This window comes from Telluria sp. GW821-FHT07G12, from assembly GCF_059418525.1.
Genome location: NZ_JBWKQA010000001.1, coordinates 1,251,143 through 1,307,029, shown reverse-complemented (window position 1 = coordinate 1,307,029; position 55,887 = coordinate 1,251,143). Strand labels below are relative to the sequence as shown.

54 protein-coding genes (2 of these 54 only partly in view) are annotated in these 55,887 nt (G+C 65.5%); 31 read left to right on the top strand and 23 right to left on the bottom strand.

Translation table 11 applies throughout. The annotated features are described in order from the left end of the window. The 5 genes from accC to AC07PE_RS06080 all read right to left on the bottom strand — a co-directional run. Positions 1–947: the 5' portion of an acetyl-CoA carboxylase biotin carboxylase subunit gene (accC, locus tag AC07PE_RS06100; protein ID WP_498762503.1), read on the bottom strand. The gene continues 469 nt to the left of window position 1, outside the view; the window shows 947 of its 1,416 coding nt (coding positions 1–947); it begins with the start codon at positions 945–947; its stop codon lies off the left edge, out of view. A 114-nt stretch (positions 948–1,061) separates the two neighbouring features. Continuing rightward, positions 1,062–1,526 carry an acetyl-CoA carboxylase biotin carboxyl carrier protein gene (accB, locus tag AC07PE_RS06095; RefSeq protein ID WP_498762502.1) on the bottom strand — a complete coding sequence of 155 codons (465 nt, stop codon included), beginning with the start codon at positions 1,524–1,526 and terminating at the stop codon, positions 1,062–1,064. A 90-nt stretch (positions 1,527–1,616) separates the two neighbouring features. Further along, positions 1,617–2,054, bottom strand: coding sequence for a type II 3-dehydroquinate dehydratase (gene aroQ / locus AC07PE_RS06090; protein ID WP_498762501.1), 438 nt, complete (start codon positions 2,052–2,054; stop codon positions 1,617–1,619). A 117-nt stretch (positions 2,055–2,171) separates the two neighbouring features. Further along, on the bottom strand, positions 2,172–2,726 hold the full coding sequence (locus AC07PE_RS06085) for a TlpA family protein disulfide reductase (RefSeq protein WP_498762500.1): 555 nt from the start codon (positions 2,724–2,726) through the stop codon (positions 2,172–2,174). Further along, entirely contained in the window at positions 2,719–3,351 is a 633-nt protein-coding gene (locus AC07PE_RS06080; protein WP_498762499.1) for a hypothetical protein, read from the bottom strand. The genes AC07PE_RS06085 and AC07PE_RS06080 overlap by 8 nt, the downstream gene beginning before the upstream one ends. 76 nt (positions 3,352–3,427) lie before the next feature. Here AC07PE_RS06080 and mpl point away from each other — a divergent pair, with 76 nt between their 5' ends. The 9 genes from mpl (at position 3,428) to AC07PE_RS06035 (ending at position 12,318) form a co-directional block, all read left to right on the top strand. Then, entirely contained in the window at positions 3,428–4,798 is a 1,371-nt protein-coding gene (gene mpl, locus AC07PE_RS06075) for a UDP-N-acetylmuramate:L-alanyl-gamma-D-glutamyl-meso-diaminopimelate ligase (RefSeq protein WP_498762498.1), read from the top strand. Beyond that, the gene (locus AC07PE_RS06070) at positions 4,795–5,382 is read left to right on the top strand and encodes a YqiA/YcfP family alpha/beta fold hydrolase (RefSeq protein ID WP_498762497.1); all 588 of its coding nucleotides are present in this window, start codon (positions 4,795–4,797) and stop codon (positions 5,380–5,382) included. The genes mpl and AC07PE_RS06070 overlap by 4 nt, the downstream gene beginning before the upstream one ends. Beyond that, positions 5,379–5,966, top strand: a complete 588-nt coding sequence (locus tag AC07PE_RS06065) for a chorismate--pyruvate lyase family protein (protein WP_498762496.1) — start codon at positions 5,379–5,381, stop codon at positions 5,964–5,966. The genes AC07PE_RS06070 and AC07PE_RS06065 overlap by 4 nt, the downstream gene beginning before the upstream one ends. Position 5,967: 1 nt before the next feature. Next, on the top strand, positions 5,968–8,028 hold the full coding sequence (locus AC07PE_RS06060) for a ribonuclease catalytic domain-containing protein (RefSeq protein ID WP_498762495.1): 2,061 nt from the start codon (positions 5,968–5,970) through the stop codon (positions 8,026–8,028). 125 nt (positions 8,029–8,153) lie between these two features. Then, entirely contained in the window at positions 8,154–9,068 is a 915-nt protein-coding gene (locus tag AC07PE_RS06055; RefSeq protein ID WP_498762494.1) for a TonB C-terminal domain-containing protein, read from the top strand. A 6-nt stretch (positions 9,069–9,074) separates the two neighbouring features. Next, positions 9,075–9,899, top strand: coding sequence for a shikimate dehydrogenase (gene aroE / locus AC07PE_RS06050; RefSeq protein ID WP_498762493.1), 825 nt, complete (start codon positions 9,075–9,077; stop codon positions 9,897–9,899). Positions 9,900–9,919: 20 nt separating this feature from the next. Then, positions 9,920–10,654, top strand: coding sequence for a monofunctional biosynthetic peptidoglycan transglycosylase (mtgA, locus tag AC07PE_RS06045; protein WP_498762999.1), 735 nt, complete (start codon positions 9,920–9,922; stop codon positions 10,652–10,654). Between the two features lie 120 nt (positions 10,655–10,774). Continuing rightward, positions 10,775–11,740 (top strand): magnesium/cobalt transporter CorA, encoded by a 966-nt coding sequence (corA, locus tag AC07PE_RS06040; protein WP_379775917.1) that lies wholly within the window; start codon positions 10,775–10,777, stop codon positions 11,738–11,740. A 62-nt stretch (positions 11,741–11,802) separates the two neighbouring features. After that, the gene (locus tag AC07PE_RS06035; protein ID WP_498762492.1) at positions 11,803–12,318 is read left to right on the top strand and encodes a hypothetical protein; all 516 of its coding nucleotides are present in this window, start codon (positions 11,803–11,805) and stop codon (positions 12,316–12,318) included. Between the two features lie 14 nt (positions 12,319–12,332). Here the strand turns inward: AC07PE_RS06035 and AC07PE_RS06030 are convergent, their stop codons facing one another. Further along, the gene (locus AC07PE_RS06030; RefSeq protein ID WP_498762491.1) at positions 12,333–12,740 is read right to left on the bottom strand and encodes a hypothetical protein; all 408 of its coding nucleotides are present in this window, start codon (positions 12,738–12,740) and stop codon (positions 12,333–12,335) included. A gap of 182 nt (positions 12,741–12,922) precedes the next feature. Here AC07PE_RS06030 and AC07PE_RS06025 point away from each other — a divergent pair, with 182 nt between their 5' ends. Next, entirely contained in the window at positions 12,923–13,387 is a 465-nt protein-coding gene (locus tag AC07PE_RS06025; protein ID WP_498762490.1) for a hypothetical protein, read from the top strand. Between the two features lie 7 nt (positions 13,388–13,394). Here the strand turns inward: AC07PE_RS06025 and AC07PE_RS06020 are convergent, their stop codons facing one another. From AC07PE_RS06020 to thiD, 3 genes are all read right to left on the bottom strand, one after another. Further along, entirely contained in the window at positions 13,395–14,669 is a 1,275-nt protein-coding gene (locus tag AC07PE_RS06020) for an NRAMP family divalent metal transporter (protein ID WP_498762489.1), read from the bottom strand. 164 nt (positions 14,670–14,833) lie between these two features. After that, complete coding sequence (gene hemL, locus AC07PE_RS06015; RefSeq protein WP_498762488.1) at positions 14,834–16,126, bottom strand: glutamate-1-semialdehyde 2,1-aminomutase; 1,293 nt, start codon at positions 16,124–16,126, stop codon at positions 14,834–14,836. Continuing rightward, positions 16,119–16,937 (bottom strand): bifunctional hydroxymethylpyrimidine kinase/phosphomethylpyrimidine kinase, encoded by an 819-nt coding sequence (thiD, locus tag AC07PE_RS06010; protein ID WP_498762487.1) that lies wholly within the window; start codon positions 16,935–16,937, stop codon positions 16,119–16,121. The genes hemL and thiD overlap by 8 nt, the downstream gene beginning before the upstream one ends. A gap of 228 nt (positions 16,938–17,165) precedes the next feature. Here thiD and AC07PE_RS06005 point away from each other — a divergent pair, with 228 nt between their 5' ends. From AC07PE_RS06005 to AC07PE_RS05980, 6 genes are all read left to right on the top strand, one after another. Continuing rightward, entirely contained in the window at positions 17,166–17,318 is a 153-nt protein-coding gene (locus AC07PE_RS06005) for a rubredoxin (protein ID WP_036170087.1), read from the top strand. A 176-nt stretch (positions 17,319–17,494) separates the two neighbouring features. Next, entirely contained in the window at positions 17,495–17,884 is a 390-nt protein-coding gene (locus AC07PE_RS06000) for a response regulator (RefSeq protein WP_498762486.1), read from the top strand. Positions 17,885–17,901: 17 nt separating this feature from the next. Then, positions 17,902–18,270, top strand: coding sequence for a response regulator (locus AC07PE_RS05995; protein ID WP_498762485.1), 369 nt, complete (start codon positions 17,902–17,904; stop codon positions 18,268–18,270). A gap of 2 nt (positions 18,271–18,272) precedes the next feature. Then, positions 18,273–18,779 (top strand): chemotaxis protein CheW, encoded by a 507-nt coding sequence (locus tag AC07PE_RS05990; protein ID WP_498762484.1) that lies wholly within the window; start codon positions 18,273–18,275, stop codon positions 18,777–18,779. A gap of 34 nt (positions 18,780–18,813) precedes the next feature. Next, on the top strand, positions 18,814–21,183 hold the full coding sequence (locus AC07PE_RS05985) for a methyl-accepting chemotaxis protein (protein ID WP_498762483.1): 2,370 nt from the start codon (positions 18,814–18,816) through the stop codon (positions 21,181–21,183). Positions 21,184–21,192: 9 nt separating this feature from the next. Then, positions 21,193–26,700, top strand: a complete 5,508-nt coding sequence (locus tag AC07PE_RS05980; RefSeq protein ID WP_498762482.1) for a hybrid sensor histidine kinase/response regulator — start codon at positions 21,193–21,195, stop codon at positions 26,698–26,700. Here the strand turns inward: AC07PE_RS05980 and AC07PE_RS05975 are convergent. Beyond that, entirely contained in the window at positions 26,697–28,145 is a 1,449-nt protein-coding gene (locus AC07PE_RS05975; RefSeq protein ID WP_498762481.1) for a cryptochrome/photolyase family protein, read from the bottom strand. The genes AC07PE_RS05980 and AC07PE_RS05975 overlap by 4 nt on opposite strands. 219 nt (positions 28,146–28,364) lie before the next feature. On the opposite strand from AC07PE_RS05975, the gene AC07PE_RS05970 reads away from it, so the two are divergent. The 6 genes from AC07PE_RS05970 to AC07PE_RS05945 are packed head-to-tail and all read left to right on the top strand — an operon-like array spanning position 28,365 to position 32,907. Further along, complete coding sequence (locus tag AC07PE_RS05970) at positions 28,365–28,985, top strand: YqgE/AlgH family protein (protein WP_498762997.1); 621 nt, start codon at positions 28,365–28,367, stop codon at positions 28,983–28,985. An 18-nt stretch (positions 28,986–29,003) separates the two neighbouring features. Continuing rightward, complete coding sequence (ruvX, locus tag AC07PE_RS05965) at positions 29,004–29,399, top strand: Holliday junction resolvase RuvX (protein ID WP_498762480.1); 396 nt, start codon at positions 29,004–29,006, stop codon at positions 29,397–29,399. After that, positions 29,383–29,910 (top strand): bifunctional pyr operon transcriptional regulator/uracil phosphoribosyltransferase PyrR, encoded by a 528-nt coding sequence (gene pyrR, locus AC07PE_RS05960; protein ID WP_498762479.1) that lies wholly within the window; start codon positions 29,383–29,385, stop codon positions 29,908–29,910. The genes ruvX and pyrR overlap by 17 nt, the downstream gene beginning before the upstream one ends. Then, entirely contained in the window at positions 29,903–30,868 is a 966-nt protein-coding gene (locus tag AC07PE_RS05955; RefSeq protein WP_498762478.1) for an aspartate carbamoyltransferase catalytic subunit, read from the top strand. The genes pyrR and AC07PE_RS05955 overlap by 8 nt, the downstream gene beginning before the upstream one ends. An 11-nt stretch (positions 30,869–30,879) precedes the next feature. After that, entirely contained in the window at positions 30,880–32,157 is a 1,278-nt protein-coding gene (locus AC07PE_RS05950) for a dihydroorotase (RefSeq protein ID WP_498762995.1), read from the top strand. Positions 32,158–32,166: 9 nt separating this feature from the next. Next, entirely contained in the window at positions 32,167–32,907 is a 741-nt protein-coding gene (locus AC07PE_RS05945) for a lysophospholipid acyltransferase family protein (protein ID WP_498762477.1), read from the top strand. A 137-nt stretch (positions 32,908–33,044) separates the two neighbouring features. Here the strand turns inward: AC07PE_RS05945 and AC07PE_RS05940 are convergent, their stop codons facing one another. Further along, the gene (locus AC07PE_RS05940; RefSeq protein WP_498762993.1) at positions 33,045–33,896 is read right to left on the bottom strand and encodes a symmetrical bis(5'-nucleosyl)-tetraphosphatase; all 852 of its coding nucleotides are present in this window, start codon (positions 33,894–33,896) and stop codon (positions 33,045–33,047) included. Positions 33,897–34,130: 234 nt separating this feature from the next. Between AC07PE_RS05940 and AC07PE_RS05935 the strand changes: the two genes are divergently transcribed. The 6 genes from AC07PE_RS05935 (at position 34,131) to AC07PE_RS05910 (ending at position 40,028) form a co-directional block, all read left to right on the top strand. Continuing rightward, entirely contained in the window at positions 34,131–35,225 is a 1,095-nt protein-coding gene (locus AC07PE_RS05935; RefSeq protein ID WP_498762476.1) for an MraY family glycosyltransferase, read from the top strand. A gap of 86 nt (positions 35,226–35,311) precedes the next feature. Continuing rightward, complete coding sequence (locus tag AC07PE_RS05930; protein WP_498762475.1) at positions 35,312–35,641, top strand: H-NS histone family protein; 330 nt, start codon at positions 35,312–35,314, stop codon at positions 35,639–35,641. Positions 35,642–35,772: 131 nt separating this feature from the next. Beyond that, the gene (locus tag AC07PE_RS05925) at positions 35,773–37,155 is read left to right on the top strand and encodes a phosphomannomutase/phosphoglucomutase (RefSeq protein WP_498762474.1); all 1,383 of its coding nucleotides are present in this window, start codon (positions 35,773–35,775) and stop codon (positions 37,153–37,155) included. Between the two features lie 11 nt (positions 37,156–37,166). Further along, entirely contained in the window at positions 37,167–38,147 is a 981-nt protein-coding gene (gene waaC / locus AC07PE_RS05920; RefSeq protein ID WP_498762472.1) for a lipopolysaccharide heptosyltransferase I, read from the top strand. Further along, a complete protein-coding gene (waaA, locus tag AC07PE_RS05915; protein WP_498762470.1) occupies positions 38,147–39,421 on the top strand; it encodes a lipid IV(A) 3-deoxy-D-manno-octulosonic acid transferase in 1,275 nt (424 codons plus the stop codon). The genes waaC and waaA overlap by 1 nt, the downstream gene beginning before the upstream one ends. Before the next feature lie 46 nt (positions 39,422–39,467). Beyond that, entirely contained in the window at positions 39,468–40,028 is a 561-nt protein-coding gene (locus AC07PE_RS05910) for a YcxB family protein (protein WP_498762468.1), read from the top strand. Between the two features lie 31 nt (positions 40,029–40,059). On the opposite strand, the gene AC07PE_RS05905 is transcribed toward AC07PE_RS05910, so the two are convergent. From AC07PE_RS05905 to AC07PE_RS05875, 7 genes are all read right to left on the bottom strand, one after another. After that, complete coding sequence (locus AC07PE_RS05905; RefSeq protein ID WP_498762466.1) at positions 40,060–40,917, bottom strand: M48 family metallopeptidase; 858 nt, start codon at positions 40,915–40,917, stop codon at positions 40,060–40,062. 65 nt (positions 40,918–40,982) lie between these two features. Continuing rightward, positions 40,983–41,723 (bottom strand): lysophospholipid acyltransferase family protein, encoded by a 741-nt coding sequence (locus tag AC07PE_RS05900; protein WP_498762465.1) that lies wholly within the window; start codon positions 41,721–41,723, stop codon positions 40,983–40,985. A 50-nt stretch (positions 41,724–41,773) separates the two neighbouring features. Continuing rightward, complete coding sequence (gene gmhB / locus AC07PE_RS05895) at positions 41,774–42,334, bottom strand: D-glycero-beta-D-manno-heptose 1,7-bisphosphate 7-phosphatase (RefSeq protein WP_498762463.1); 561 nt, start codon at positions 42,332–42,334, stop codon at positions 41,774–41,776. Beyond that, complete coding sequence (gene glyS, locus AC07PE_RS05890; protein ID WP_498762461.1) at positions 42,331–44,427, bottom strand: glycine--tRNA ligase subunit beta; 2,097 nt, start codon at positions 44,425–44,427, stop codon at positions 42,331–42,333. The genes gmhB and glyS overlap by 4 nt, the downstream gene beginning before the upstream one ends. A 26-nt stretch (positions 44,428–44,453) precedes the next feature. Then, positions 44,454–45,386 carry a glycine--tRNA ligase subunit alpha gene (gene glyQ, locus AC07PE_RS05885; RefSeq protein ID WP_498762459.1) on the bottom strand — a complete coding sequence of 311 codons (933 nt, stop codon included), beginning with the start codon at positions 45,384–45,386 and terminating at the stop codon, positions 44,454–44,456. 133 nt (positions 45,387–45,519) lie between these two features. After that, the gene (gene lnt, locus AC07PE_RS05880; RefSeq protein WP_498762990.1) at positions 45,520–47,094 is read right to left on the bottom strand and encodes an apolipoprotein N-acyltransferase; all 1,575 of its coding nucleotides are present in this window, start codon (positions 47,092–47,094) and stop codon (positions 45,520–45,522) included. Between the two features lie 64 nt (positions 47,095–47,158). Next, complete coding sequence (locus AC07PE_RS05875) at positions 47,159–48,043, bottom strand: CorC family transporter (RefSeq protein WP_498762457.1); 885 nt, start codon at positions 48,041–48,043, stop codon at positions 47,159–47,161. Between the two features lie 162 nt (positions 48,044–48,205). Here AC07PE_RS05875 and AC07PE_RS05870 point away from each other — a divergent pair, with 162 nt between their 5' ends. Continuing rightward, complete coding sequence (locus tag AC07PE_RS05870; protein WP_498762454.1) at positions 48,206–48,709, top strand: (2Fe-2S)-binding protein; 504 nt, start codon at positions 48,206–48,208, stop codon at positions 48,707–48,709. After that, positions 48,706–50,964, top strand: a complete 2,259-nt coding sequence (locus AC07PE_RS05865) for a xanthine dehydrogenase family protein molybdopterin-binding subunit (RefSeq protein ID WP_498762988.1) — start codon at positions 48,706–48,708, stop codon at positions 50,962–50,964. The genes AC07PE_RS05870 and AC07PE_RS05865 overlap by 4 nt, the downstream gene beginning before the upstream one ends. Positions 50,965–51,045: 81 nt before the next feature. Here AC07PE_RS05865 and ybeY read toward each other — a convergent pair whose 3' ends face one another. From ybeY to miaB, 3 genes are read right to left on the bottom strand one after another with little or no spacing between them, the layout of a single operon-like run. After that, complete coding sequence (gene ybeY / locus AC07PE_RS05860; RefSeq protein WP_498762452.1) at positions 51,046–51,516, bottom strand: rRNA maturation RNase YbeY; 471 nt, start codon at positions 51,514–51,516, stop codon at positions 51,046–51,048. Further along, complete coding sequence (locus AC07PE_RS05855) at positions 51,497–52,606, bottom strand: PhoH family protein (RefSeq protein WP_498762450.1); 1,110 nt, start codon at positions 52,604–52,606, stop codon at positions 51,497–51,499. Before AC07PE_RS05855 ends, ybeY begins: the two co-directional genes overlap by 20 nt. After that, positions 52,603–53,964, bottom strand: a complete 1,362-nt coding sequence (gene miaB, locus AC07PE_RS05850) for a tRNA (N6-isopentenyl adenosine(37)-C2)-methylthiotransferase MiaB (RefSeq protein WP_498762448.1) — start codon at positions 53,962–53,964, stop codon at positions 52,603–52,605. The genes AC07PE_RS05855 and miaB overlap by 4 nt, the downstream gene beginning before the upstream one ends. A 567-nt stretch (positions 53,965–54,531) precedes the next feature. Between miaB and AC07PE_RS05845 the strand changes: the two genes are divergently transcribed. Further along, on the top strand, positions 54,532–54,918 hold the full coding sequence (locus tag AC07PE_RS05845) for a hypothetical protein (RefSeq protein ID WP_498762446.1): 387 nt from the start codon (positions 54,532–54,534) through the stop codon (positions 54,916–54,918). A gap of 110 nt (positions 54,919–55,028) precedes the next feature. On the opposite strand, the gene AC07PE_RS05840 is transcribed toward AC07PE_RS05845, so the two are convergent. Further along, positions 55,029–55,871: an HDOD domain-containing protein gene (locus AC07PE_RS05840; protein ID WP_498762443.1), complete on the bottom strand. Its 843-nt coding sequence runs from the start codon at positions 55,869–55,871 to the stop codon at positions 55,029–55,031. Then, positions 55,868–55,887, bottom strand: the end of a protein-coding gene (locus AC07PE_RS05835; RefSeq protein ID WP_498762441.1) for a hypothetical protein. The gene runs 313 nt beyond the window's last position; the window shows 20 of its 333 coding nt (coding positions 314–333); its start codon lies off the right edge, out of view; its stop codon occupies positions 55,868–55,870. Before AC07PE_RS05835 ends, AC07PE_RS05840 begins: the two co-directional genes overlap by 4 nt.

Genomic DNA, 55,887 nt, shown 5'->3' with positions numbered 1-55,887 from the left:
GCGATGCGGATCTGTTCCTGGACGATGTCGATCCCGGTGATCATTTCGGTGACCGGGTGCTCGACCTGGACGCGGGTGTTCATCTCGATGAAGTAGAACTCGCCGTTCTCGTACAGGAATTCGAAGGTGCCGGCGCCGCGGTAGCCGATCTTGCGGCAGGCTTCCGCGCAGCGCTCGCCGATCTTCTCGATGGTCTTGCGCGGGATGCCCGGCGCCGGCGCTTCCTCGATCACCTTCTGGTGGCGGCGCTGCATCGAGCAGTCGCGTTCGCCCAGCCAGACGGCCTGCTTGTGTTCGTCGGCCAGCACCTGGATCTCCACGTGGCGCGGATTTTCCAGGTACTTCTCCATGTAGACTTCGGGATTGCCGAAGGCAGTACCGGCTTCGGTCTTGGTCATCTGCACGGCGGACAGCAGGGCTGCCTCGGTGTGCACGACGCGCATGCCGCGGCCGCCACCGCCGCCGGCGGCCTTGATGATGACCGGATAGCCGATCTTGCGCGCGGTCTGGATGATTTCCTTCGGATCGTCCGGCAGGGCGCCCTCGGAACCCGGCACGCAGGGCACGCCGGCGCGGATCATCGCCTGCTTGGCCGACACCTTGTCACCCATCATGCGGATCGATTCCGGACGCGGGCCGATGAAGACGAAGCCCGATTTTTCGACGCGTTCGGCAAAGTCGGCGTTCTCGGACAGGAAACCGTAGCCCGGGTGGATCGCTTCGGCGTCGGTCACTTCGGCCGCGCTGATGATTGCCGGCATGCTCAGGTAGCTCTGCGCCGATTGCGCTGGGCCGATGCAGACGGATTCGTCGGCCAGTTTCACGTACTTGGCGTCCTTGTCGGCTTCCGAGTGCACGACGACCGTCTTGATGCCCATCTCGCGGCAGGCGCGCTGGATACGCAGCGCGATTTCACCACGATTGGCGATTAGAATTTTTTCAAACATGGTATGCGGTGTTTCTGTGAGTGCCGGCGATGCCGGATGCAACAGGAGGAAATAGCTTCAGGGGCAAGCCATCCTTCGTGGAAGGCGGCTTTGCCCCGTATTTATAACTTGATATTAGCCGATCACGAACAGCGGCTGGCCGAATTCGACAGGCTGGCCGTTTTCCACCAGGATCTTGGTGACGGTGCCGGAGATGTCGGAATCGATTTCGTTCAGGAGCTTCATCGCTTCGATGATGCACAGGGTGTCGCCTTCCTTCACGCTGGCGCCGACTTCGACGAAGGCCGGAGCGCCCGGGGCCGACGAGCGGTAGAAGGTGCCGACCATCGGCGACTTGACGACGTGGCCGGTCTCGGCCGGGGCTGCTGGAGCCGGTGCTGCGGCCGGGGCGGGTGCGCCGGCGACGGCCGGCGCCGAGTATTGCTGCACGCCTTGCTGCGGAACCATCATCACCTGATTTTGCGGGATTGCGGAGGACTTGACGATGCGAACCTTGCTTTCGCCTTCGGTCACTTCGAGTTCAGCGATGTCCGATTCGGCGACGAGGTCGATCAATGTCTTGAGTTTTCGTAGATCCATGTGAAACCCCTTGGAATTATTTGTTGTTGAGTATGCGGCGCGTCAGGTGGTTAGCGCTAATCCGCACAGGATGCGTGAAGTTGACGTAGATTAACGCTCTTTGAGCGCAAAGTCGATGGCAAAACGATAGCCATCAGCTCCCAGTCCACAAATCGTGCCTTGCGCGATCGCAGACAAAAACGAGTGGTGCCGGAACTCCTCACGCTTGTAAATATTAGAGAGGTGAACTTCCACGAACGGAATGTCCACCGCCGCCAGCGCATCTCGCAAGGCGACGCTGGTGTGCGTCAATCCGCCCGGGTTGATGACGATCGCGTCCACCCCTTCCTGTCTCGCCGCATGGATGCGGTCGATCAGCGCTCCTTCATGGTTGCTCTGGAAGCAAGCGATGCTTGCACCAGCGCCTGCTGCCTGGGCATTGGCAGCCTGCTCGATGTCGGCCAGGGTAGTAGCACCGTACACCGCAGGCTCCCGGGTCCCCAGTAAATTCAAGTTGGGGCCATTGAGCAGCAGTAGCTTTTTCGCCATGATAAACCGTCTGTTTGCCCGAAAGACAGGCATTTTGCCGCCAACGTTGTGTGTTGGCAAGCGATAAAAAGCGCCTGGAATATAAGTGAACGACCGTTCGCCAAATGGCCCTGTCTATTAGAGCTTGCCCAGATCTGCGCGCAATTCCTCGAATTTCAGGCGTCCCAGGTAAGTCTTGCGTACCTGCCCGTCCGGGCCGATCAGGACCGTGAACGGCAAACCGCCGTGTGTATTGCCGAGCTCGCGCGACAGATCGGTGCCGCCCATCCCGCCCACATACAGAGGATAAGCAACTTTCGTCTTCTTCACGAATTCAGTCAGGTTCGCCGGCGAATCGATGCCGATCCCGATCACATTGAAATGCTTGCCGCCGTCCTTGGCCGCCAGTTCGGACAGTTCCGGCATCTCCTGCACGCAGGGCGCGCACCACGATGCCCAGAAATTCACCAGCAGCGGCTTGCCCTTCCACTGGCCCAGCGATTGCGGCTTGCCGGACAGGTCGTTGAGGGACTGCGCATATAGATTGCTCACCGCCGTGTGCGGACGGCCGTCGGTCGGTGCATAGCTGGTCGTCAGCGGGCCCTTGGCCTCGGTCTTGACGGCGGCAATGGCGCCGAACACGGCAAAGGCGGCTGCGACGATGGCGTAGCCGGCCAGGTTCTTTTTATTCATCTTGTTCGAGGGTTTGGTCGGTAATCATCAGGGAGCGAAGGCCGGCGGCGTCCACGCGCTGCAGGCGGCCATCGGCGCGCGGCTTCAGGGCGCCGCGCAGGTCGTTCATTTCATACAGTTCGGCGTGCACCGTCTCCTGCTTCCACTGGAAGCTGACGGTTTCGACCGGCTCGTGGCGCCCGCCCTTGAAGTGCGGCATTTCCGAGATGTCGATGTCGACGTTGCGGTTCAGCAGGAAGATCTCGACTTCCTTGGCGCTGTCGGCGAACAGTTGCAGGTTGATGGCGTCATGTTCGCCGGCGGTGCCGTTCAGGACCGCGCCGGTGAGGTAGGGCCGGAATTCTTCCAGCTGTTCCATCACCTCGAGCGCCGCGATGCGCAGCTCCTGCAGGCGGGCGGCCTGGGACGGGCCCTGGAACAGCGCCTGGTAGCGGCGCACTTCGTCCTCGACCTGGATATTGTCCGGCAAATAGTTGGGGGAGGGGCGGTCCACGCCCAGCACCTGGCGCGCAGCCTTGGCCTTGGCGGTGGCATAGTCGGCGCCATCCTGGGCAATCATGCGCGCGGCAGTGGCAGCAATACGTCCGCGCAATGTTTGGAGGTCGTCATTTGGCATTGGCATCATGTCCGTGATCATACTCTTGAACGGAAAATGGCATCGCGTCGGGTAAAATCGTGCATTCGTTATTTTCTCGATCACCATGCACATCCATATTCTCGGTATTTGCGGCACCTTCATGGGCGGCCTGGCAGTCCTGGCCAAGGAAGCCGGCCACCGCGTCACCGGGTGCGACGCCAACGTCTATCCGCCGATGAGCACCCAGCTCGAAGCCCAGGGCATCGAACTGATCCAGGGCTACAGTCCCGACCAGGTGGCGCTCAATCCCGACCTCTACGTGATCGGGAACGTGATGACGCGAGGCAATCCTCTGATCGAGGAAATCCTGAACCGCGGCCTGCCATATGTATCGGGCCCGCAATGGATCGGCGACCATATCCTGCGTCATAAATGGGTACTGGCCGTCGCCGGCACCCACGGCAAGACCACGACCACCTCGATGCTGGCCTGGATTCTCGAGGATGCCGGCTATTCGCCGGGCTTCCTGATCGGCGGCGTGCCGATGAACTTCGGCATCTCGGCGCGCCTGCAGGGCGAATCGGATTCCGACTTCTTCGTCATCGAAGCCGACGAGTACGACACCGCCTTCTTCGACAAGCGCTCCAAGTTCGTGCACTACCACGCCAAGACCGCGGTGCTGAACAACCTGGAATACGATCATGCCGACATCTTCCCGGATATCGGCGCCATCGAGACCCAGTTCCACCACCTGGTGCGCACCGTGCCCGGCGTGGGCCGCCTGATCGTGAATGGCGACGAAGCCTCGCTCAGCCGCGTGCTCAAGCGCGGCTGCTGGAGCGAAAAAGAATCCTTCGGCGCATCCGAAGGCACGAACTGGAGCCTGGTCGAGCATCCGGGCGGTTCCAGCTTCGACGTCCTCTTCAATGGGGAAGTGCAGGGCACCGTGCACTGGGACCTGACCGGCCACCACAACCGCACCAATGCGCTGGCCGCGATCGCTGCCGCGCGCCACGTCGGCGTGCCGCCGAGCCAGGCCATCGAATCGCTGGCGCGCTTCCAGAGCGTCAAGCGGCGCATGGAAGTGCGCGGCGTGGTGCGCGATGTGACCGTCTACGACGACTTCGCCCACCACCCGACCGCGATCGCCACCACCGTCGGCGGCCTGCGCCAGAAGATCGGGACCACCGGCCGCATCCTGGCCGTGCTCGAGCCGCGCTCGAATACCATGAAGCTGGGCGCGATGAAGGATGCGCTGCCGGGCAGCCTGAAGGATGCGGACCTGGTGTTCGGCTTCGGCAGCCAGCAGGCGCTGGGCTGGTCGCTGGCCGACGCCCTGAAACCGCTGGGGAATATCGCCCACAGCTTCGACCAGCTCGACTACATGGTGAAGGCCATCGTGCAGGCCGCCCAGCCGGGCGACCACATCCTCGTGATGAGCAACGGTGGCTTCGGCGGCGTGCACCAGAAGCTGCTGGAGGCGCTGGCGGAATGAGTTCTCCGCACCTGTTATATCTGCACGGTTTCCGCTCCTCGCCCAAATCCTTCAAGGCGCGCGTGGTCAACCAGCGCATGGCGCAGCTGGGCCGCGCGAATGAATTGATCTGTCCGCAGCTGCCGGCGTCGCCGAAGGCGGCCATGGAACTGGTGCTGACCCTGGTCGAGCGCCACAAGGACAACCTGGCGATCGTCGGCTCTTCGCTGGGCGGCTTTTACGCAACCTGGCTGGCCGAGCGCTTCGGCTGCCGTGCGGTGCTGATCAACCCCTCGGTCGATCCGCTGAAGAACCTGGCGCACCACGTCGGCGTGACCACCGCCTGGCATTCGGATGAGCCCTTCGAGTTCAAGCAGGAATACATCGCCGAGCTGGCCGAGCTGAAAGTGGCGCAGATCACGCGCCCGGAACGCTACTTCCTGCTGGCCGCCACCGGCGACGAGGTGCTGGACTACCGCGACATGGTGGCCCACTACGCCGGCGCCCGCCAGCACGTGATCCAGGGCAGCGACCATGCGGTGTCGGAATTCGAACAATATGTCGACGAGGTGCTGGACTTCTGCGCCGGATCGGACCGGGCGTGAGGCCGGCCTCGCTGCGCCGGGCGCGCTGGCTGGCGCATCCGGACGGCGTGGGGGCAAGTGCGGCCATGCGTGACTGGCTCACCACACCGGGCTCCCTGACCGCGCGCCTGACCGCGCACAGCCGCCAATTCCGCGTGCAGAAGCTGCGCCAGGCGACTAATCTGTGCCTGGCGGACGAAGCCGCGGCAATCGGCCTGCATCGGCCCCAGCGTGTGTGGGAACGCGAAGTGCTGCTGCGCTGCGACGGCGCGCCGGTGGTCTACGGCCACACCGTGGTGCCGACGAGCGCGACCGCGCAGGACTGGCCGCTGTTCTCGGCGCTCGGCGAACGCTCGCTCGGCACGACCCTGTTTTACGATCCGCGGGTACAGCGCGGCCAACTCGAATTTGCCCGGATCCGCCCGGGCCATCCCCTGCTGGCGCGCGTGCATGCGGCGCTTGGTGGCGATGGCGCGCGGCCTGAAGCAACTTATTATGCGCGGCGCTGCCTCTATCGCCGCCGTCAAGGCCTGTTGCTGGTCACCGAGGTATTCTTGCCCGCGGTGCTGAAGCTTGCAGCCAACTCAGATATGAATGTGAAGTGAAATGAACGTCTTTTTCGAAGAATCCGGCGACTTCAAGGTCGGTACCGTGCTGTCGCAGGCGGGCGAGGCCTACCAGGTCGAAATGCCGAGCGGGAAGCGCACCAAGGTCAAGTCGCGCGATGTGCTGCTGCAGTTCGACAAACCGTCCCCGGCCGAGCTGCTGGAGCAGGCCAAGGCCGTAGCAGGCGAGGTCGACCTCGAATTCCTGTGGGAAGTCGCGGGCCAGGACGAGTTCGGGTTCACGGAGCTCGGCGCCGAATACTTCGGCCACGCGCCGCTGCCCTTCGAGGCCGCCGGCCTGGTGTTGGCGCTGCACAACGCGCCCATCTATTTCTACAAGAAGGGCCGCGGCCGTTACAAGGCCGCGCCGGAACAATCGCTGCGCGCGGCCCTGGCCGGCATCGAAAAGAAGAAGCAGCAGGCCATCGTGCAGGCTTCCTATGTCGAGGAACTGAAGGCGGGCAACCTGCCGGCCGCGATGCAGCCGCTGGTGCAGCAGCTGCTCTTCAAGCCGGACAAGAACAGCATCGAATTCAAAGCGTTGGAAACGGCCGCCAGCGAAATGCAGACCACCGCCCAGCGCCTGATGCTGAGCACGGGCGGCGTGGCCTCGGCCAAGGACCTGCACATGTCGCGCTTCCTGTTCGAGCACTTCCCGCGCGGCGCCGGTTTCCCGGCCGTGACGGTGCCGAGTGCGCCGACCGACCTGCCGCTGGCCAAGGTGGCGGCGTTCTCGATCGACGACGTCACTACCACCGAGATCGACGACGCCTTCTCGGTCGAACAGCTGGCCGACGGCCTGGTGCGGGTCGGCATCCACATCGCCGCGCCGGGCCTGGGCATCCGTCCGGACGACGCCATCGACAAGATCGCGCGCGCGCGCATGTCGACCGTGTACATGCCGGGCGATAAGATCACCATGCTGCCGGACGAGGTGGTGGAAGCCTTCACCCTGGCCGAAGGCAAGGATTGCCCGGCGCTGTCGCTGTACGCGACCCTGAATCCGGAAACCTGGTCGGTGCTGTCCACCGAGACCCGTGCCGAGCGCGTGCCGATCAAGACCAACCTGCGCCTGAACGACCTGGATGCGCTGGTGACCGAAGAGGTGCTGGCCAACGGCACGGGCGAATATGCGCACAAGGACGAGCTGGGCCTGCTGTGGAAGTGGGCGCTGCAGCTCGAAGCCGGCCGCATGAAGAAGCGCGAAGCCTTCGGCCTGAAGCCGGAGCAGGCGAACCGCGTCGACTTCAATTTCTATGTCGAGAACGACATCGTGACCATCGTGCGCCGCAAGCGTGGCGCGCCGCTGGACAAGATCGTGGCCGAGCTGATGATCTTCGCCAACAGCACCTGGGGCAAGCTGCTGCACGACTCGGGCGTGCCGGGCATCTACCGCTCGCAAGGGCCGGGCGCCGGCGGCTGGAACGCCAAGATCCAGGTGCGCATGGTGACCCACGCGGCGCCGCACCAGGGCCTGGGCGTCGACCAGTATGCCTGGAGCACCTCGCCGCTGCGCCGCTACACCGACCTGGTCAACCAGTGGCAGATCCTGGCCTGCGCCTCGAATGGCGTGACGGCGCCGCTGGTGGCCCCGTTCAAGCACCGCGACGCGACCCTGTTCTCGATCGTCTCCGCCTTCGATGCCGCCTATGCGGCCTACAACGAGTTCCAGCAGAATATGGAGCGCTACTGGTGCCTGCGCTGGCTGGGCCAGGAAAATGCGCGCCAGGTGGACGCGGTGGTGCTGAAGGACGAAGTGCTGCGCCTGGTCGAGATCCCGCTGGTGATCCGCCTGCCGGGCATGCCGCAAGTGGCGCGCGGCGCCCAGGTGCGCATGGACATCGTGCGCTGGGACGAGGTCGACCTGTCGCTGGAAGCCCGCCTGCTCGAGGTGGCCGAGCCGACGCCGGAAGCGGCGGCCGAGCTCGAATTCGAGGAGGAAGAGGATTCGGCGGCAACGACCGCGGATACGGGCGAGGCGGCGGCCGAGGAAGCGGTCGAGGCCGAGGGTTCCGTGACCGTGACGGACCCGGCGACGCAGACGGACGTGCCTGCTGCTTGATGTAGGGTGGGCACCATGTGCCCACGTACGGCGTTTGCATATCGCTAACGTTCGCGTAGGCACGGAGTGCCCACCCTACAACAGCGGTAATTCAGCCTAACAAACTCGTGGCCTTGCACGGTAGAATGAATAGTTACCGTCCCATCGCGCAGCACGTGAAGAGCCTCCAACACAACCGTCCCATGATGATCGCCATCGCCTTCTCGGTGCTGGCGCACGCATCCCTGCTGGCGATCCGTTTCGCCTCGCCGGATGCGTTCCGGTTGCAGCCGACCGATCCGGGGCTGGAAGTCATCCTGGTCAACGCCAAGCACGAGCGCGCCCCGGTCAAGGCCGAGGCGCTGGCCCAGTCCAACCTGGACGGCGGCGGCAATGCCGATGCCGGCCGCGCCCAGTCGCCGCTGCCGGACCTGCGCAAGATCGAGGACGGCGACAGCATCAAGGCCGTGCAGCGCCGCATCGCCGACCTCGAGCAGCGGCAGCGCCTCCTGACCCAGACCCACGCCTCCGGCTTCAACGCGGCCCCGATCGCCGAGCAGGACAAGCCCGACCCCTCGCGCAACGGCGCCGACATGCTGGAAACCAGCCGCGCCATCGCGCGCCAGACCGCCGAGATCACCCAGCGCATCTCGGACCAGAACAAGCGCCCGAAGAAGACCTTCATCAGCCCCAGCACGCGCGGGGTCGGCTACGCCATCTATTACAAGGCCCTGCAGAAGCGGGTGGAGGAAGTCGGCACCCTCAGCTTCCCGCAGCAGAACGGCCGCAAGCTGTACGGCGAGCTGGTGATGTATATCCCGGTATTCCAGGACGGCAGCATCTATGAAAAGGAAGGCGGGCCGCGCATCGAGCGTTCCTCCGGCAACCGCGCGCTGGACCAGGCCGCGCTGGGCATCGTGCGCCGTGCCGCGCCCTTCGGCAAATTCCCGGCGAATATGCGCTCTACCGACAAGGACGACCTCTGGATCGTGATCACCACCTTCACCTTCACCCGCGAAGGCAAGCTGCAGGCGGAACTGCGCGAAGAAAAAGGAGCATGAGGCAGCATGAGCGATAAGTATTGCGTGATTGGTAACCCGATCGGTCATAGCCGGTCGCCGGACATCCATGCGGCCTTTGCCGCCGACACCGGCCAGGACATCACGTACGAACGCTGCCTCGCGCCGCTGGACGGCTTTGCCGACACGGTGCGCGGACTGATCGCAGACGGCTACCGCGGCGCCAACGTCACCGTGCCCTTCAAGCTGGAAGCGGCCAACCTCGCCACCCGTCTGGAAGAGCGCGCGCGCCTGGCCGGCGCCGTCAACACCCTGCGCTTCGAGAACGGCGAGATCGTCGGCGACAACACCGACGGCCCCGGCCTGGTGGCCGACATCGTCCGCAATGCCGGCGTGCCGCTGGCCGGCAAACGCGTGCTGCTGCTGGGCGCGGGCGGGGCGGCGCGCGGCGTCATCCTGCCCATCCTGCAGCATGGCCCGCAAGCGATCGCGATCGCCAACCGCACCCGCGCCACCGCCGATGCGCTGGTCGAGCAGTTTGCGGCGCAGGCTGCGCATCCTGGCCAGGTAGCCGCCTGCGGCTTCGAGGACATCGACAGCCCCTTCGACGTGGTGATCAATGCGACTTCGGCCAGCCTGTCGTCGGCCATGCCGCCGGTGCCTGCTGTCGCGTTTTGCCAGGGCACGCTGGCATTGGATATGATGTACGGGAAAACGCCGAGCCCGTTCATGGAATTCGCCGCCAGCCATGGCGCGACGGTCCGCGACGGCCTGGGCATGCTGGTCGAGCAGGCCGCCGAAGCCTTCGCCATCTGGCGCGGCGTGCGTCCGCAGACCGCCACCATCCTCGAACAGATGCGGTCGAAATTATGATGAAAGCGCTCAAGGCGGGCATGGCCGCATCCGGCGGCAGGGCTGCTGCCACCACCGCCAGCAAAGGCCGCCGCCGCTGGCTGAAATGGATCGTACTCGGGCCGCTGCTGGCCGTGCTGCTGCTGCAGCTGTACTTCTTCGCGATGATCTGCTGGTGGACCCAGTTCAATCCTTCGTCGACCAGCATGATGCGCTCGCAGCTCTCCGCGCTGCGCGAAAAGAACCCGGACGCCAAGCTGGAGCAGGTCTGGGTGCCCTACGACCGCATCTCGAACAACCTGAAGCGCGCGGTGATCGCCTCCGAAGACGCGAATTTCACCGAACATGACGGCGTCGACTGGGAAGCGCTGGAAAAAGCCTGGGAGCGCAACAACAAGCGCCACAAGGTGACCGGTGGCGGTTCCACCATCACGCAGCAGTTAGCGAAAAATTTGTTCCTGTCCGGCTCGCGCAATTACCTGCGCAAGGGCCAGGAACTGGTCATCGCCTACATGCTGGAAACGGTGATGGGCAAGCAGCGCATCCTGGAAATCTACCTGAACGTGGTCGAATTCGGCCGCGGCGTGTTCGGCGCCGAAGCCGCCGCCCGCCACTACTACCGCAGCACGGCGGCCCGCCTCGACCCGGCCCAGGCCGCGCGCCTGGCGGTCATGCTGCCCAACCCGCGCTACTACGACGCCCACCGCCAGACCAACTACCTGGCCCGCCGCACCGGCGTCATCCAGCGCCGGATGAACGCCGCCGATCTCCCTTAATCTGCGTCAAACCGGGGTCAGACGCCGGTTCTGGGCAATTTTGTTGCCTCCGGGGTGGCCGGCCTCAGGGCTTACGGGTACACTTGCGCTGTTTCCGAATCCCGGCCGAGAAAGCAGCGCATGATCAACGTATTTGTCCTACAAAATGGCCGACTGAACCAGGTAGCAATCGCTTCGCGCGCCGATCTGGAGAAAGTAACGCCTGTCTGGGTCGACCTCACCGACCCGACCGACGAAGAACGTGCCGTCGTCAAGGCGATGTACGACGTGATTCTGCCGGGCGAGGACGAAGTGTCGGACATCGAGGCCTCGGCCCGCTACTACGAGGCGGAAAACGGCGACCTGCACCTGCGCACCGACTTCCTGCTCGAAGAGGAAGAGGGCCCGTCGCGCATCGTGACCGTGGCATTCATCCTGGCGAAAAAGATCCTGTTCTCGGTCCACAACGACGACTTGCCGGTATTCCGCCTGGTGCGCCTGCGCGCGCGCTCGCGTCCCGGTTCGATCGAGGACTACATGGACGTGCTGCTCGACCTCTACGCCACCGACGCCGAGTACTCGGCGGACGCGCTCGAGGGTATCTACGAGAGCCTGGAAGAGGTCAGCCAGCGCGTGCTGCAGAAGGAATTCACCGACCAGGACGCGGCCGCCGCGCTGAATGCGATCGCTCACGAGGAAGACTTGAACGGCCGCATTCGCCGCAACATGATGGACACCCGGCGCGCGGTCAGCTTCCTGATGCGCGGCCGGTTACTGAATTCGGAACAGTTCGAGGAAGCGCGCCAGATCCTGCGCGACATCGAATCCTTGGACGGCCACACGTCTTTCCTGTTCGACAAGATCAACTTCCTGATGGACGCCACCGTCGGCTTTATCAACATCAACCAGAACAAGATCATCAAGATCTTCTCGGTGGCCTCGGTGGCCTTCCTGCCGCCGACCCTGATCGCCAGCGTCTACGGCATGAACTTCGAGTTCCTGCCGGAGCTGCACTGGCGCTTCGGTTACGGCTGGTCGCTGGCGCTGATGGTCACTAGCGCGATTGCGCCTTTCCTGTATTTCCGCCACCGCGGCTGGTTGAAGTAAATGCGCGCCGGCCCTGCAGGGCCTCGCGCTAAGCTGTGCACTTGCCCTGACAAGGAGAGTGCATGAAACGAACGACGATCACGCGGTATCTGGCCGCTTTCGCCATCTGCCTGGCCACTGCCGGCGCTACCCACGCCGCACCCGCCTGGAAACTTGACCCGGACGGCTTCGGCCCCCTGAAGATCGGCATGCGCTTCAGCGAAGCCCGCCGCGTTGCCGGCAAGCGCCTCAAGCCGACCCCGCCGCCGCAAGGCAATCCGCAGTGCGACCAGATGCTGCTGCCCGGGCATCCCGGCGTCTCGCTGATGTTCGTCGACGGTACGCTGCAGCGGGTCGATGTCTACAGGACGGGTATCCGCACCACCCGCGGCGTCTCGCCGGGCGACGCCGTGCGCAAAGTGCGCCAGGCCTATCCGGCGCTGACAGCGACGCCCCACAAATACGCCAGCGGCGAACAATACCTGACCCTCGGTCCCAGCGGCGGCCACGCCTTGCGTTTTCAGACCAGCAAAGGCCGGATCGACCGCATCTACGGCGGCCGCTGGCAGGAAGTCCAGTTGGTGGAAGGCTGCTTCTAGGCGCGCCGTCCGACTTAATTCTTCAAATTGATGAACAGGTTCGCCGCAAACGCCAGCACGCCCAGCGCAGCGACGATCTCCGCCGCCCCCAGCACCGGCACCACGGCCATCTGGCCGAACAGCACCAGGCCCAGCGCCACCATCATCACCGGCAGCGCCAGGTTCATGAGCCAGAAGTGCACGCGCGCCAGGCGGCTTTCGCCGGCCTTCGGGAACACGCTGTAGATCAGGCCGGCCAGCGCCATCGTGGTCCAGCCCAGCAGGTTGACGTGGGCGTGCACCGGGCGCAGCGTGAAGTTCTGGCTGGCGCCCATGGCGATGCCGATGCTGATGCCGATGATGAGATAGACGACCGACAGTTTCAGCCAGACGATGCCGGCGCGCGAGAAGGCCGGTGCGGAAGAGGTAAGCGTGGTTTGCATGGTATTTTCCCGTACGATGTGTGAATGGATCGTGAATCGATCTTTAGTGTCTGCATCGTAGTGACTCGCCGCGCCCATTTGCAGCCCCACGCGTGGGGGATGGCGTGGCGCACGCTCATCGAAGGGAAAATATGCAACTCAGCGGCAGATGGTGTTTTGGCGCGGCCTGCCTGGCTTTGGCCGTGATCACCCAGGCAGAAGCACGGCCGCAAGCCGACTGGCGGCTCGCTCCGGACGGCTTCGGCCCGTTCAGGGTCGGCATGACGGTCGAGCAGGCGCGCAAGTTCGCGCCCCGGCTGAGCACAACGCCAGCCAGCCTGCGCGCCAGCAGCAGTTGCGACCTGGTGCCGCTGCCCGGCCACCCCGGCGTGGCGCTGATGTTCGTCGATGGCGAACTGGCGCGCATCGACCTGTTCCGCCCGGGCCTGCGGACCACGCGTGGTATCGGGCCGGGCAGCCGCGTGGCACAGGCGCTGCACGCCTATCCCGGCATGGTTGTCGAGCCGCGCGCGTATGAAGAAAACGAGCGCTTCCTGACCGAACGCAGCGGCGACAAGGCAATCCGCTTCGAGACCGGACAGGGCCGGATCGAGAACGTCTATGCCGGCCGCTGGCCCCAGGTGCAATATATAGAGGGGTGTCTGTAAGGCTGGCTTACATCGTGGCGAACATCGCCACCACCGCCACCAGCATGATGGCCACGCCAAACCAGCCAATCACGGTGTGGCGCGCGGTCAGCGTGTACTGGCCCATGATCTTGCGGTTATGCGCCAGCATCATCATGACGGTCATGATCGGCACCGCGATCACGCCGTTGATCTGGGCCGACAGCACCAGTGCCGCGATCGGATCGATCGGAGCGAAGTCGAGCAGCACGCCGCCCAGCGTCGCCAGGGCGATGATGCCGTAGAACTCGCGCGCCTCGACCACTTTCAGATCGAGGCCGTTACGCCAGCGGAAGCTCTCGGTGACGGCGTAGGCGGCCGAGCCGGCCAGCACCGGCACTGCCAGCATGCCGGTGCCGATGATCCCCAGCGCGAACAGCACGAAGGCGAACTCGCCGGCCACCGGGCGCAGCGCCTCGGCCGCCTGCGCCGAGGACTGGATGTCGGTGATGCCGTGCGCGCCCAGCGTCACCGCGGTGGTCAGGATGATGAAGAAGGCCACCAGGTTCGAGAAGCCCATGCCGATCAGGGTGTCGGCCTTGATCCGCTTCATCTGGGCGCGCGCATCCTTCGGGCGGGTGCGCAGGGCGCGCGTGCTGGCGTCGTTGCGGATCTCTTCCACTTCCTGCGAAGCCTGCCAGAAGAACAGATAGGGCGAAATCGTGGTGCCGAACACGGCGACGATCAGGGCCACCGACTCCTTGGTGAAGCTGAAGTGCGGCCACACGGTGCGCGCCACGACTTCGGTCCAGGGCATGTGCACGGCGAAGGCGGTGGCAACGTAAGCCAGCAGGCCGAGGGTCAGCCATTTCAGGTAGCGCACGTAGGTACTGTAGGGCAGGAAGACCTGCAGCAGCAGGCACAGAATGCCGAAGCCCAGCGAATACATGTGCTGCGAACCGACCCCGGTCACCAGGACCAGCGCTTCGCCCATGGCGGCGATGTCGGCGGCGATGTTGATCACGTTGGCGACCAGCAGGAGCAGCACCACGGTGTACAGCAGCCAGGGAGAGTAAGCGCGGCGGATGTTGGCGGCCAGGCCGCGGCCGGTGACGCGGCCGATGCGTGCCGATACCAGCTGGATGCCGACCATGAAGGGATAGGTCAGGACCAGGGTCCACAGGGTGTTGAAGCCGAATTGCGCGCCGGCCTGGGAATAGGTGGCGATGCCGGATGGGTCGTCGTCCGCCGCGCCGGTGATGAGGCCGGGGCCCAGGGACTTGAGGGTGGCGTTGTCGGTGAGACGGCGGTAGAGCTTCTTCATATCTGGCCTGCGCAAATGAAAACGGGCGCGGCCAACGATTTAAAGGTCAGCGCGCCGGGACGGGTAAGTTTTTAGAGGGACTGTTCATGGTCGGCGCGGAGTGTATCACGGTAGAAACGCTTGTGAGCGTCTCCACCGTGTAACAAAAAGAAAATAAGCTCCGCTTAAGCAATTCGCGCGAACACGCGTCGCGCCGCCGCCACGGTTTCTTCGATGACGGCATCGTCATGTGCCGCCGAGACGAAGCCGGCTTCGAACATGGCCGGTGCGAAGTAGACGCCTTCGTCCAGCATGCCGTGGAAGAAGCGGTTGAAGCGCTCCTTGTCACCGGCCATCATCTGGCCGTAGGTCGACGGGATGTGCTCCGAGAAGTACATGCCGAACATGCCGCCGACGGCGTCGCCGCAGAAGACCACGCCGGCTTCCTTCGCCGCTGCGCTCAAGCCCTCGACCAGCTTGGTGGTCTGGGCGGACAGCTTCTCGTAGAAGCCCGGCTCCTGCACCAGCTTCAGGGTGGTCATGCCGGCGGCCACGGCCACCGGATTGCCGGACAGGGTGCCGGCCTGGTAGACCGGGCCGATCGGCGCCATGTTGTGCATCAGGTCGGCGCGGCCGCCGAAGGCCGCCACCGGCATGCCGCCGCCGATCACCTTGCCCAGCGCGGTCAGGTCCGGGGTAATCCCATACAAGGCCTGCGCGCCGCCGAGGCCGACGCGGAAGCCGGACATCACTTCGTCGAAGATCAGGATCGCGCCGTACTCGGTGCACAGCTCGCGCATGCGGTGGAGAAAATGAGGCGTCGCGCGGATCAAATTCATGTTGCCGGCCACGGCTTCCACGATCACGCAGGCGATGGTGTCGCCCATCGATTCGAAGGCGTCCTCCAGCTGCGGGATGTTGTTGTAGTCGAGGACCAGGGTGTGCTTGACGAAGTCTTCCGGCACGCCGGCCGAGGTCGGGTTGCCGAAGGTGAGCAGACCGGAACCGGCCTTCACCAGCAGCGAATCGGCGTGGCCGTGGTAGCAGCCTTCGAACTTGACGATCTTGTCGCGGCCGGTGGCGCCGCGCGCCAGGCGCAGCGCGCTCATGGTCGCTTCGGTGCCGGACGAGACCAGGCGTACCTGCTCGATCGACGGCACCAGGCGGCAGAGTTCTTCGGCGATCTCGATCTCGCCTTCGGTCGGAGCGCCGAAGGACAGGCCGCGCGCGGCCGCGTCCTGCACCGCCTTCACCACTTTCGGGTGGGTGTGGCCGACGATGGCCGGGCCCCAGGAGCCGATGTAGTCGATGTAGCGCTTGCCGTCGGCATCCCAGAAATACGGGCCTTCAGCGCGGGTGATGAAGCGCGGGGTGCCGCCCACCGAACGGAAGGCGCGCACCGGCGAGTTCACGCCGCCCGGGGTGGTCTGCTGGGCGCGCGCGAACAGGATCTCGTTTTTCGAAGTGGTGTCAGTCATGCGTGTTCTTCTTGTACAGTTTGTTGGGAATGAGCCGGCCCATGCCGAAACGGCTGGCGTGCTGCAGGGCGCCGCTGGTGTAATCCTGGGCATAGGCCAGGGCTTCGATGACGTCCAGACCCTGCGCCATGCGCGCCGTCAGCGCGGCCGACAGCGTGTTGCCGGCGCCGACGAAAGGCCCCGGAAGGTGCTGCGGCCAGGACAGGCTGACGGCCAGGCCGTCGGGGTCGTAGAGATTGTCGGCACGCGCGCCGTCGCCGCCGCCGATGCCGGTGACCAGCACGTGGCCGCAGCCGAAGCCGGTCAGGTCGGCCACATCCTCGGCCACGGTGGCGATTGAACCCGGGTCGCGCCAGCAATCGGCGAAGCGCGCCAGCTCGGGCTGCGACATCATCAGCACGTGCGCCTGCGGCACCAGCAGCTGGTGGATCAGGGTCAGCATGTCGTCGTCGCGCACGCCGCAGTCCGGCAGCCCGGTGGTGAAGGGATCGAGGATCAGCGGCACCTGGGCGTAGTCGGAGACGATTTCGGCGATCGCCGCGATCTGTTCGAGGCTGGCCATGGTGCCGACCTTGATCCCGGCAATCGGCATGTCCTCGAGCAGCATGCGGGCCTGTTCGACCACGCTGGTGGATTCGACCGGCTGGATATGGTCGACACGCGCGGAGTCGGCGATGAGCAGCCCGGTCACCACCGACAGGCCATGGCAGCCGTGCATGGCGAAGACGGCCACGTCGGACTGTATGCCCAGCGCGCCGACCGGATCGGCCGGGCCGAATGTGAGGATGAGTGGAGACGGTTGGTTTTGCACAGGGGTTAGATTAAGATACCTGACTTCGCATTTTACTTGATGGGGGCGTCCGGGACCTACTGCGCGTCGCGGGCACGTTCTGCGATGCTCGCCGTACCAGAAGTACGGCTGCGCTTCTCGAACGCGCCGGCTTCCGCTCGCTACGGTCCCGGACGCCCCCGATGCTTTGCCTAATTTTATATAGAAGGATTCGACGTGAGTAATGAAACGCAGGTGTATCAGACCTGGATGTGTTTGATTTGTGGTTGGGTCTACGATGAAGCCGCAGGCGCGCCGGAAGATGGCATCGCTCCCGGCACCCGCTGGGCCGATGTGCCGATGAACTGGACTTGCCCGGAATGCGGCGCCCGCAAGGACGATTTTGAAATGACCGCCATCTGAGTTGTCGTTTTAGCCAGCAAAAATGGGGCATTTGCCACGCCGGCGATGCCTTCTTGCCAAGCTTCTTGCCAATGCACTAACACCTTGGTTTCGGCCTAGTTGACGTATAGCAACACTTCACGCACAAGCCCTGCGCCCTATGCTATCGTGCAGGTTCATGCTGAAGTGAAACGATTATGACGACGCAAGCAACAGGCCTGAAGATCATGGTGATCGACGACAGCAGCACGATCCGCCGCTCCGCCGAAATCTTCCTGACCCAGGCCGGGTATCAGGTGGTGCTGGCCGAGGACGGCTTCGATGCGCTGGCCAAGATTAACGACCACCAGCCCGCGCTGGTGTTCTGCGACATCCTGATGCCGCGCCTGGACGGCTACCAGACCTGCGCGCTGATCAAGAAGAGCGCGAAATTCCACGCGACCCCGGTGGTGATGCTGTCCTCGAAGGACGGCTTGTTCGACCGCGCGCGCGGCGCCATGGTCGGCTCCAGCGCCTACCTTACCAAACCGTTTTCCAAAGACAGCCTGCTGTCGGCCGTGCGTGACCATACGGCCGCGGCGGCATGAATACTCCGGAGCCCATCGTGGCCATACAAAAGATCCTGATCGTCGACGATTCCCCGACCGAACGCTACTACCTGACCGACATCCTGGTGCGCAACGGCTTCACCGTCACCACCGCGGACAATGGCGAGGAGGCGCTGGCCAAGATCCGCGCCGATCGTCCGCAGCTGATCCTGATGGACGTCGTCATGCCGGGTGCGAACGGCTTCCAGATCACGCGCTCGATCACGCGCGACCCCGAGCTGTCCTCGGTGCCGATCATCATCTGCAGCAGCAAGAACCAGGAAACCGACCGCATCTGGGGTATGCGCCAGGGCGCGAAGGATTACTTCGTCAAGCCGGTCGATCCGACCGCGCTGCTGGCCAGGATCGCCACCCTCGGCGACTGAGCATGGCCACCCTCGATCCCGCCGCCCGGCGCACGCGCCTGCGCCAGTACCAGGAAGAGCTGCTCGAGCGCATGCAGGCCGCGCGCACCGGCAGCGGCGCCCGCACGCACCAGCTGGGCGTCGAGATCGGCGGCGAGCGCTACCTGCTCGACCTGCTCGAAGCCGGCGAGATTGTGCCGGTGCCTGCGCTCACCGGCGTGCCGCTCACCCAGCCCTGGTATCTGGGGCTGGCGAACATCCGCGGCAGCCTGGTCGGCGTGGTCGACCTTGCGCGTTTTTTTGGCCTGCAGGACGGCGCCGCATCCGGTTCGGCGGCACGCCTGGTGACCTTCGCGCCCAGCCTCGGCATGCCTTGCGGCTTCCTGGCCGCGCGCGTGCACGGGCTGCGCCAGGCCGCCGAGATGACACCGCAGGACGGCCGCCTGGTCGATGCCGACGGCAATGCCTGGACGCCGCTGGCGCTGGCGGCGCTGGCGCAGGACGAGCGCTTCCTGCAGGTCGGCCTTTAACACACACATAACGACAACAGGTTCTGGAGCTGGAATGGGATTCGCATCTAAACTCACGGTGAATTTTTTCCCCAAGGACAAGGACGACGCCGCCACCGTGCTGGCCTCGCCCGACACCCAGTTCGGGGTCGGCCTGGTGCCTGGCATGGGGACGGCAGCGGCCGGATCCGCTGACGCCGCGCCGGCCAATGCCGACGCCGCGCTGCCGCACCACTCCGCCGACGATGCCGCCGAGCGGCTCGGCGCTGCCGGCCGCAAGCAGCGCGCCGCCGCAGCCGCTGCCGCCGCGGCGACCGGCGCCGACGAGGACCTGCGCCTGCCGCTGATCGGCCACCTGTCGCTGCCGCGCCAGCTGCGCATTTTGCTGGCCGCCTTCGCGGTCGGCATCCTGGTCACCATCTTCTCGCTGTGGCGCAATGCCGGCAGCGGCGCGGTGGCGTCCAGCCAGACCCAGATCGCCAGCGAAGCGCTGATGCACTCGCAGCGCGTCGGCAAGGCGGCGCCGAATGCGATGCAGGGCAACCCGGACGCCTTCGCCCAGCTGCAGGACAGCCGCCTGGCCCTGGGCCGCGACCTCGCCCTGCTGGCCAAGGGCGGCGTCTTCAACAACAACGACATTCCGGCCGCATCCGGCGACACCGCGCGCCAGCTGGCCAAGGTCAGCGCCAAGTGGAAGGTCTCGGACGCCGCCGCCGCCAGCATCCTCAAGATGAAGCCCGAGCTGATCAGCTTCGACAAGAGCCTGAAGCAGCTCGACGTCCTGTCGCCGGAAATGCTGGCCCTGACCGAAGAAATCCTGACGGAGCGTACGGCCAAGGGCGGCAGCCCACGCGAGCTGGCCGCGCTCGGCCGCCTGATGATGCTGACCCAGCGCCTGTCGCGCAGCGCCAGCGAATTCCTGAGCTCGGGCGGTATCAGCCCGGAGACCGCGTTCCAGATGGGCCGCGACACCGCCACCTTCCGCGCGACCGTGGACGGCCTGCTGAACGGCAGCAAGGCGCTCGGCCTGGCCGAACTGACCGATGCCGAGTTGCGCAACAAGCTGCTCGAGGTCCAGTCGAAGTTCGGCGTCTGCCAGACCATCGTCTCCATTTTCCTGAACAACCTGTCGGATCTCACCGCCGCCAAGGCCGCCGAGCAGGCCATCTTCCGCGACAACGAAGAGCTGCGCGCCCAGCTGTCCTCGCTGCAGGGTGACTTCCGTCTGGGTGAAGGCAGCTCGGGCCCGTGGTTCTGGCTGCTGGTAACGTCCTCGATTTTCACGCTGGCGATGGCCGGCAGTATTTCACGCGTGATGCTGCAGGACTCGCGCAACCGCACCCGCGGCGCCGATGCCCGTCGCCAGGAAGCGGAAGCGATGCGCCAGCTGGCCCAGGCCAAGGAAGAAGAGGCGAAGGCCACCAACGACCAGAACCAGGCCGCGATTCTGCGCCTGATGAACGAACTGCAGGAAGTGGCGGACGGCGACCTGACCGTGTATGCCACCGTGTCCGAGGACATCACCGGCGCGATCGCCGACTCGGTCAACTACACGGTCGAGGAACTGCGCGGCCTGGTGGTGCGTGTCATCGACACCGCCGGCAAGGTGAACCAGGCGTCGAACCAGGCGCAGAAGATCTCGAGCGACCTGCTGGTCGCGGCCGGCCAGCAGGCCCGCGAGATCCAGGATACGTCCTCGACCATGCTGCGCATGGCGGGCGAGATCACGGGTGTATCGCAATCGGCGAACGAATCGGCCGAGGTGGCGCGCCAGTCGGTGGCCGCGGCGGAGCAGGGCGCGACCGCGGTGCAGAACGCGATCAAGGGCATGGGCGAGATCCGCGAGCAGATCCAGGAAACCTCGAAGCGCATCAAGCGCCTCGGCGAATCCTCGCAGGAGATCGGCGAGATCACCGAGCTGATCTCCGACATTACCGAGCAGACCAACGTGCTGGCGTTGAATGCGGCGATCCAGGCGGCGTCCGCCGGCGAGGCGGGACGCGGCTTCTCGGTGGTGGCGGAAGAGGTGCAGCGCCTGGCGGAACGCTCGGGCGACGCGGCCAAGCAGATCGGCGCGCTGGTGCGCACCATCCAGACCGACACCCACGACGCCGTCGCGGCAATGGAAAAGTCGACCCAGGGCGTGGTCGAAGGTGCGCGCCTGTCCGACGCCGCCGGCGCCGCGCTGGCCGACATTTCGCGCGTGTCGAACCGCCTGGCGGAGCTGATCCAGGGCATTTCGACCGCGACCGGCATGCAGGCGACGTCCGCCAACGGCGTGGCGCACAATATGCAGCACATCCTCGCGATCACCGGACAGGCGCAGGACGGCACGCAGCAGACCGCGCAGTCGATCCAGGAGCTGTCCCTTCTCGCCCAGGAGCTGAAAAACTCGGTGTCGCGCTTCCGCGTCTCCGCCGCTTAAGAACTATCCATGACCCACTCTTCGTCCCTGCCTTCGATCCAGTCCACGTCCGCGGCCCCATTCGACACCGGTCCCCTGTCCTGGGTGATCGGCGAGATCCGCGACGCTCTCGAGCGTTCGGCCAAGGCGCTGCAGGATGCGGCGGGACGCAGCGTGGAAGCGCAGCCGACCTTGCTGCTGCATGCCAAGACCCACCTGCACCAGGCCCACGGCGCCCTGCAGATGGTGGACGTGGAGGGCGTCGACCGCCTGACCGGCGCCGCCGAAAAGGCGCTGGACCGTTTCAAGGACGGCTCGCTGGCGGTCACGAGCGAGCATGCGGCCGTGGTCGGCGAGGCCTACCAGGCGCTGGTCGAATACCTGGAAGAGCTGCTGGGCGGGTCGCAGCAGCAGCCGGTGCGCCTGTTCCCGTATTACCGCGCGCTGCAGGAACTGCTGGGCGCGGAGCGCGTGCATCCGGGCGAGATGCTGGTATTGAATCCTGGCGCGGTCCTGCCGCTGCCGGCCTCGGAAGAGGCAGCGCCCGATCTGGCGGCCTGCCGCGCGCGCTTCGAAAAAGCGCTGCTGCCCTTCCTGAAGAGCGGCAGCCTTGACGCAGCCGGCGAGCTGCGCGAAGCCCTGGCGCCGATCGCACGCGCCCAGCGCGAGCCGCGCTTTTACGCCTTCTGGCTGGCGATGCAGACCGTGGCCGATCTGGCCGCGCAAGGCCAGATTTCCAGCGACATCTATTTGAAACAGCTGCTCGGCCAGATCAACCTGCAGCTGCGGCGCATGGTGCAGGGCCACACCAGCCTGCCCGAAGCGATGCTGCGCGACGCCCTGTTCTTCGTCACCCAGGCGGCCGAGCCGACGGCGGATGCGCGCCTGCTGCGCAAGGCCTACGGCCTCGAAGGCCAGGCGCCGCGCGACTACCTGGAGCGCCGCTACGGCCGCATCGACCGCGAAGCGCTGAAGGATGCGAAGGAAGCGCTGGCCAAGACCAAGGAAGGCTGGGATCGCATCGCCGGCGAAGGCGCGCCCGAGCAGGAAGTGGACTTCGACGGCGCCTTGTCCAAGCTGGCCGGCGCCAGCGAAAAACTGGGGGCGCCCGAGCTGGCCCACCTGCTGCGCGAACTGGGCGAGGCGGCACGCCAGGCCGTGACCGGCGGGCGTAGCGACCAGTTCAGCATGGAGATGGCGGCGGCGATGCTGTTCGTCGAGCACGGACTCGACCAGGTGCGCCAGCTGCCCGAGGATTTTGGCCAGCATGCGGAGGCCGTCGGCCAGCGTCTGCTGGCGCTGGCCCAGGGCGAGACCCCGCCCGAGGCGCCGGTCTGGCAGGGCGACCTGGCGCGCGAGCTGCAGCAGGGCCAGACCGTGGCCGTGCTGGCGGGCGAGATCCGCACCGGCCTGCGCCAGGTCGAGAAGCTGATCGACGAATATTATGAAAACCCGGCGCGCGTGGATGCGCTGGAGCAGGCCGACCCGCTGCTGCACCAGCTGCAGGGCGCACTTTCCATCCTCGACCAGGACCAGGCCACACGCGCCTGCGCTTACGTGCGCGAACGCGTGCGCGATCTGGCCGCCGGCGGCCAGGACGATGCCACGCGCGCCCGGGTGCTGGAAAACCTGGCGCAAAACGTCGGCGCGCTCGGCTTCTTCATCGACGCGCTGGCGCAGAACACCGAGACCGCGCGCCGCCGCTTCCGTTTCGATGCCGGCGAGGGACTGTTCCGCGAGCTGCCTTTCGATGCCGACCATGCGGTCGACGCGGTAGCAGAGGAGGTGGCGCAGCCGGCCGAGGCGTCTGCTCCGGTCGAAACGCCGTCTGTAGTGGCGGCGCCGGAAGCGCTTGCGCCTGCCAGTGGCGATGCCGCGATCGAGGCCGAGCTGCTGGAAATCTTCATCAGCGAAGCCCAGGAAGTACTGGGCGTGGTGGCCGATACCCTGCCGGCCGCGCACGCCAATCCGGACAGCCAGGAAACGCTAACCCGCATCCGCCGTTCCTTCCACACGCTGAAGGGCAGCGGCCGCATGGTCGGCCTGGATGAATTCGCATCGGCGGCGGCCGCCATCGAAAAGGCCCTGAACCTGTGGCTGGCCGAATCGCGCGCCGCCACGCCGGACCTGCTTGCGCTGCTGGACCGTGCGCATGCCGATTTGTCCGCCTGGGTGGGCGAACTGGCTGCGGGCGCCGGCTCGGCGCGCAGCGGCGAGGCGCTGGCGGCGGCTGCCGCGCGCGTGCAGGAGGGTGGGGCCTTCGCGATGGAGGAGCCGCCGGCCGAGCTTCAGCCGGAAGCCGCCGAGGAAGCGCCCGAAGCGCTGCCGCCGAACGTGCTCGCCTTCCCGCAGGCCGAAGAAAACCTCAAGCGCATCGGCGGGCTCGAAATCCCGCTGGCGCTGTATAACATCTACCTGGGCGAGACCGAGGAGCTGATCAACGCCCTGGCGCGCGACTTCGCCGAATGGCGCGAGGAGCCGCTGCGCGCCGTGTCGGCGCAGGCGCTGAAGGCCTCGCATACGCTGGGCGGCACCTCGGCCACGGTCGGCTTCCACGCCTTGCGCGAGATCGGCTTCGCGCTGGAAGAAGCGCTGCAGGTGGCGACGCCGCCGCTGACCGACGAGCAGCACCAGCTGCTGGACGAGACCGTGGAGCGGGTGCGCATCATGCGCCAGGTATTCTCGCTGGGCGAGCTGGCGCCGGCACAGCCGGAACTGCTGGCGCGCCTGCAGGGCCTGCGCGACGAGCTCGGACGCAAGAAGGCCGACAGCGTGTTCGACGGCGCCGACGAGGAGCTGGCGCAGCGCCTGGATGCGCTATTCGCCGCCACCTACGACAGCATCCTGGCCGACCCGCCGCTGCCGGCCGGCCCGCTGCCCGTGCCATCGTCGGAACAGGCGCCGGCCACCGGCTTGCGCGCGATCGAGCCGCAGCCGGTCGACCCGGCCGTGGCTGCCGTCGACGACCTGTTCGATACGTATTTCGACGATCCCTTCGCCGCGCCCAGCCTGGAGCAGGCGGTGGCGCCGGAGCCGGAACTGGAGCCGGAGCCGGAGCCGGAAGCCGAGTTTGTATCGGAACCTGAACCTGAGCCGGTACTCGACGCCGAGCCCGTGCTGGAACCTGAACCTGCACTCGACACCGAGCCCGCGCTGGAACCGGTTGCCGAGGAAGCTTCGGCGTCCGAGCCGGAACCTGCGCCGGAGCCCGAACCCGAGCCGCAGCCGGAAATCGAGCCCGTGCTTGAAATCGTCCCCGAGCCTGAAATCGAGCTCGAGCCCGAAATCGAGCTCGAGCCGGAACTCGACACCGCAGCCGAACCCGTGCTGGCGACCGAGCCCGTCTTCACCGACGAGCTGGACCCGGACCTGCTGCCGGTCTTCATGGAAGAAGCGGCCGACCTGCTGCCGCAGATCGGCAAGGACCTGCGCCAATGGCAGCAGGACCCGGCCGCAAACGCCGTCGCCCACGGCCTGCTGCGCGCCCTGCACACGGTGAAGGGCAGCGCCCGTATGGCGGGTGCGATGCGCCTGGGCCAGCACACGCATGCGCTGGAAACCCAGATCGAGAACATGCTGCATGCCGGCACCACCAGCCCGGCGGCCTTCGATGAACTGCTGGCCAACTACGACCAGGCGCTGCTGCTGTTCGAACAGCTGCAGCAGCCGGGCGGCCAGCCTGCGCCCGCCGCGCCGGCGTCCACGCCGGCGCCGGACGCGCCGCAGCACGACCGCCGCCAGCAGGACGTGCGCGCGCCGCTGGTGCGGGTGCGCGCCGACATCCTCGACCGCCTGGTCAACCAGGCCGGCGAGGTGTCGATCACGCGTTCCAAGCTGGAGACCCAGGTCGGCTCGCTGAAATCGGCGCTGGCCGACTTCTCGGACAACCTGGGACGCCTGCGCCGCCAGCTGCGCGAAGTCGAGATGCAGGCCGAGTCGCAGATCGCCTCGCGCCTGTCGATCGCCGGCGAACGCGAGTTCGATCCGCTCGAATTCGACCGCTTCACGCGCCTGCAGGAACTGACCCGCATGATGGCCGAGAGCGTGAACGACGTCGCCTCCTTCCACGAAGGATTGAGCCGCACGGTGGATTCCGCGGTCGAGGACCTGTCCGCGCAATCGCGCCTGACGCGCGAACTGCAGCGCGACCTGATGCGGGTACGGATGGTGCCTTTTGCGAGCCTGTCCGAGCGCCTGTTCCGGGTTGCGCGCCAGACCGCCAAGGAGACCGATAAACGCGTCAACCTGGACATCCGCGGCAGCGCAGTCGAGATCGACCGCAGCGTGCTGGAAAGGATGGCGGCGCCCTTCGAACACCTGCTGCGCAACGCCATCGTGCACGGCATCGAGCCGCGTGCGCGGCGCGTGGAGAGCGGCAAGGAAGAAACCGGCGAGCTGCTGGTGCAGGTCAGCCAGCAGGGCAACGAAGTGCAGATCCGCTTCAACGATGACGGCGCCGGCCTGGACCTCGATCGCATCCGCGCCAAGGGCGAGGCCAGCGGCCTGCTCGGCGCCGGCGCACCGGCGTCCGACGCGGAAGTGGCCGAACTGATCTTCGAACCGGGCTTTTCAACCGCGGATGCGCTGACCGAACTGGCCGGCCGCGGCGTGGGCATGGACGTGGTGCGTTCGGAGGCGCGTGCGCTGGGCGGACGCGTCGAGATCGCCAGCGAGCCTGGCCGCGGCGCCACCTTCACCATCCACCTGCCGCTGACCCTGGCGGTCAACCAGGTCGTGCTGGTCGCCAGCGGCCCGAAGACCTATGCGCTGCCGGCCAACCTGGTCGGCCAGGTGCTGCAGGTGCGCGAGGCCGAGCTGGCCGCCGCACGCGCGGCAGGCGCGATCCAGGTGCAGGGCGAAGCGGTGCCGCTGCGCTACCTGCCCGAGCTGCTGAACGAGCCGGGCGGCGCCGGCGGGGCGCGCTCCTTCCCGGTACTGGTGCTGGGTAGCGGTGCGCATCGGCTGGCATTACAGGTCGATGAGGTGCTGGGCAACCGCGAGGTCGTGATCAAGAACGTCGGTCCGCAGCTGGCGCGCATGCCGGGCATCGCCGGCGCCACCGTGCTGGGCTCCGGGGAGATCGTACTGATCCTGAACCCGCTGCTGCTGCCGGCCCACGGCCTGCCGCCCGTGCCCACGCAGGCTGACGCGGTGGCCGAGCCGGCGCACCGTGCGACCATCATGGTGGTCGACGATTCGCTGACCGTGCGCCGCGTGACCCAGCGCCTGCTGGAGCGCGAGGGTTATCGGGTGCTGCTGGCCAAGGATGGCGTCGATGCGCTGGAACAGATCCAGGCCGCCGAGACGCGCCCGGACCTGATGCTGGTCGATATCGAGATGCCGCGCATGGATGGCTTCGACCTGACCCGCAACGTGCGCGACAACGAAACCACCCGCGGCATCCCGATCATCATGATCACCTCGCGCACGGCCGACAAGCACCGCAACTATGCGCTGGGCCTGGGCGTGGACGCCTACTTCGGCAAGCCCTTCCAGGAAGAGGTACTGCTGGCGGCGATCGGCGGTCTGCTGTCTTAATCGGCTTCGGCGCGCAACACGCCGAAGCGGGCCAGCGTCCGCTCGCGCGCCTGTTCATGGTCGACGATGGGCTGCGGATAATCGCGGCCCAGCACCAGGCCGGCGCGTTCGAGCACCGCCGGCTTGGCCAGCCACGGCGCATGGATGGCCGCGCCCTCCAGTGCGGCCAGCTGCGGCAGCCAGCGGCGGATGAAGGCGCCGTCCGGATCGAAGCGCTTCGACTGCGTGACCGGGTTGAAGATGCGGAACCAGGGCTGGGCGTCGCAGCCGGTCGACGCCGCCCACTGCCAGCCGCCGTTGTTCGAGGACAGCTCGTAATCGTTCAGCTTCAGCGCGAAATAGCGCTCGCCGCGCAGCCATGAAATCCCCAGGTCCTTGGTGAGAAAGCTGGCCGTCACCATGCGCAGGCGATTGTGCATGAAGCCGCTGCGGTTCAGCTGCGCCATCGCCGCATCCACCAACGGATAGCCGGTGCGGCCCTCGCACCAGGCCGCGAAGGCGTCGTCGGCCTCGCTGCCTTCTTCCCATTGCAGCTTGTCGAACGCGGCCTTGAAGGATTGCGTGGTGACGCGCGGATGGCGCTGCAGGATCATCATGTAGAACTCGCGCCAGATCAGCTCCGACAGCCAGGTCGCGGCGCCGTCCTTGCCATTCTGCTCGCGCTCGCGCAGCATCCGCACCAGGCTGCGGATGGACAGGGTGCCGAAGCGCAGGTGCACCGACAGCCGCGAGGTGCTGTCGAGCGCAGGGAAGTCGCGCGCCGTGCGGTAGTCGTCGATGCGGTCCAGGAAGGCATCCAGCAGTTGCCGGGCGCCGGACATGCCGGTGGGTGCAATGGGCGTGTCGCTGGGGAAGAAGCCGAGCGCTTCGAGCGTGGGAAGGGCATGCCCGGCGGGTGCGGGCGCCAGCGCCTTTTTCCACGGCGCGGTGTCGAAGGCGTCGATCGCGTCCGGATGGGCCGCCAGCCGCTTGAGCCAGGCGTTCTTGTAGGGCGTGAAGACGGAGAAGGGGCCGCCGGCCAGCGTCAGCACCTCGTCCTTTTCGAAGATAGCCTGGTCCTTGAAGGTCTGCAGGCTGCGGCCGGCTTCGCGCAGGCGCTGCTGGACCTCGCGGTCGCGGGCGATGGCGCCGGGCTCGTAGTCGTGGTTGGCGAACACCGATTCCGCTTCGAGTGCGGCGGCCAGATCCACGATCTCGTCTGCGGCGCGCCCATGGCGGACGATCAGGTAAGCTCCCCATTCACGCAATCGCTTATCCAGCTCTTGCAGACTGGCATGGATGAACTGTACGCGGCGATCGTCGCGCGGCAGGCCGGCCAGGATGTCGGTATCGAACACGAAAACGCAGTAGACACGATCCGAAGAACGCAGTGCATGGTGCAGGGCGGCATGGTCGTCGATGCGGAGGTCGCGGCGGAACCAGACGAGAGAGTTTCTCAGAGTCATCTTTTGTGTGCGGAGTCAATGCAGTCGGGCATTTTACTGTCTACCATTCCTTTGACTGAGGCGCCCGAGACGCGCCTTCATGGCCGCGTAAGCAAATGGGTGTAAACTAGCGAAAAACCCAAGCTTATCGTGTGGACCACCAGCGGTCGAGAGAGTGAGCCAACAGAGAGTATGCGTATGAAGAAAAGTAAGGTCGGCAAGCCTCTAAGCATGCCCGGGATGCCCTCGGCATCGCCCGAGAGCATGATGCAACTGCAACCGGGCTCGGTCCAGTCCGAGCTGAACCTGGCAAATCATTTCCTGATCGCCATGCCGTCGATGAACGACCCGATCTTCGGCGGTACGGTCGTGTATATCTGCGAACACAACGACAAAGGCGTGCTCGGCGTCGTCATCAACAAGCCGACCGACATGACCATGGACGTGCTGTTCGACCGCATCGACCTCAAAGTCACCGACACCCTGCGTCCCAACGTGGTTGACGAACCCATCATGTTCGGCGGCCCCGTGCAGGACGACCGCGGCTTCGTGCTGCATTCGCCGGGCGGCCGTTATTCGTCCTCGCTCAGCGTGACCGACGACGTCGCTTTCACCACCTCGATCGACGTGCTGGAAGCCGTTGCCAACGGCACCGGCCCGCAGCGCATGCTGGTCTCGATCGGCTACGCCGGCTGGAGCCCGGGCCAGCTGGAAGAGGAAATCGCCCGCAATGGCTGGCTCACCGTGGGCGCCGACGCCCGCGTGCTGTTCGACCTGCCCATTGAGGAGCGTTACACCGCCGCCATCAAGCTGCTGGGCATCGACCCGCTGATGCTTGCTACCGAGGCCGGCCATGCATAAGGGGATCGTGTCCCTGTAATGGTAGAGATCGTTTTCGGATTCGACTTCGGCGTGAAGCGCATCGGCATCGCGATGGGCAACACGCTGACCGGCCAGGCACAGCCTCTGTCCGTCATCAAGGCCGTCGACAATGCGACCCGCTTCAAGGTCATCGGCGAACTCATCGCGCAATGGAACCCGGCCCGCCTCGTGGTCGGCGAGCCGCGCCATCCCGACGGCGCCGAGCACGACATGACCCTGCGCGCGCGCCGCTTCGCCAATCAACTGCACGGCCGCTTCGACCTGCCCGTCGAGCTGGTCGACGAGCGCTACTCGTCCGCCGTGATCCCCGCCAAGCGCGGCGAGATCATCGACGCCAAGGCCGCCGCCATCATTTTGCAACAATACTTTGACGACCATGCCAACTCCTACTGATACCCCCGGCGGCTACGACGCCGAGGCCCTGTACCGCAGCCTGCTCGAGCAGGTGCGCGCCGGGCTCGAAGGCAGGCTGGACGCCGCCATCGTCGGCATCCATTCGGGCGGCGCCTGGCTGGCCGAGCGGCTCGCCGCCGACCTCGGCCTCCAGAACCGCCTGGGCTTCATCGACGTCTCCTTCTACCGCGACGACTACGCGAAGAAGGGCCTGCACCCGGACGTGAAGCCGACCCGCATCGACTTCAACGTCGACAGCGCCACCATCCTGCTGGTCGACGACGTGCTGGAAACCGGCCGCACGGTGCGCGCCGCGATCAACGTGCTGTTCGACTATGGCCGTCCGCAGCGTATCATGCTGGCTGCGCTGGCCGATCGCGGCGGGCGCGAACTGCCGGTTGCGGCCGATTTCGTCGGCGTCCATGCCGCTATCCAGCCGGGCCAGTCGCTGGCCCTGTCGCGCGACGCCGCCGGCCAACTCTCGCTCACGATCGAAGACGACAATGCATAACCCGCAACTCAACAAGAATGGCGAGCTGCAGCACCTTCTCACCATCGAAGGCCTGCCCAAGTCCATCATCAACCACATCCTCGACACCGCTTCCAGCTTCGTGAGCATCTCCGACCGCGAAGTCAAGAAGGTGCCTCTCATGCGCGGCAAGAGCGTGTTCAACCTGTTCTTCGAGAACTCGACGCGCACCCGCACCACCTTCGAGATCGCCTCCAAGCGCCTGTCGGCCGACGTCATCAACCTGAACATCGCGGCTTCCTCGACCTCGAAGGGCGAGTCCCTGCTCGACACCATCGACAACCTGGCGGCCATGCACGCCGACATGTTCGTGGTCCGCCATTCGCAGTCGGGCGCGCCCTACCTGATCGCCAAGCACCTGAACGACACGAAGCAGAACCACGTGCACGTGGTGAACGCCGGCGACGGGCGCCATGCGCACCCGACCCAGGGCCTGCTCGACATGTACACCATCCGCCACTATAAAAAGGACTTCGCCAACCTGCGCGTGGCGATCGTCGGGGATATTTTGCACAGCCGCGTGGCGCGTTCGGACATCCACGCGCTGACCACGCTGGGCGTGCCGGAAGTGCGCGCGATCGGCCCCCACACCCTGCTGCCGGGCGGCCTGGAACAGATGGGCGTGCGCGTGTTCACGAACATGGACGAGGGCCTGAAGGACGTCGACGTGATCATCATGCTGCGCCTGCAGAACGAACGCATGTCGGGCGCGCTGCTGCCCTCGGCCGGCGAGTACTTCAAGAGCTACGGCCTGACGCCCGAGCGCCTGGCGCTGGCGGCCCCTGGCGCGATCGTGATGCACCCGGGTCCCATCAACCGCGGCGTCGAGATCGATTCCAAGGTGGCGGACGGCGCGCAGGCAGTGATCCTGCCGCAGGTGACCTTCGGTATCGCCACAAGGATGGCGGTGATGAGTATTCTGGCCGGAGGTCACGCATGACCTCCCCACTTATGAATTTACATATCAAGAACGGACGGGTGATCGATCCCGCCAACGGCATCGACGCCGTCCAGGACCTCTACATCGTCGACGGCAAGATCGCTGCTCTGGGCAGCGCTCCCGCAGGCTTCGAGGCCGCACGCAGCATCGACGCCGCCGGCCTGGTGGTCGCGCCGGGCCTGGTGGACCTGTCGGCGCGCCTTCGCGAGCCCGGTTACGAATACAAGGCGACGCTGGAATCCGAGATGCAGGCGGCAGTGCAGGGCGGCGTGACCACTCTGGTATGCCCGCCCGATACCGACCCGGTGCTCGACGAGCCGGGCCTGGTCGAGATGCTCAAGCACCGCGCGCGCAATCTGAATCAGGCCAACGTGCATCCGCTCGGCGCACTGACCGTCGGCCTCAAGGGCCAGGCCCTGACCGAGATGGCCGAGCTGACCGAGGCCGGCTGCATCGGCTTCGCCCAGGCGGAAAGCCCGATCACGGACACCACCGTGCTGCTGCGCGCCCTGCAGTATGCGAAGACCTTCGGCTACACCGTCTGGCTGCGCCCGCAGGACCCCTACATCGGCTTCGGCGGCGTCGCCCATGCCGGCCCGCTGGCCTCGCGCCTGGGCCTGTCGGGCGTGCCGGTGATGTCCGAGACCATCGCCCTGCACACCATCTTCGAACTGATGCGCGCCAGCGGCGCGCGCGTGCACCTGTGCCGCATCTCGTCCGCCGCCGCGCTGGAGCTGATCCGCGCGGCCAAGAAGGAGGGCTTGCCGGTCACCTGCGACGTCGGCGTGCACCACCTGCACATGACCGACGCCGACATCGGCTTCTTCGACCCCAACGCGCGCCTGACGCCGCCGCTGCGCAGCCAGCGCGACCGCGAGGCGATCCGCGCGGCCCTGCTGGATGGAACGATCGACGCCGTCTGCTCGGACCACACCCCGGTCGACGACGACGAAAAGCTGCTGCCCTTCGCCGAAGCCTCGCCCGGCGCCACCGGCCTGGAACTGCTGCTGTCGCTGATGCTGAAGTGGGCCGAAGAGCAGAGCGGAGACGGCCTGCCACGCGCGCTGGCCAAGATCACCCACGAACCGGCGCGCATGGCCGGCCTGCAGGCGGGAACGCTGTCGGTCGGCGTCAATGCCGACGTGGTGGTCTTCGACCCGAACGTGCGCTGGCTGGTGGCGCCATCGGCCCTGGCCAGCCAGGGCAAGCACACGCCCTTCCTCGGTTACGAGCTGACCGGGCAGGTGCGGGCGACCATCGTTGCCGGGCACCTGGCCTGGGAGCGCTGACTTCAACCGGTGAATATCCGGCTCGGCTGGCGCCTCGCGCGCCTCATCCTCCACCTGCTGCAAGGCCTGGTGACCTGCGCGCTGGTCTTCCCCTGGGCCGGCGTGCCGCTGCGCGAGCGCCTGGTGCGGCGCTGGTCGGCGCGCCTGCTGCGCATCTGCCGGGTGGAGGTCGAGCGTGTCGATGGGGCGGCGCCGCTGCAGCACGCGCTGATCGTGTCGAACCACATCTCCTGGCTCGACATCTTCGTCATCAATTCCCTGCATCCGTGCCGCTTCGTGGCCAAGGCCGAGATCCGCGCCTGGCCGGTGCTCGGCTGGCTGGTCGCGCAGGCCGGCACCGTGTTCATCGCACGCGGCAACCGGCGCGACCTGCGCCACATCTTCAAGGGACTGGTGGATGCGCTGGCCCAGCAGCAGCGCGTGGCCTTCTTCCCGGAGGGGACCACGGCCAGCCAGGGCAGCCTGCTGCCTTTCCACGCCAACCTGTTCGAGGCGGCAATCGACGCCAGGGTCCCGGTGCAGCCGTATGCGCTGTCCTACCTGAATGGGGCCGGCGGCTGGCATCCGGCGGTCGATTACACCGGCGAGACGACTTTCGTGGACAGCATCTTCCGCATCATCGGCGGCGAGCCCGTACGCGCCCGCCTGGCCTGCCTGGCGCCGATCGAGGCGGCGGGGGCGCACCGGCGCGAACTGGCCGCGGCGGCGCACGACGCGATCGGGGCGGCGCTCGGTGTGGCGGCACATTAAAAACTCGTCATCCCCGCGAAAGCGGGGAGCCATGCTGAGCACCCGAAGTCGCCACGTCGATAACGCCGAGGTGTATCTGGGTTACCGAGTTCCGATGTTCAGTATGGATTCCCGCTTTCGCGGGAATGACGGGGACACTACTTCTTCCCGCTGTGTGGCCGATATTCGGGGCAATCCACCTGCAGCAGCGCGCGGTCGTCCAGGCACACCGCCGTCAGCTTCCCGCCCCACACGCAGCCGCTGTCCAGCCCCACCAGGTTGGGCCGCAGCACCAGGCCCAGCGCCGACCAGTGCCCGAACACCACCTTCACGTCCGCCGTGCGGCGGCCCGGCACGTCGAACCAGGGCAGCAGGTCCGACCCTTCCGGCCCCTTGTCGCTTTCCTTGTGCAGGAAGTCCATGCGGCCGTCCGGCCAGCAAAGGCGCATGCGGGTGAGGGCGTTGACGATGCAGCGCAGCCTGTCTATGCCGGTGAGCGAGTCGTCCCAGCGGTCCGGCTCGTTGCCGTACATCTGGGCCAGGAAGTCGACCCAGCCGGCGCCGCGCAGCACCGCCTCGACCTCGCCGGCCAGCTGCATGGTCTGCTCGGCGCTCCACTGGGGCGGGACGCCGGCGTGCACGAGCAGATGGGCATCGACGAACATCGCCAGCGGGCGCCGGCGCAGCCAGGCGATCAATTCGTCGAGGTCGGGCGCGGCCAGGATCTCGTCCAGGGTATCCGAACGGCTGGCCTTCTGGACCCCGGCCGCCACCGCCAGCAGGTGCAAGTCGTGGTTGCCGAGCAGGGCCTCGACCCGGCCATGGCTGGCTTCCGACAACGCCTTCATGCGCCGCAGCGCGGTCAGCGATTCGGGCCCGCGGTTGATCAGGTCGCCAACGAAGAGGATGCGCGCTTCCTCCATCGTATGCGCGTTGCCGGCAATACGTTCCAGCAGCAGGCCGGCTTCATGGGCGCAGCCCTGCAGGTCGCCAATCACATAAGTTTTCATCATGTGACGATACTAATGTATTTGGCCGGTTTCATAAATGAGCCGATCTTCGTCAATCGTCACTGGGCGTGAGCACGTAGACTGCTGGGTTCCGGGAGAGAGTTCCTAATCCAGTACAATGAGCCGCTACAATGGCATTTTGCCGCAGTGTGTATCAAATAGCCGACAGCCGGTGCATTTATCCCGGCCTGAATATGGAACGCGTGGCCGGTTATTGCATTTGAAAAAGAATAAATGTTTTCATTCCTTCTGAGCTTTGTCTCTTCTGCATTGCTGACCCTGCTGGTCATCAAGCATTCGAAATTGCACGGCCCTGCGCTCGACAACAATTTCAGCGGTGTCCAAAAGGTGCATTTGCACGACGTCGCAAGGATAGGCGGACTGCCGATTTTCCTGGCGGTCGCCATCAGCGCCGGGATTTCGGTATGGCGCGAACCCTCCCTCGGTTATTGGCTGCTGGCGCTGCTGGTCTGCTCGTCGATTGCCTTCGCCGGCGGAATCGTCGAAGACTATACCGGCAAAGTGCGGCCCTCGCGGCGCCTGGTATTAACCATGATAGCGGCCCTGCTCGGATATCTGGTGCTCGATGCGAAAATCGCGCGCCTGGATATGCCCTTCATGAGCTGGAACCTGATTTCACCCTGGATCGTGCTGCCGCTGACGGTGCTGGCGGTGGCCGGGATCGCGAATGCGGTGAATATCATCGACGGCTTCAATGGATTGGCCAGCGTGGTCACGATCTTCATGCTGGTATCGCTGGCTTATGTGGCGTGGCAGGTGGGCGACATGTTCGTGCTGGTGTCGGCGCTGACGGTGGCCGGTGCGACCGCCGGCTTCCTCATCTGGAATTATCCGGTCGGGCTGATTTTCCTCGGCGACGGCGGCGCCTACTTCATCGGTTTCATGCTGGGCGAACTGGCCATGCTGCTGGTGATGCGCAATCCCAGCGTATCGACCTGGTATGCGGCATTACTGTTGATTTATCCGGCATTCGAAACCATTTTTTCTGCTTATCGACGCATGTTTGTGCGCGGGAAATCGCCGGCAATGCCGGACGGTATTCATCTGCATAGCCTGATTTTCCGCCGCATCGTCCAATGGACTGTGGGCCGCAAGGAAGCGCGCGCACTGATGAAACGGAATGCACGCACCTCGCCTTACCTATGGCTGTTTTCATTGACCGCGGTTATCCCGGCAACGGTGTTCTGGCGGAATACGGGCGCTCTGATATTCTTCTGTTTGTTGTTTATTATCAGCTACGTTTGGTTGTACGCGCGTATTGTTCGATTCAAGTCCCCACGCTGGCTGATTTGGAACAAAAAGAACTAACGGATTATTGTAAATAGTGTATATTGCGACAATTGGTGAGATTTCGCTAAAATCTGTTTCAACTTAACATTGATAAAGGAACGATGATGGATCTGTCTAATATGTCCTTGGGCGATTTGCGTAACCTGCAAGAGCAGATCAAGCAGGAGATGAAACAGCGTGAGCAGCAGGATCTGCAAAAAGCGCGCGAACAGATCATGGCGATCGCGCAAAGCGTGGGCGTTCCCCTGAAAGACCTGATCGCGACCAGCGGCCGCGGCGCCAAGGCCGGCGGCAAATCGGGTGCGGGTTCGGTCGCCGTTCGTTTCCGTAATCCTGACAATGAATCCCAGCAGTGGACTGGCCGCGGCCGCCAGCCGAAATGGGTGAAGGAATGGGTCGAAGGCGGTAAATCGCTGGACAAACTGCGCGTCTGATTCATTCCCGCGTTCGCCGCCGCCTGATCCGCGGCGGCGGAATTCCGGCATCGGTTCCGATTGCCGCTCGTCGTTCCCAAGCCTCCTCCTTGCCATTACAATGAAGCTCTTTTTCCTTCAAGGTATAGGCAATGGTCCCTCTCTCGAAAACGATCTTCAAGGCATATGACATCCGCGGCGTGCTCGACAGTACGCTCGACGCCGGCATCGCACGGAAGATCGGCCAGGCCTTTGGCGCGGCGGCGCTGGCGAAGGGGGAACGCAAGGTCGTGATCGGCCGCGATGGCCGCCTGTCCGGCCCCAGCCTGGCGCAGGCGCTGGCCGAGGGCCTGCGCGAAGCCGGTGTCGACGTGATCGACCTCGGCATGGTCGCGACGCCGATGGTGTACTTCGCCACCAATGTGCTTGACGCCCGCAGCGGCATCATGGTCACCGGCAGCCATAACCCGCCCGACTACAACGGCTTCAAGATGGTGCTGGCCGGCGAAGCGATCTACGGCGACGCCATCCAGGCGCTGTATCAAGCCATCGAGCGCGGCGACTTCAAGCCTGCAGCAAGCCAGGGCGGCTACGCCACCCACGACATCAAGGACGAATACATCCAGCGCATCGCCGCCGACGTCAAGATTGCCCGTCCGATCAAGATCGCGGTCGATGCCGGCAACGGCGTGGCCGGCGCCTTCGTCGGCGAACTGTATCGCGCCATGGGCTGCGAGGTGACGGAACTGTTCTGCGAAGTCGACGGCCACTTCCCGAACCACCACCCGGATCCGGCCCACCCGGAAAACCTGGAAGACCTGATCGCGGCCGTGAAGAACGGCGACGCCGAACTGGGGCTTGCCTTCGACGGCGACGGCGACCGCCTCGGCGTGGTCACCAAGGATGGCCAGATCATCTTCCCGGACCGCCAGATGATGCTGTTTGCCGCCGACGTCCTGTCGCGCAACCCGGGCGCCGAGATCCTCTACGACGTCAAGTGCACGCGCCACCTCGGCCCCTGGATCGAACAGCATGGCGGCCGTCCGCTGATGTGGAAGACCGGCCACTCGCTGGTCAAGGCCAAGCTGAAGGAAACCGGCGCCCCGCTGGGCGGCGAGATGAGCGGCCATATCTTCTGGAAGGACCGCTGGTTCGGCTTCGACGACGGCCTGTATACCGGCGCACGCCTGCTCGAGATCCTGACCCGCGAAAGCGATCCGTCGGCGGTGCTGAACGCGCTGCCCAAGGCCAGCAGCACGCCGGAACTGCACCTGCACCTGCAGGAAGGCGAGAACTTCGCGCTGATCGAGAAACTGCGCACGGATGCCGAATTCCCGGGCGCCGAGCGCGTGGTGGACATCGACGGCCTGCGCGTCGAATATGCCGACGGCTTCGGCCTGGCGCGCGGCTCGAACACGACCCCGGTGGTGGTGCTGCGCTTCGAAGGCGAGACCCCGGAAGCGCTCGAGCGCATCCAGAAGGAATTCGCCCGCGTGATCCTGGCCGCCAAGCCCGACGCCCATCTGCCGTTCTGAGTGAGTCGACGTTGAAGATCCTGCTGGTGCGGGTGTCGTCCCTCGGCGACGTCCTGCACAACCTGCCGATGGTGGCCGATATCCTGCGCCACCATCCCGGCGCCCAGATCGACTGGGTGGTCGAAGAAGGCTACGTCAGCCTGGTGCGCCTGAATCCGCACGTGCACAAAGTGATCCCGTTCGCGCTGCGGCGCTGGAAGAAGGGCTTGAAGGACAAGGCCGTGCGCGCCGAGCTGCGCGGCTTCTTCCGCGACCTGCGCGCGGAACAGTACGACTACGTGTTCGATACCCAGGGCCTGATCAAGACCGGCATCATCATGGCCGCCGCGCGCGTACGCCCGGGCGGCCAGAAGATCGGCATGGCCAACGGCACCGAGGATTCCGGCTACGAAGGCGTCTCGCGCATCTTCCATAGCCGCAGCATTCCGGTGGCGCCGCGCACGCATGCGGTGCAGCGCGGGCGCGAAGTGGCCGCCGCGGCGCTCGGCTATGCCATCGACAGCCCGCCCGATTTCGGCCTGCCCGCGCCCGATCCTTCGCAGCGCCCGGCCTGGATGCCGGCAGGGGACTACGCCGTGTTCTTCCACGGCACCGCGCGCGATGCCAAGAAGTGGGCGACGGCTGACTGGATCGCGCTGGGGCAGGCGCTGGCGCCGCTGCCCATCCTGCTGCCCTGGGGTTCGCCGAAGGAGAAGGACGAAGCCGAGCGCCTGGCCGCCGCGCTGCCGAATGCCAGCGTGCTGCCGAAGCTGTCGATGATGGATGCGGTCGAGCTGGCCCGCCATGCGGCGCTGGCGGTCGGCGTCGACACCGGCCTGACCCACATCGCAGCCGCGTTCGTGCGGCCGACGGTCGAGATCTACGCCGATTCGCCGCGCTGGAAGACCGAGGGTAACTGGTCGCCGCGCATCGTCAACCTGGGCGATACCGGCAGCCCGCCTTCGGTGGCCGAGGTCGTGGCCGCGGCGCGCAAGCTGCTGGAGCAATCCTGATGCGCCTCCTTTATTCATTCCTGTGGTGGCTGGCGATGCCGCTGGTGCTGGGCCGCCTGTGGTGGCGCGGCCGCAAGGAGCCGGGCTACCGCCGGCATATGGGCGAGCGCTTCGGTTATTACGGACCCACGCCGGGGCCGGACCAGCAGCTGCGCCGCACGATCATGGTCCATGCGGTGTCGGTGGGCGAGACCCGCGCCGCCGAGCCGCTGGTCGAGGCCCTGCTGCGCGCCTGGCCCGATTGCCGCATCCTGCTGACCCACATGACGCCGACCGGCCGCGCGACCGGCAAGGCGCTGTTCGGCAAACACGGGGAGCGCGTGGTCCAGTCCTTCCTGCCCTACGATACCGGCTTCATGGTCGGGCGCTTCCTGCGCCACTTTTCGCCATCCATCTGCATCCTGATGGAGACCGAGGTCTGGCCGAACCTGATTGCCGGCTGCGGCGATTACGGAGTGCCGGTGGCGCTGGTCAACGCGCGCCTGTCGGAACGCTCGCTGCGGCGCGGACAGCGCTTTGGCGGCATCATGATGGAAGCGGCGCGCGGCATCACGCTGGCGGCCGCCCAGACCGAGGCGGATGCCGCCCGCATCGCCTCGCTGGGTGCGCCGAATGTGGCGGTCACCGGCAGCATCAAGTTCGACGTGGTGCCGCCGGAGGCCGCGCTGCAGACCGGCGCCATGCTGCGTTCGCATTTCGCGGGGCGCCCGGTACTGCTGTGCGCCTCGACCCGCGAAGGCGAGGAAGCGCTCATCCTCGACGCGTATCGGGCGCTGGCGGACAAGCCGCCCGGCATGCTGCTCGTGCTGGTGCCGCGCCATCCGCAGCGCTTCGAGGAGGTCGCGCGCATGGCCGAGGAGCGCGGCCTGAGCCTGGCGCGCAGGTCGGCCTTGCCCGAGCAGGTCGAGGTCGATGTCCTGCTCGGCGATTCGATGGGCGAGATGTTCGCCTACTTTGCGGCCTGCGACTGCGCCTTCATCGGCGGCAGCCTGCTGCCGCTGGGCGGCCAAAACCTGATCGAAGCCTGCGCCGTCGGCAAGCCGGTGCTGGTCGGCGAGCACACCTTCAACTTCCTGCAGGCGACCGAGGAAGCCGTCGCCGCCGGCGCCGCACTGCGCGTGCCGGATGCCGCCGCACTGATGGGCGAAGCGGTCCGGCTGCTGAGCGACGACGATGCCCGCGCACGGATGAGTGAACATGCTCTGAGTTTCGCCAAACGCCATCGTGGTGCAACCCTGCGCACTGTTGAACTCTTGCGACAACTTATTGCATAGCTTTTGTTACCATTCACTTTAGCTTGGATAACGAAAGGGGATGCACATGTTGTGGTCTAATCGTGCGCGAGCGGGCGGCAACGTGGATGGCGGCGCCGCGCTCATGGACGCGCCTGAAATGATGACGGATCTGGGAGCTGACGCAATGCCGCCGGCGCCAATACCGGTTGTGCATCCTCCTGCGGCCGCTCATAGCCTGCATTTCTGGGTTCGCTATTCGCTCGGCGAATATTTGCGCTTCATGTGGGAGCACGGCGGCTATCTGATCCGCCGCCGCCACATCCACTGGCCGATGGGTCTCTACCTGCGCATCAAGAGCACGCTGGCGGCAGGCCTGCACTTCATGCTGCTGCGCCGCGGGCGCCGCACCTACGAATTCACCATCGACCAGCATGGCATCGTGCGCACCAGCGATACCGGCGTGACCCTGATCGGCTGGGACGACGTGGCGCGCATCCGTACCTACACGAATGGCTTCATGATGGTGCTCAAGCGCGGCACGCTGCCGATTCCGTTCCGCTGCCTGAACGCGAAAGAGGTCGATGCGATGAAGGGGATTGCCGCGGCGCGTGCGGCGGGTGAATTGCAGATGCGCGCCACGGCGTAGAGCATGCGTGGGCACGGGGTGCCCACGCTGTTCAATCGTCCGGGAACAACACCGGCATCTCGATCGAACGCTTCTTGAGCGCCGCCTTGGCGCCGTCATAGTCCGGGAACACCTCGCCCACCACGGCCCAGAATGCCGGGCTGTGATTCATTTCGCGCAGGTGGGCCAGTTCGTGCACCACCACGTAATCCAGCAGCGCCAGCGGGTAGTGCACCAGCTTCCAGTTCAGGCGGATGTTTCCGGCCACCGTGCACGAGCCCCAGCGCGTGCCGGCCGAGGACAGCGCGAAGGCGTTGTAGGTCACGCCGACGCGCGGCGCGTACAGGTCCAGGCGCTCGCCGAACAGACGTTTGGCTTCGCCCTGGAACCACAATTTGACCCGTTCGCGGATCTGCCATTCCTCCAGCCCCGGCGTCACGCCCACGCGCAGCTCGCGCGATTCCGGATCGAACACGCAGTGGCTGCGCGTCGCTTCCTGCAGGCGCAAGGTGATGTCGGCGCCCAGGTAGGGCAGTTTGGCGCCGTCGACCCAGGCCACCGGCGCGCGGTCGGCGCGCATAGTGCGGCGCTCGCTGCGTTCGAACAGCTTGGTCAGGATCCAGTTCTGCTTGGCGCGGATGGCGCGTTCGACGTCGTCCAGCGGCGCGCGGCGCGGCGAGGTCACGTGCAGGCCGTCGTCGCTGATCATGAAGCCGTGGGAGCGGCGCGCCGAGCGGCGCAGCACGTAATGGACGGTGTGCGTTCCGAGCTGGATCTTGCGCAGCGGCGGATCGTTGGGGCCGACCGGCGGTACCGGCAGGGTGGGAGTCGGCCTGGTAGGTGCCTTGAACAGCGGGGCCGTATGCGTAAACAGATCGAGCTGCGACGCGTCGGTCTTGGGGGAGGTCATGGTGGGCTGCAGCGATGGTGCCGATGGTGCTTTGAATGGTGCTGTCGTCTGCGCCCCCAACTCGTTCAGGTACCTGAGTAGGCGTGGGGCGAAATGACGCGCATTTCCGATTCTATCCAATTTTCGACCTCTTGCATCAGACTGTCGGGAGTGTGGTTTTCCGGCGCTATCGGCTTGCCGATCGAGACGGTGATCAGGCCAGGGCGCTTGATGAAGGAATTCTTCGGCCAGCACTCGCCTGAATTATGCGCGATCGGCACGACCACGGCACCGGTTTCGATCGCCAGGCGCGTGCCGCCGCTTTTGTATTTGCCCTTCTGGCCGACCGGGATGCGGGTCCCTTCGGGGAACATGATGATCCACTGGCCGTCGGCCAGGCGGCGCTTGCCGTGCCTGACCACGTTGGCGAACGCGTTCTTGCCCTGCTTGCGGTCGATCGGGATCATGCGCAGCAGCGCCATGGCCCAGCCGAAGAAGGGGATGTAGAGGATTTCCTTCTTGAAGACGAAGACCAGCGGATGCGTCATGTTCGGCAGCAGGAAGATGGTCTCCCACGCCGACTGGTGCTTCGACAGCAGGATCGCCGGCCCGGTCGGCAGATTATCGTAGCCCTTGAATTCGTAGCGGACGCCGCACAGGACCTTTGCGCACCAGATGATGAAGACGTTCCAGCGCGAGGTGATCCAGAAGCGCGTGTTGTATTTGAAGGGCGCCGCGAGGAAGCAGACGCAGGCCCACACGACGGTGGAAACCACCATGACGATCGTGAACAACAGGGAGCGCAGGAACAGGGTGGCAGTACGCAAGGAAGGGTCTCCGGGACGTAGATCGGTGATACTGAACTCAGCTTAGCAGATCAGGGGGCAGGCGGGCTAGAGCCAGCTTGCTTCAGGAAGGCGGTGACCATCGCGGCGAGGTCCGGAAAGACCTGGGTGCCGGGCGGCAGGCCGCCGGTGGCATGGGTCTTTTCGCCCTTGCCGGTCAGGACCAGGTAGGGCGCGCAGCCGCTGATGAAGCCTGCCTGCAGGTCGCGCAGCGAGTCGCCGACGGTCGGCACGCCCTTCAGGCTGAGCTTGAAGCGCTTGCTGATCTCTTCGAACATGCCGGCCTTCGGCTTCCTGCAATCGCAGTTGTCGATGGCCGCGTGCGGGCAGAAGAAAATGGCGTCGATGTCGGCGCCCACCAGCTGGGCCGCGGCATGCATCTTCTGGTGGATCGCGTTCAGGGTGGTGATGTCGAACAGCTCGCGCGCGATGCCGGACTGGTTGGACGCCACCACCACGCGGTAGCCGGCCTGGTTCAGGCGCGCGATCGCTTCGAGCGATCCCGGAATCGGGATCCACTCGGCGGGCGACTTGATGAATTCGGGGGAGTCATGGTTGATGACCCCATCCCGGTCGAGGATGACGAGCTTCATGCCGCCAGCTTCGAAATATCGGCCACGCGGTTCATCATGCGGTGCAGGATCGCGAGCAGGGCCAGGCGGTTGTTGCGCAGCTGGACGTCTTCGGCCATCACCATCACGTCGTTGAAGAAGGCGTCGACGTCATCGCGCAGCTGGGCCAGGGTCTTCAAGGTGCCGCTGAAGTCGCCGCGCTCGAAAGCTGCGTCGACGTCCGGCTGCACGCGCTGCACGCTGGCGTACAGCTTCTTCTCGGCCTCGTCCTGCAGCAGGGCGGGGTTCACCGAGCCGACCTGCGCCAGTGCGTCCTCGTTCTTCTTGAGGATGTTGGTGATGCGCTTGTTGGCGGCGGCCAGCGAGGCGCTTTCCGGCAGCGCGGCGAAGGATTGCACGGCTTCCAGTCGCTGCACGACGTCGTCGACGCGGTCCGGGTTCTGGGCCAGCACCGCTTCCACCTCGTTCGGCGAGAAGCCGCGGTCGCGCAGCAGGCCGCGCAGGCGGTCCAGCATGAAGGCGGTGACGTCAAGCGTCGGGTCCTTGAAGCCGGCCTGGCCTTCGAAGGTCGCGACAGCGTCGGCCAGCAAGCTTGACACCGGCAGCGGCAGGCGCTTCTCGAGCAGCATGCGCGTCACACCCAGCGCATGGCGGCGCAGCGCGAACGGATCCTTCTCGCCGGTCGGCTGCAGGCCGATGGCCCAGATGCCGACCAGGGTTTCCAGCTTGTCGGCCAGGGCCACGGCCAGGCCGGTATTGGTAGCCGGGAGGGCGTCGCCCGAGAAGCGCGGTTGGTAGTGCTCGGAGGCGGCCAGCGCCACTTCTTCGTTCTCGCCGTCGTTGCGCGCGTAGTAGGTGCCCATGATGCCTTGCAGCTCAGGGAACTCGCCGACCATGTCGGTCAGCAGGTCGGCCTTGGCCAGCTGGGCGCCGCGCTCGGCCAGCAGCATGTCGTAGCCCAGGTGGCGCGCGATGGCGCCGGCCAGGCGGGTGACGCGCTGGGTGCGTTCCAGCTGGGTGCCCAGCTTGTTGTGGTAGACCACGTTGGCCAGCTGCGGCACGCGCGATTCCAGCGACTTCTTCTTGTCCTGCTCGAAGAAGAACTTGGCGTCCGACAGGCGCGGGCGCACCACGCGCTCGTTGCCGCCGACGATGGCGACCGGGTCGTCGGTTGCGATGTTGGAGACGATCAGGAAGCGCGAGCGCAGCTTGCCGGCGGTATCGGTCAGCGCGAAGTACTTCTGGTTGGTCTGCATGGTCAGGATCAGGCATTCCTGCGGCACCGACAGGAACACGTCCTCGAACTGGCATTCGTACACCACCGGCCATTCGACCAGGGCCGTCACTTCATCCAGCAGCGCTTCCGGCATCAAGACCTGGTCGGCGCCGGCCTTGGCCAGCAGCTGGGTGCGGATGGTGTCCTTGCGCTCGTCCGAGCTGGCGACGACCTTGCCCTGGTCCTTCAGCACGGCGGCGTACTGGTCGGCGCGATTAATGTCGAAGGACTGGCCATCCGACAGGAAGCGGTGGCCCAGGGTGGCGCGGCCGGCGGCCAGGCCGAGCAGGGACAGCGGCACCACGGCGTCGCCGTGCAGGGCCAGCAGCGAATGCACCGGGCGCACGAACTGCACGGTCTCGCCGTCCGGGCGCTGGTAGCTCATGACCTTCGGGATCGGCAGCTTGGCGACGGCTTCTTCCAGCACCGGCTGCAGGCCCTCGGCCAGCTGGCTCCCCGGCGCGGTATGGCTGTAGAAGAAGCTCTCGGCCTTGCCGTCCTGGGCGCGTTCGAGGTCTTCGATCTTCAGGTCGGGGAAGCCCAGCGCGGCCAGCTTCTTGGCCAGCGGCGCGGTCGGATTGCCGTCCTTGTCCAGGGCCACCGCAACCGGCAGCACCTTTTCGCGGATTGCCTTGTCCGGCGAAGTCGGGCGCACATTGGTGATCGACACCGCCAGGCGGCGCGGGGTGGCGTAGGTGGTGACGACGCTGTCGGCTTCCAGGAAGTCGCGCGCCTTCAGGCCATTGGCGATGCCGTTCGCAAAAGCGGCGCCCAGTTTGACGAGGGCTTTCGGCGGCAGCTCTTCGGTCTGGATTTCGACGAGTAAGGTCTGGTTCATGATCGTTCTATTCTTCTGTTCTGGGCTCAGCCGACTTTGACTTCGGCGGCGTCGACTTCGGGCGACTTGGGCAGCATCGGGAAGCCGAGCTTCTCACGCGAATCGTAATAAGCCTGGGCGACCAGGCGCGACAGCGTGCGCACGCGGCCGATGTAGGCGGCGCGCTCGGTGACGGAGATCGCGCCGCGCGCGTCCAGCAGGTTGAAGCTGTGCGAGGCCTTCATGATCTGCTCGTAGGCCGGCAGGGTCAGTTCCAGCTCGATCAGGCGCTTGGCCTCGCTCTCGTGGTTGCTGAAGGCCTGGAACAGCAGTTCGGTGTTCGAGTGCTCGAAGTTGTAGGTAGACTGTTCGACCTCGTTCTGGTGGAACACGTCGCCGTAGGACAGGCGCTTGGTGACGCTGTTTTCTTCCCACTCGGTCCACACCAGGTCATACACGTTCTCGACGCCCTGCAGGTACATCGCCAGGCGCTCGATGCCGTAGGTGATCTCGCCCAGCACCGGCTTGCAATCCAGGCCGCCGACCTGCTGGAAGTAGGTGAACTGGGTCACTTCCATGCCGTTCAGCCAGACTTCCCAGCCCAGGCCCCAGGCGCCCAGGGTCGGGCTTTCCCAGTCGTCTTCAACGAAGCGGACGTCGTTCTTCTTCAGGTCCAGGCCCAGCGCTTCGAGCGAACCGAGATAGAGGTCGAGGATGTTTTCCGGCGCCGGCTTGAGCACCACCTGGTATTGATAGTAGTGCTGCAGGCGGTTCGGGTTCTCGCCATAGCGGCCATCCTTCGGACGGCGCGAAGGCTGCACGTAGGCGGCGCGCCAGGGTTCGGGACCGATCGCGCGCAGGAAGGTGCCGGTGTGGAAGGTGCCCGCGCCGACTTCCATGTCGTACGGCTGGAGCAGGGCGCAACCTTGCTTGTCCCAGTAGGTTTGCAAGGTCAGGATGATTTGTTGGAATGTAAGCATCTTTAGGCGTGGAGCTGTATATCGGCTTCGGGCACGCAGGCCGCGAACACGGTGAGTTTGCTAAAACACCAATTTTAGCGGGTTTTCACGGCTGACTCGAAACGAATCCTCGAATCGGCCGGGGTTTTCATGATTATTCTTCGGTCGTGCCACGCTTGCGCATTCTGCCGCTCAGCCAGGCGCCGGCCAGGCCCAGCAGGCCGAGGCCGAGGAACAGGTAGTTCCCGCAGCGGATGTAGGGCGTCATGCCGGCGGTGCCCTGCACGGTGGCGGTCAGCACGCCCTCTTTGTAGAAGGGCAGTACCTGTGCGACCCTGCCGCGGTGGTCGATGACGGCGGTGGCGCCGTCGTTGGTCGCGCGCAGCATCGGGCGCCCGGTTTCCAGCGTGCGCATGCGCGAGATCTGCAGGTGCTGCGGGATCGCGGTCGATTGTCCGTACCACGACAGGTTCGACACGTTCAGCAGCATCGTCGCCGGGCGCGGCGCATTGCGCAGCTGGTAGGCGATTTCTTCGCCGAACACGTCTTCGTAGCAGATATTCGGCAGCACCAGCTGGTCCTTCACGGCGAAGGGCGCCTGCAGCGCGCCACCGCGGGTGGCGTCGCTCAGCGGGATATTCAGCATGTCGGTGAACCAGCGGAAGCCGGGCGGGATGAATTCGCCGAAGGGCACCAGGTGCGCCTTGTCGTAGCGGTAGGCCTGTGGATGCGCTTGCGGCGGCACGGTGACCAGGCTGTTCGAATACTTGCCGGGACCGTCCAGCAGCGGCATGCCGAGTGCCAGCGTGCTGCCGCTGGCGGCGGCGAAACGCTGCAGGCTTTCCAGGTAACCCTGGGGCAGCTGGTGCGCGAAGATCGGGATCGCCGTCTCCGGTGTCGCCACCAGGTCGGCCGGCGCGGCCGTGATCATGTTCTGGTAGGTCTCGAGGATGCTGGTCAGGAAGGCCAGGTCGAACTTGCGGTCCTGCGGAATATTCCCCTGCAACAGGCGCACGGTCAGCGGCTGGCCCGTGACCTGGGTCCATTCGACGGTACGGAGGCCGGCGCCGACCAGCATCAGCACGGCGAACAGCGCGACCGCGGGCAGTTTGCGGCGCTGGGTCAGCATCACCAGGCAGCCGGCGCACATGGCCACCAGCACGCCGATGCCGTAGACGCCGACGATCGGGGCGAAGCCGGCCAGCGGAGCATCGCCATGCGCATAGCCGGAAGCGGCCCAGGGGAAGCCGGTGAAGACCCAGCCGCGCATCCATTCGCTCACGCCCCACAGGATGGGCAGGACCAGCAGCAGGAAGGCGCTGACCGGCAGCGACCAGCGCCGCCGCAGCCAGGTGGCGATGCCCGCGGCGAGGGCGCCGAACAGGCCCATGTAGAGTCCGAGCAGGGTAATCCCGATCACCCCCAGGATCGCCGGCAGGTGCGCGAAGCGGGTCATGAAGATGTATAGCCAGTGCATGCCCGCCACCGACCAGCCGAAGCCGAACGCCCAGCCGAGCAGGGTCGCGCGGCGCGTCGAGCTGCCCATGCCGACCTGGTAGAACAGCCAGGCCAGGGACAGGAATTGCAGCGGCCACCAGCCGAAGGGTTCGAAGGAGAACAGGCTGAGGCCCCCGGCCACGACGGCGCAGGCGAGGGCGATGAGGCTGGGACGGGTGCCGCGCAGCGCCGGGTCCGGCGCGACGGCCGGGCGGGTACGGCGGCGCAGAATCAATCGGGGTCCAATTCGTTAGCTAGTACGTCATCCCCGCGCAGGCGGGGATCCAAGTCGGGTTTCAATCGTGGTCGGCGCCGTCGTCGCGGCTGGGCAGCTTCTCGACCAGCAGCACGTGGATCTGGCGCGCGTCGGCGCGCAGCACCTCGAAGCGCAGGTTATCCAGGTCGAACACTTCGCCCTTGTGCGGCATGCGGCCCAGGTGGCTGGCCACCAGGCCGCCGATGGTGTCGACGTCGTCTTCCGGCAGGTCGACGCCGATCTCTTCGTTGAACTGCCCGATCTCGGTGAGGGCCTTGACGCGCCAGCGCGGGCCGTGCTGGCCTTCCTTGATCGACAGGACGTTGTCCTCTTCCTCGTCGAAGTCGTATTCGTCCTCGATGTCGCCGACGATCTGCTCGAGCACATCCTCGATGGTGATCAGGCCGGCCACGCCGCTGTACTCGTCGACGACGATGGCCATGTGGTTGTGGTTCGCGCGGAAGTCGCGCAGCAGCACGTTCAGGCGCTTCGATTCGGGGATGAAAATGGCCGGGCGCAGCATGTCGCGCACGTCGAAGGATTCTTCGGCGTAGTAGCGCAGCAGGTCTTTCGCCAGCAGGATCCCGACTACCTTGTCGCGTTCGCCCTCGATGGCGGGGAAGCGCGAGTGCGCCGTTTCCAGCACGATCGGCAGCCATTCCTCGATGGGCTTGGTGATGTCGATGACATCCATCTGCGAGCGCGGCACCATGATGTCGCGCACCGACAGGTCGGAGACCTGGAACACGCCCTCGATCATGGAGAGGGCATCGGCGTCGATGAGGTTGCGTTCGTGGGCGTCGTGCAGCACTTCGAGCAGCTCGGCGCGGTTTTCGGGCTCGGGGGAAATCAGGGCGGTCAGCCGTTCGAAGAGGGACCGGTGGGTTTTGACGTCGCTGCGGACGTCAGCAGGGTGCTCGGGCATAGTTGGCGTGAAGCCGTTGTTGCGATGGGCATTAGGATACACCAAAAGCGCAGATGCCTGTTTTTTATGCAGCACGGCTGGGGTGCTGGAATGTGCGCCGTATTGATTCGCCTTTGTCCTATAGTTGTTCATTCGCTACCGAAGCCACTAAGGAGCTCCTCCATGCCAGCCCTCGACATCAACGGCACCTCCACCAATCTCGACGTCGCCGACGACATGCCCCTGCTGTGGGCCATCCGCGACGTGATGGGCCTGACCGGCACCAAGTTCGGCTGCGGCGTCGCCCTGTGCGGCGCCTGCACCGTTCACCTGGACGGCCAGCCGATCCGCTCCTGCGTGACTCCGGTCTCGGCCGCGGCCGGCAAGAAGATCACGACCATCGAGGCGATCGGCAACGACCCGGTTGGTGCGAAGGTGCAGGACGCCTGGCGCCAGGTCGACGTGGTGCAGTGCGGCTACTGCCAGTCCGGCCAGATCATGGCGGCCACCGCGCTGCTGCAGGCAAACGCGAAGCCGAGCGACGCCGACATCGACAGCGCGATGTCCGGCAACATCTGCCGCTGCGGCACCTATGGCCGGATCCGCAAGGCGATCAAGATCGCGGCCGGCATCCCGTCCCCGGCCGTGGCGCCCGCCGCCCAGCCGCAAGCACCCCGCAAAGCCTGAACCGAGGAGCGCACATGGAAACCAAAGACCAGGTATCGAACTCGCGCCGCGGCTTCATGAAGGCGGGCGCGGTGGCCGGTGGCGGCCTGCTGTTCGGCTTCTCGCTGTTCGGCTGCAGCAAGGACGGCAAGGAAGGACAGAACGACCGCAAGGAGAAGCCGTCCGAAACGGCGGTCGGCCAGGCCGCCACCGCCGCTTCCGAGCCGGCGGGGCTGGCGCACGACGCCTTCATCCGCATCGACAGGGAGGGCATCGTCACCCTGATCATCCACAAGGTCGAGATGGGGCAGGGCACCTTCACCTCGATGCCGATGCTGCTGGCCGAGGAACTGGGCGCAGACTTGAGCAAGGTGAAGCTGGAGCAGGCCCCGGCCGACAACAGCCTGTACGCCGACCCGATGCTGGGCGGCCAGGTGACCGGCGGCTCGACCTCGGTGCGCGGCGCCTGGAAGCCGCTGCGCGAGGCCGGCGCCAAGGTGCGCACGGTGCTGGTGCAGGCCGCCGCCCAGACCTGGAAGGTAGACGAGAAGGAGCTGAGTGTGGTCGGCGGCACCGTGCGCCACGCGGCCTCGAACCGCTCGGCCCACTTCGGCGAACTGGCCGACGCCGCATCCAAGCTGCAGTTCCCGAAGACCGTCACTTTGAAGAACGCGGCCGACTTCACCCTGATCGGCAAGTCGCTGAAGCGCCTCGATTCGCCGGTCAAGACCAATGGCCAGGCCATGTTCGGCATCGACGCGCGCCTGCCGAACATGGGCATCGCCGCGGTGATGGCCTCGCCGGTCACGGGCGGCAAGGTGGCGGCGGTGGACGAACAGAAGGCGATGGCGGTCAAGGGCGTGCGCCAGGTGCTGCGCATCGAAGGCGCGGTGGCGGTGGTCGCCGATAATTTCTGGACCGCCAAGCAGGGCCTGCTTGCCGGAGCGCCGCGCTTCGACGACGGCCCGAACGCCAACGTCAGCACGGCCTCGATCGTGGCCGACATGGCCAAGGCCGCGGAAGGCACGGGGGCGGTCGCCACCAACAAGGGCGATGCCCTGAAGGCGCTGGCCCAGGAAGGCGGCGGGCGCCGCATCGACGCGGTGTACGAGATGCCCTTCCTCGCGCACGCGACTATGGAGCCGATGAACTGCACGGTCGACCTGCGCGCCGACGCCTGCGAGCTGTGGGTCGGCACCCAGGTGCCGGCGCTGGCGCAGGGCGCGGCCGCCAAGGTCACCGGCCTGCCGGTCGAGAAGGTAAAGGTGCACAACCACTACCTGGGCGGCGGCTTCGGGCGCCGGCTGGAAGTCGACAACGTGCTGCAGGCGGTGGCCTTCGCCAAGCTGGCCAAGGGCCCGCTGAAAGTCATCTGGACCCGCGAGGAAGACATCCAGCACGACATGTACCGCCCCTATTACTATGACCGCCTGTCGGCGAAGCTGAACGACAAGGGTATGCCGGTGGCCTGGTTCCACCGCGTGACCGGCTCCTCGATCATGGCGCGCTTCGCGCCGCCGATGGTCAAGAACGGCGTCGACCCGGATGCGGTGGAGGGCGCGGCCGACCTGCAGTACACGATCCCCGACATGCGCGTCGAGTACGTGCGCCACGAGCCGCCCGGCGTGCCGACCGCCTTCTGGCGCGGCGTCGGCCCGACCCACAACATCTTCGTGGTGGAGAGCTTCATCGACGAGCTGGCGTATGCGAGCAAGACCGACCCGGTCGCCTTCCGCCGCGCCCTGCTGCAGAAATCGCCGCGCACCCTGGGCGTCATGAACCTGGCGGCCGAGAAGGCGGGCTGGGGCAGGCCCCTGAAACCGGTGGCGGGCCGCAAGGTGGGCAGAGGAATCTCGACCCAGTTCGCCTTCGGCAGCTACATGTCCCAGGTGGCGGAAGTCTCGGTCGGCCCGGATGGCGACGTGCGCGTGCACCGCGTGGTGTGCGCGGTGGACTGCGGGCAGAACGTCAACCCGGACGGCATCATCGCCCAGATGGAAGGCGGCATCGTGTTCGGCGCCAGTGCCGCGCTGTGGGACCAGATCACCCATGAGAAGGGACGCGTCCAGCAGTCGAACTTCGGCGACTACCGCGTGATGCGCATGAACGAGGCGCCGACCGTGGAGGTCTACATCGTCAACAGCCACGACGAGCCGGGCGGGATCGGCGAGCCGGGAACGGCGGGGATTGCGCCGGCGATCAGCAATGCGGTGTTTGCGGCGACTGGCAAGCGGGTGAGGAAGCTGCCGATTGGGGAGCAGCTCAAGAAGGCATAACGACGACGGAATCGCGGGCACGGGGTGCCCGCCCTACGGCATGGCTATCGTAGGGTGGGCACCCCGTGCCCACGTATTGGCCTACTCTTCGGCGTACGGATCCGGGTAGCCCAGCGCTTCCATGATGTCGCGCTCCAGCTGCTCCATCTCTTCCGCCTCCTCGTCATGCTCGTGGTCGTAGCCCTGCGCATGCAGCACGCCATGCACCACCAGGTGCGCCACGTGTTCCTCGACCGTCTTCTTCTGCTCCTCGGCCTCGCGCTGCAGCACGTCGGTGCACAGCACGATGTCGGCCTGGATCGGTTCGTCGTCGGCCAGTTCCTCGCCCTCGTTGTAGGCAAAGGTGAGGACGTTGGTGGCGTAGTCCTTGTGGCGGTAGTCGCGGTTGAGTACCTGGCCTTCGGCGGCGTCGACGAAGCGGATCGCCAGCTCGGCAGGGCCGAGCAGGGAGGCTTGCACCCAGCGGGCTATCATGTCGGGAGTGATCGAGGCTTCCAGGCGGGTGTCGGGATACTGGACGTCCAGTTCGAGCTTATGCTTTTTTTCTTGCATTTCGGGTCACGGGTTTGGCCACGCCGGGCAGGGCGCCGAGCTCCTGCATCGAGGCGGATTTTTCATAGGCGTCGACAATGCGGCCCACCAGCGGGTGGCGCACCACGTCGGCGCTGGAGAACTGGGTGAAGGCGATGCCGCGCACGTCCTTCAGCACGTGCATCGCATCGACCAGGCCGCTGCGCTGGGTCTTGTGCAGGTCGACCTGGGTGACGTCGCCGGTGACCACGGCCTTGCTGCCGAAGCCGATCCGGGTCAGGAGCATCTTCATCTGCTCGACCGTCGTGTTCTGGGCTTCGTCCAGGATCACGAAGGCGTGGTTCAGCGTGCGCCCGCGCATGAAGGCCAGCGGGGCGATTTCGATGACCTGCTTCTCGAACAGCTTCTGCGTGCGGTCGAAGCCGAGCAGGTCGTACAGCGCGTCGTACAGCGGGCGCAGGTAAGGGTCGACTTTCTGCGCGAAGTCGCCGGGCAGGAAGCCGAGGCGCTCGCCGGCTTCGACGGCCGGGCGGGTCAGGATGATGCGCTTGACCGCGTCGCGTTCCAGCGCGTCGACGGCGCAGGCCACGGCCAGGTAGGTCTTGCCGGTGCCGGCCGGGCCGATGCCGAAGCTGATGTCGTGCTCGAGCACCGCTTTCAGGTACTGGATCTGGTGCGGCGTGCGGCCGCGCAGGTCGCTGCGGCGGGTCTTCAGCATCGGGCTGACCAGCTCGCCGGATTCGTCGCGTTCGAGATCCTCGGCTTCCTCGCGCAAGGTTTCGCCGGGCTCCTTCTTGGCCTCGGCTGCCGCAGGGGCGGCTTCGATGGCCGGCTTCAGGCCGGCGCGCTGTTCGACCAGGGCCAGCTGCACTTCCTCGATCGGCACGACCTTGTTGGCCACCGCATAGAAGCGTTCGAGCAGTTCGACCGCGCGTTCGGCGTTGGTGCCGCTGACGATGAATTTCTCGCCGCGCCGGAAGATGGTGACGTCGAGGGCGGCCGAAATCTGGCGCAGGTTCTCGTCGAGCGGGCCGCAGAGATGGGCGAGCCGCGTGTTATCGAGCGGCTCGGGGATGAAGTACGAAGGCTGGGTAGGCGTTTGGTTTTTCAACTTGCTTTGGCAATCGTGTCAATGCTGGCGACCAGGTCGCCGCGCAGGGAGTAATCCAGGCTTTCGGTGATGCGCACGTCGACCAGCTGGCCGATCAGCGTCTCGCCCAACTCGCCCGGGACGAAGTTCACGACGCGGTTGTTCTCGGTACGGCCGGCCAGCTCTCCCTGTCCTTTTTTGGACGGTCCTTCGACCAGGATGCGCTGCACCGTGCCGACCATCGCCGCGCTGGTCTTGCGGGTGTTCAGGTCGATCTGGGCCTGCAGGCGCTGCAGGCGCGCCAGTTTGACCTCGTGTGGGGTATCGTCTTCGAGGTTGGCGGCCGGGGTGCCGGGGCGTTTGCTGAAGATGAAGCTGAAGCTGTTGTCGAAGCCGACGTCTTCCACCAGCTTCATCATCGCTTCGAAATCGGCGTCGCTCTCGCCCGGGAAGCCGACGATGAAATCGGACGAGATCGAAATGTTCGGGCGCACCGCCTTGATGCGGCGGATGATGGACTTGTATTCGAGGCCGGTGTAGCCGCGCTTCATGGCCTGCAGGATGCGGTCGGAGCCGTGCTGCACCGGCAGGTAGAGGTGGTTCACCAGCTGCGGGATCTTCGCGTAGGCGTCGATCAGGCGCTGGGTGAATTCCTTCGGGTGGCTGGTGACGAAGCGCAGGCGCTCGATGCCGGGGATTTCGGCCACGTACTCGAGCAGCAAGGCGAAGTCGGCGACCTCGCCGTTGTCCATCGTCCCGCGGTAGGCGTTCACATTCTGGCCCAGCAGCATGATTTCCTTCACGCCCTGGGCGGCCAGGCCGGCAACCTCGGTCAGCACGTCCTCGAAGCGGCGCGAGACTTCCTCGCCGCGGGTATAGGGCACCACGCAATAGCTGCAGTACTTGCTGCAGCCTTCCATGATCGAGACATAGGCGACCGGGCCCTCGACCTTGGCGGGCGGCAAGTGGTCGAACTTTTCGATTTCCGGGAAGCTGATGTCGACCTGGGCGGATCCGCTGGCGCGGCGCGCCTGGATCATCTGCGGCAGGCGGTGCAGGGTCTGCGGGCCGAACACCACGTCGACGTGCGGGGCGCGCTTGACGATCGCCGCGCCTTCCTGAGAGGCGACGCAGCCGCCGACGCCGATCACCAGGTCGGGCTTGCCGCGTTTGAGTTCTTTCAGGCGGCCGAGGTCGGAAAAGACCTTTTCCTGCGCCTTTTCACGCACCGAGCAGGTGTTGAAGAGGATGACGTCGGCATCCTCCGGGGTGTCGGTGCGTACGAGTCCTTCGGACGCGCCGAGCACGTCCGCCATCTTGTCCGAGTCGTACTCGTTCATTTGGCAACCGAAGGTCTTGATGAATACTTTTTTCTGCATGGCTGATGCTTTGACAAGTGAATTCCAGTTTACCGCAAATCGGAAACCCGCCCGGAAATGGACGTGTGCACCCGCTTTCGGTACTGGCCAGAATGAAAAATTTCTTAACCGAAATTTTGATACAGTCGGTTACATTGTTAAATCTTGAAATCGCATTGCAAACTGTTATGTTTGTGATTGCCGGAACGAATTTTTTTATTTCTTTTTGTAAATCAATTAGCTAGGCTGTACCGGCAATTGCAAATTAAGTTCAAGAAAACTCTTGCGTGCGCCACAATCTGTCACCATGTGCTGAAATGACTGTATGACAAGCTTTCCGAACGTTAGCTTGATTTCGACCAATGATTTTCGTGCTCCGGTCGAGTGTGAACCCGGCGTATGAGTTTGATAATTTGTTCGAAAAACAAGTGCGTTGGGGTAGCGAGTCAGGGAGCGCACGGGGTCCGGGGACGTTGTCGACGCGCAGTCGATTGATCGTTCGGTAACGTATCCGGGAACTTATGTTGACGAAACGAAGTCTTTAACAAAGTTCGTAAGAGAACTATTTTAACCACTCACGAGGTAATCATGGCACATCACGCTCTGTCTTCACAGGAAAGCTACAACCCTAACCACTTGCTGGACATTCTGCTCGGCAAGATGCAGCTGAAGAATGACGCAGCGCTGTCGCGCATGCTGGAAGTTGCTCCGCCGGTGATCAGCAAGATCCGTCACCACCGCCTGCCGGTCGGCGCATCGCTGCTGATCCGCATGCACGAAGTGACCGGCATGAGCATCCGCGACCTGCGTGACCTGATGGGCGACCGCCGTACCAAATATCGCCTGTCGGACGCACAAGGCCGCCCGAAGCCTGAAGAAAAAGCTGCAAAAGAGGCTGCTGCACAAGCCGCTCAACAGCAAGCCCAACCGCAAGATCAGAGCGACGCGTCCAAGTCCGGCAATTATGCGCACTGATGCCGAGGGCATGACAGCCGGTCCTGTCATGCCTCCGGCGAGACCCGGCAGCGGGTTCGCACCTGCTGCCGTCATTTCCAGGCCGTCCTGAGAATGAGGGGTCGCTCCCCTTAAGTCATCAGGATGGCCGACATTTCTTCCAGTTGTTGTTCCGTTTCCCGGAACAAGTCCATATAAGCATCTTCGTTCAAGCCCATCGCATTCCAGGCCACGCTGGACAGCGCCGGCACCAGTTCCTCCTCCTCGCCCGCCAGGTCGAGCGCATGGACGACCGCGTTGGCCACATGAACGATGGCGGCAAGAAATCCCGCGCCCGGTGTCTCGGGCGCGTGGTGATAAGCGATCGCCTGACGCATCGTGTCCGAAAAATTCCAATGCGCCGCCAGCGCCACCCCGGCATCCACATGGTCGATGCCCAGCACCGCGCGCTCGGCATCCAGCCATTCGCCGTCGTGCCTGGCGCGCCAGGCCAGGGCCTCGCCGTAGGCCTGGGGATGGCCGGTCACCAGTACCAGGCGGCCGATGTCGTGCAGTAGTCCCGCAGTGAACGCAACGTCCTGGTTGAAGCGCAGGCGCCGCGCCAGCGAACGGGCGCAGGCCGCCGTCGCGATCGAATGGCGCCAGAAGGCCTTGTCGTTGAAACCGGGGCACAGTCCGTTCGGGAAGCAGCCGGTGACGGCCGCCGCCGTGATCAGGTTGCGCGTGGTCTGGAAGCCCAGGAAGGTGATGGCTTGCTGGATCGTCGCCACCTTCACCTGCAGGCCGAAGGAGGACGAATTTGCCAGGCGCAGGGTCTTGGCCGTCAACGCCTGGTCATAGGACACCTTTTTCGCCAGCACCGAGATATCCATGTTGTCCTGCTCGATGCTGCTGAGCAGTTCCATCACGACGGCCGGCAGGGAAGGCAGGTCCTGCACGCTTGCGGCCAGCTGTTCGGAAGACAGTTTGCTCATCGCTGCACCTCGCGCT

Bases quoted from the DNA above. Each gene is read 5' to 3' on its own strand.
- accB (WP_498762502.1), bottom strand. From the start codon at position 1,526: ATGGATCTACGAAAACTCAAGACATTGATCGACCTCGTCGCCGAATCG.
- aroQ (WP_498762501.1), bottom strand. From the start codon at position 2,054: ATGGCGAAAAAGCTACTGCTGCTCAATGGCCCCAACTTGAATTTACTG.
- AC07PE_RS06085 (WP_498762500.1), bottom strand. From the start codon at position 2,726: ATGAATAAAAAGAACCTGGCCGGCTACGCCATCGTCGCAGCCGCCTTT.
- AC07PE_RS06080 (WP_498762499.1), bottom strand. From the start codon at position 3,351: ATGATGCCAATGCCAAATGACGACCTCCAAACATTGCGCGGACGTATT.
- mpl (WP_498762498.1), top strand. From the start codon at position 3,428: ATGCACATCCATATTCTCGGTATTTGCGGCACCTTCATGGGCGGCCTG.
- AC07PE_RS06070 (WP_498762497.1), top strand. From the start codon at position 4,795: ATGAGTTCTCCGCACCTGTTATATCTGCACGGTTTCCGCTCCTCGCCC.
- AC07PE_RS06060 (WP_498762495.1), top strand. From the start codon at position 5,968: ATGAACGTCTTTTTCGAAGAATCCGGCGACTTCAAGGTCGGTACCGTG.
- AC07PE_RS06055 (WP_498762494.1), top strand. From the start codon at position 8,154: ATGAATAGTTACCGTCCCATCGCGCAGCACGTGAAGAGCCTCCAACAC.
- aroE (WP_498762493.1), top strand. From the start codon at position 9,075: ATGAGCGATAAGTATTGCGTGATTGGTAACCCGATCGGTCATAGCCGG.
- mtgA (WP_498762999.1), top strand. From the start codon at position 9,920: ATGGCCGCATCCGGCGGCAGGGCTGCTGCCACCACCGCCAGCAAAGGC.
- corA (WP_379775917.1), top strand. From the start codon at position 10,775: ATGATCAACGTATTTGTCCTACAAAATGGCCGACTGAACCAGGTAGCA.
- AC07PE_RS06035 (WP_498762492.1), top strand. From the start codon at position 11,803: ATGAAACGAACGACGATCACGCGGTATCTGGCCGCTTTCGCCATCTGC.
- AC07PE_RS06030 (WP_498762491.1), bottom strand. From the start codon at position 12,740: ATGCAAACCACGCTTACCTCTTCCGCACCGGCCTTCTCGCGCGCCGGC.
- AC07PE_RS06020 (WP_498762489.1), bottom strand. From the start codon at position 14,669: ATGAAGAAGCTCTACCGCCGTCTCACCGACAACGCCACCCTCAAGTCC.
- hemL (WP_498762488.1), bottom strand. From the start codon at position 16,126: ATGACTGACACCACTTCGAAAAACGAGATCCTGTTCGCGCGCGCCCAG.
- AC07PE_RS06005 (WP_036170087.1), top strand. From the start codon at position 17,166: ATGTGTTTGATTTGTGGTTGGGTCTACGATGAAGCCGCAGGCGCGCCG.
- AC07PE_RS06000 (WP_498762486.1), top strand. From the start codon at position 17,495: ATGACGACGCAAGCAACAGGCCTGAAGATCATGGTGATCGACGACAGC.
- AC07PE_RS05990 (WP_498762484.1), top strand. From the start codon at position 18,273: ATGGCCACCCTCGATCCCGCCGCCCGGCGCACGCGCCTGCGCCAGTAC.
- AC07PE_RS05985 (WP_498762483.1), top strand. From the start codon at position 18,814: ATGGGATTCGCATCTAAACTCACGGTGAATTTTTTCCCCAAGGACAAG.
- AC07PE_RS05980 (WP_498762482.1), top strand. From the start codon at position 21,193: ATGACCCACTCTTCGTCCCTGCCTTCGATCCAGTCCACGTCCGCGGCC.
- AC07PE_RS05975 (WP_498762481.1), bottom strand. From the start codon at position 28,145: ATGACTCTGAGAAACTCTCTCGTCTGGTTCCGCCGCGACCTCCGCATC.
- AC07PE_RS05970 (WP_498762997.1), top strand. From the start codon at position 28,365: ATGCCCTCGGCATCGCCCGAGAGCATGATGCAACTGCAACCGGGCTCG.
- ruvX (WP_498762480.1), top strand. From the start codon at position 29,004: ATGGTAGAGATCGTTTTCGGATTCGACTTCGGCGTGAAGCGCATCGGC.
- pyrR (WP_498762479.1), top strand. From the start codon at position 29,383: ATGCCAACTCCTACTGATACCCCCGGCGGCTACGACGCCGAGGCCCTG.
- AC07PE_RS05955 (WP_498762478.1), top strand. From the start codon at position 29,903: ATGCATAACCCGCAACTCAACAAGAATGGCGAGCTGCAGCACCTTCTC.
- AC07PE_RS05950 (WP_498762995.1), top strand. From the start codon at position 30,880: ATGAATTTACATATCAAGAACGGACGGGTGATCGATCCCGCCAACGGC.
- AC07PE_RS05940 (WP_498762993.1), bottom strand. From the start codon at position 33,896: ATGAAAACTTATGTGATTGGCGACCTGCAGGGCTGCGCCCATGAAGCC.
- AC07PE_RS05935 (WP_498762476.1), top strand. From the start codon at position 34,131: ATGTTTTCATTCCTTCTGAGCTTTGTCTCTTCTGCATTGCTGACCCTG.
- AC07PE_RS05930 (WP_498762475.1), top strand. From the start codon at position 35,312: ATGGATCTGTCTAATATGTCCTTGGGCGATTTGCGTAACCTGCAAGAG.
- AC07PE_RS05925 (WP_498762474.1), top strand. From the start codon at position 35,773: ATGGTCCCTCTCTCGAAAACGATCTTCAAGGCATATGACATCCGCGGC.
- waaA (WP_498762470.1), top strand. From the start codon at position 38,147: ATGCGCCTCCTTTATTCATTCCTGTGGTGGCTGGCGATGCCGCTGGTG.
- AC07PE_RS05910 (WP_498762468.1), top strand. From the start codon at position 39,468: ATGTTGTGGTCTAATCGTGCGCGAGCGGGCGGCAACGTGGATGGCGGC.
- AC07PE_RS05905 (WP_498762466.1), bottom strand. From the start codon at position 40,917: ATGACCTCCCCCAAGACCGACGCGTCGCAGCTCGATCTGTTTACGCAT.
- gmhB (WP_498762463.1), bottom strand. From the start codon at position 42,334: ATGAAGCTCGTCATCCTCGACCGGGATGGGGTCATCAACCATGACTCC.
- glyS (WP_498762461.1), bottom strand. From the start codon at position 44,427: ATGAACCAGACCTTACTCGTCGAAATCCAGACCGAAGAGCTGCCGCCG.
- glyQ (WP_498762459.1), bottom strand. From the start codon at position 45,386: ATGCTTACATTCCAACAAATCATCCTGACCTTGCAAACCTACTGGGAC.
- AC07PE_RS05875 (WP_498762457.1), bottom strand. From the start codon at position 48,043: ATGCCCGAGCACCCTGCTGACGTCCGCAGCGACGTCAAAACCCACCGG.
- AC07PE_RS05870 (WP_498762454.1), top strand. From the start codon at position 48,206: ATGCCAGCCCTCGACATCAACGGCACCTCCACCAATCTCGACGTCGCC.
- ybeY (WP_498762452.1), bottom strand. From the start codon at position 51,516: ATGCAAGAAAAAAAGCATAAGCTCGAACTGGACGTCCAGTATCCCGAC.
- miaB (WP_498762448.1), bottom strand. From the start codon at position 53,964: ATGCAGAAAAAAGTATTCATCAAGACCTTCGGTTGCCAAATGAACGAG.
- AC07PE_RS05845 (WP_498762446.1), top strand. From the start codon at position 54,532: ATGGCACATCACGCTCTGTCTTCACAGGAAAGCTACAACCCTAACCAC.
- AC07PE_RS05840 (WP_498762443.1), bottom strand. From the start codon at position 55,871: ATGAGCAAACTGTCTTCCGAACAGCTGGCCGCAAGCGTGCAGGACCTG.